Raw genomic sequence first — 49,039 nt, 5'->3', positions numbered from 1 at the left:
CAGGTCGGACAGGTGTTCCGTCAGCTGGAAGCCGACAACGGAAAAATGATCAGAGGAAAATTCGCCAATGGTGGCGGTGAACTGCAGTCCGCTTGCCTGGGGCATGTCTTCGGTCCCTGAAGAATGTAGTGCGTCAAAAACTCAAGCTGATGGCCGCCCGGCACCATCCTGTGCAAGGCGGCCGACAGTTTAATACAGACTGCGTGGTATCTGATACCCCGCAAGGAGCTCCTGTGTGAACGGGTTGGTATTACTGGCGGCGTGCAGGCGGTATCGCATCTGACCATCGTCCAGCTGGAATTTCACATCCACCGAGCTGCTGCTGACGCCGGTAATGTCGGCCTTGTCCAGCAAGCGGAACAGTGCCCAGGGGCCGTTTTCAGATAGGCTGCGGGGTGAGCGGTTAATCTGAGTCGGTACCAATGTAATGCGGCTCTCCACGCTGTCGCGCAGGGTGTTCGGCCACACCAGCGGAATACTCTGGCTGGGCCCGTGGCTGAACTCCACCAACTGGCCATCCACGTTGACCACGCTACGGCGTTTGTTAGAAGACAGGTTCAGGGGTTCCAGCGCAAACTCAACGTCCAGCGAGCCGCTGCGGGTGAAGTAGGCGCGGCGAATGTCCTCGGCTTTTGCCAGCGCCGCTTTGACATCGTTGCGTACCAGGCCGGCACGGCGCGATCCGCCCAGATGCTCGGGGTGATCTTCCAGGAACAGCTTCAGGTTGTCGGTGTAGAAGGTATCCAGCACACCCTCTGGCGCGAAGAAGCGTTCAAAGTCCTGCAGCGCGGCATCCCGCCCGGCGCCCGGGTTGAACGGATAATGTCGGGCCAGCGCTTGCTGGAAGGGCTGGTAAACCTCCCGGTACCACTGGCGCTCCAGTTGCGCCACGGCCTGGTCCAGCACCACCCGCCAGCTCTCCGCGGCCAGTTTGTCCAGCATGCGGTCCAGCGGCGCCGGCTGGTTATCCGCCAGCCGTTGCAGGGTAAAGATCGGATCCGCGCCCTGCAGCCCCATGCGGGCACGGGCCGCCTGCAATGCAGCCTTGCCACGATCCGGCGACTCCTGAATGCCGCGCATGTACTCATGCAGATCCCCCAGCACCACCATTAATTGCTCCAGATCGCTGGGGTTGTCACCCTGCTTGCGATCCAGCTGATTGAACTCAGCAAACTGGCGATCAATCTCCTGAACCATGGCGAAGTGAGACGACTGCTCCAGTACTTTACGGGCGGCCTTCGCACTTGCGCTCTCGGCCTCACTGTCACCGTCAAGGTCGCTACCGTCGGGCACCAGGCGGGTGTGATGGGTAACCTGTCCCAGCAACTGCTGCAACGGCTGGTGACCGCTGGTCAGGCTCTCGAGAACCCGCACGCCGTGATTGAAATCGGTAAAACTCTGCATGTCGACACGGCTCAGCGCCCGCCGCCAGGCTTCGGCATAGTGCTCGGCGTAGAGCGACTGCAGATCTGCGGTCAGTTTCGCCTCGTCGGATTCGCTGAAGTCGACGTCATCACGGCGGCCCAGCACCCAGGCATCCACCAGTGCCAATTCGGTCACATCATCGGATTTGCGCAGAAACCAGGAGTCCAGCCCCTCGCGGGTGAGCAGCGATGGGATCACCAGCGGATCGGCGGCCACATCGTCCTGCAGGGGTTGCCCGCGCTCATCCAACGTGGTGAACACCGTGCCAAAAGCCGGCCCGGAGGCTCTGGCCAGATCCAGGGGCGAACCGAACTCCCGTGCCGCTTCCTTTTCCAGGTCCTCATAGACCCGTTCGGTGGTGGCGATACGGCCCAGCTCGTGTTGTGCCCACTGCACGCTGCTGCGGAACGGCGCCAGCGCCATGTCGGCGGTGACATCCCCCTGCCGAACCTGGTCCGCCAGGTCGGTGTGCGCCATGGCGTAGTCCAGATGGCTGCGCAAACGCTGCTGCAGATCCCGCTGGCCCGGAAACTGGCTCTGCCAGTAATCGCTCATGTAATCCGCGACGATGTCATTACGCCGGCCACTGGCATCGTACAGCATCCGCAAAACCCGCAGGTGATCCAGCCGCTCGGAACTGTGATCCGGTGCCTCGGCCATCTCCCCCATCACCCCCAGCATGAGTGCGGGCAGATACTGGTAAGCCAGCATGTCCAGATAGGAGGCCTCCACTTCCGGGCCCACCTTCTGGCCCTGGTGCAGCCCCATATCGGTCACTACCGGCCAGCTCTGCCGGTAATCGCCAAACGCCAGGGTGGCCTCACGCAGTTCGTCCAGGGGCTGCAGCAGATTGCTGCCGGTGGTGTCCGGCTCGTAACCGATGGGCCGCCAGTTGTCGATAAAGCTGCGAACCCGTTGCTCCACAGCGGTGGCCGCTGCGGCGTTCTTGATAAAATAGTGCTGCCAGCCGGCGGTCATACCCAGCCCGGCGGATAGCGCGACAACCGCGGCTACCGCAACCCGGCGACGGCGACTGCGGACGACCCGCCGGTTATCGCCGGCCAGCCCGGACTCGCGGTAGATCACATCCGGGAACAGCCCCTGGATGAAAAGGCTGGCTGACTGACCACTGCGCTGGGCCGGCTGAATCGGGCCGGAGAGGTGGTAATTCGCCGCCGCCGCAGACACAAACGCATCCTCCGGCACACCTTCCTGCAATACCGACGTGAAGTAGGTGCCGCGCACCAGTGCCGGTGTCGAGAATGCGTCTTCTGTCAGCAGATCCGCGAGAAACTGCTCCAGCACCGGTTTCAGGCCCGCCAGCTGACGGCTGAAGGAGTAAACCGCGGTGCGCTCTTCGGCGTCGCGGGTCGCCGCCATCACATCGGGCAGTCGCGTGTTCAACTGCTCGACCATGGTGGTAAAGCGGTCGGAGAATTCCGCCCGCCAGTCATCGCCCTCAAGCTGGGCGGCCAGCGGGAAGGTGAACCCCAGCGGCTGCTCCCTCTCGGCCTTGCTCAGAGTCCGCATGAACGGCCCGAAACCGTAAAGCAGGTCCAGCTTGGTGAAGCTCACATACACCGGCAACCGCGAGCCCAGGGTTTCCATCAACTCCCGCAAGCGGGTTCTCAGCAGAATCGCCTGGGCTTTACGCTGCTGTTTACTGCCGGTGCTGAGGCGAGCCAGATCCACGGTGAGCACCACGCCGTTCAGCGGGCGCTGGGGGCGGTTGCGCTCCAGCCACTGGATGAAATGCTTCCACAAACGTTGCTGCAATTCCGCGGTGGCACCCTCGCCCTGGTTCTGGCTCAGCAGTTCCCCGTCGGGATCAATCAACACGCCGTGGTCACCGATCCACCACTCGAAGCCCAGTGGGTTGCGGTCGGCGCGGGCATTCCGGGTCACGTTAGTCAGGGTGTAGGTCTGGCCGGAACGCTGGATCAGACTGGTCTTGCCGGCCTCCTCCAGCCCCATCACCAGATACCACGGCAGACGGTAGAGCCCCTTGCGTCCGGGGAGATTGCTCTTCAGCGCCTGCAGCTGACGGTCCAACAGCCGCGCCTGACGACGCTCCAGCGGCAGGATCGGATCTTCCTCTTCGCGCTGCTCCTCGGCTTTGACGGCGTTGATCTTGCCCAGCTTGCGGGCCAGCACCGTGGCCCAGACCATGGCAACCAGCAACACCACCCCGAGAGTAACCAGCGCCCGCATCTGCCAGGCCATCAGCGGGTATTCGCCGCCGATTTCCAGGCGCGGACCCAGCCACCAGGTGGCCACCAGCAGCACGATCACCCCGAGCGCCAGGGTGACCGGCGCGGCACTGCGCAGGTAGGGAAGAATTTGTCGACCGATGAGTAATGCTTGTCTCCACATGGCATCCATTCCTGATAAAGGGTGTGCTTAAGGCAAAATCCGTTAAACCAGTTTTTCGAGTTTGGAAACCAGCCCCGGTTCCCAGTCTTCCAGGGCCAGGCCCCGTGTCTGTTGGTGCAAATCCTGAATCTGCTGGCTGGCGAGGGTTTTCAAGCCGTTGTCTTTCAGCAGCCGGGCACTAGCAAACCGCCAATAGAAGCGTTCGCGGGGTTCCCGGGCGCCGGAAAGACCGTCTTCCATCAGTTGCATGGCTTTTGCCAGGCCCTTGTTGCCCGCCATTTCACGGGCCTGATCGTAGGCCTGCTCCCAGGGGCTGGCGCCACCGGGGGTGCCAGACATAGCCGGGGCCGTGTGCATCCAGTCGGCGGCCTCGGCACACAGGAACGGGGTGCCGTCGTTGAAGGTCATACCCGCCAACCGGGGCAGACGCTCAACAAACGCCATCACCGAGGCGCGGATCGCTTCGCTGCAGGCGGCGTACCCCAACGCTTCCGCCACCCGGGCGCTGAGCCAGTGGCCATCCAGCCAGAACGGGCTCACCGACAGGCTTTGCTCGATCCGTTTCCACAGGTCCATATCCGGGGCCTTCGCCAGCGTCTCCCGATACTCCGCCACCCGGTCCGCGCTGACCGCTGCCAGGTCGGTTTTTACATCGTCACGGGAGGGTGGCACCGTGGCGATGCTCTGCCATATGGCATGGCGGCGCAGCTGATAGCCCAGAGCGGATCCCGGGTCGGTATCCACCAGCAGGTCGGCCACTTTCAGCAGGCTCTGCCGGGTGGCCCGCTCGTTGGCGGGGTCCAGAGTGAGCTCGCCCAGTGACGGCGAGGTGGTATTGATGGCCGCGTGACTGGCCGCAGGCGGTGTCGGCCTGGCTGTGGAGTGCTCTGCACCGGACGCCGGTGCAGATTCCGCTGCCGCCGGCAGTTTCTCCACCGCCCGTTTGAGGTCGTACAAGCCGTCATCCGCCAGCTCATGGTCGGCAGCCTGGCGGATCAGTTGTTCGATGGCTTTCAGGCAAAAGGCCTGGCCGTCGCCAACGCCCCCATCAAAGGACAGGGCACCCACATCCTTGCCGGCGCGCTGCAACATCTGGGTGAACATCATCCTGCGTGCCCTTTTGCCCTTATCGCCAGGGTAGGGCCAGGCCTTCTCCCACCAGGTCTCCAGCACCCGGTTCAGCAGGTACAGTGACAGCGCGAAGCGCTCACCGCTGCCGCCACGCTGCAGGCTGACCAGCAAGAAACCAAACACTTTCAGATCTTTACTCTGATCTGACAGCACTCGCAGCGACTCACTTTCCACCTTGAGCCAGTCGATGTCGCTGTGGGCCAGAGAGCCCACTTTCATGATCTCGTTTTCCAGGAACTCGAGGGTGACATCGTCGCCCAGCGGCTCACCCATGCCGGACTCGCCACCTATGGGGGCCAGTACCTGTTCCACGTACGGATGCTGTTCAACTACCTGCATTCAAAAACCTGCTTTTCGAAATTCGATTTCATTACCAGCCACACTCGGCCCGCAGCGGACCAATGGCCTGGCGAAAGCCGTCCAGATCAAACATCAGTCCGTCCACCGCAGAGTGAGACGAGGTGATATGCGCGTCCGTGCGGCCAGCCAGCGCCCGGGCGACACGGATGGCCGGCAACCCCCGCCCGCCGCTGAGCACAAACCCGTTGTCCCGCACGCGCCACAGAGCCTCATTCCCGCCAAAGCCGAACCGCAGGCGTTCCGCATCCAGCGGATCCGGCAGCATCAGCGACAGCTCGGTGATGTTGTTATGACACTGCAACGCCAGAACCGGGCGCGGAGGCTCGGTGCCCAGTGCAGCCAGGGTCACCAGATGGCCAGCCTGGTCACCGGTATGGCTGTAGAGAGGACCATCACCGGGGGTTCGCGCCTGCTCCTGGGCATAGGCTTGCTCCCACCGGGGCGGGCGCTCGCTCTGCGGGTCGGCGGAGCCGCCAGTGACGTCCATCGGTGTGCCGAAGATATCGTCGAAACAAGCCAGCCGTTCCAGTCGCTGTGGTTGCTCGGTGCACCGTTGGGCTTGCTCGAGTGGGCCGGCCAGCGCCGGTGCCACGGACAGCGCCACGCCCACTGGCCACAAAGCCGGCAGTATCCACCGGTAGAGACATGTTCTTATCATCATTCAGCGACCTGATACTTCAGACATTTGTGGGCCAGCGTGCGCTTGGGTAACCCCAGACTCTCGGCGGCCTGGGCGCGATTGCCGTCGTACTGACGCAGCCGCTCGCGGATAACCGCAGCTTCGAACGCCTGGGAGGCTGCCTTGAGATCCTGTATGTCGGCAGCCGCCGGCACACCCGGCACACCAGCGGCGTCCTCTTCGGCGTAGACCATGCGGGCGGGCTCGGCGAACAGGTCATCAAGACGCAGTACCTCCGGCTGGATGTCGTCACCCACCGGGGTTTGAAGACACGCAAACTCGACGATGTTGCGCAGTTCCCGCACGTTGCCGGGGAAGCTGTAGCGACCCAGAGCGTGCAGGGCATGGCTGCTGATACCCATGGGACCGGCGCCTTCGCGGGCCTGGTAATTGGCAATAAAGTGACGGCACAGGGCTTCCAGGTCCTGCGGTCGCTCCCGCAGCGGTGTGACCCGCAGCGGGAACTGGCTCAACCGGTAGAACAGATCGCGGCGGAAGCGGCCGTCTTCAATGCCCTTTTGCAGAGGTTGATGGGTGGCGGCCACCAGACGGAAATCGGAGTGCTTTTCCTGCTGGGCACCGAGCGGGCGGAATTGTCGGCTTTCCAGCACCCGCAGCAGTTTGGACTGCAGTGCCAGGGGCATGTCGCCAATCTCATCCAGGAACAGGGTGCCGCCATCGGCCTGCGCCAGCAGGCCCTCCTTGGTCTTGTCCGCCCCGGAGAACGCGCCTTTGGTGTGGCCGAACAGCTCGCTTTCCAGCAGGGTGTCGGGAATGGCGGCACAGTTCACCACCACAAACGGACCACTGGCGCGATCGGAAAAATCGTGGATCCCTTTCGCCACCAGGTCCTTTCCACACCCGGTTTCACCCTGCACCAGTACCGAAAGCTGGCTGCCGGCGGCGCGGATGATCTGAGCCCGCAGGTGGGTCATGTCGGCGGAGTTGCCCACCAGGCTGCCGGCAAGTTGTTCGCAACGCTGGCGCACGGTTTCCGCGTCGTGCAGGTGGTCCAGCGAGCGCTTCAGCAACCGCCGTTGCCATACCTGGTCGCGGTTCTGCAACTGGCTGACCCATTGGTGAGTGAGCAGCTGCTTAAGGCCCCGGTACAACGGCATGGCGGTGATGCTGTCCCACTCGGGCTCGTCGTGGCAAAGCACGAGGATGCCGAGGGTGCGGCCGTCGTCACCTTTGATGGGTTCAAGCCAGAACGACCGTGGGCGGTCGCTGGCATCCAGCAATGCCTGGAATCCGCTGTGATCAAGGCGGTAGCTGGCAGCACGGCTGAGCTCTCTGGGCTGGCCGGTTTGCAGCACGTGGGCAAAGGGGTGGCTGAAGTCGGCGCAGTCGAATTCGCCGTCCTGGTCCAGTTCGGCACAATGGAGGGTGCGGCCGCTCAGGTCCAGTTCCAGCGCCCAGCAGTGGGTCAGGCCGAAGGCGTTTGCCAGCTGTCGGGTGGCGGTTTTCAGCAAATCCGGCAGATTGTCCTGTCGGATGAGTGCCACCGCCAGGTCGATGCCGGTGTGCAGTTCCATCTGCATCCGTCCCATGTTTCTTTTCCCTGAGATGTTGAGTTCGCCGATCGCGGGCTCTATGGTTCGGCTTTCCAAAACACGCTGTGAATACATCCCTGTACGCTCCGCTCCGCCATCCATGGCTCCGCAGGGTATTTGGAAAGCCGAACCACAGGGCCCGCTACTTCCCAGTTGCCTTAAGCAACAACCCCGGTGAATTTTTCCTCTTCTACGCCCAAAGTGACACTTTTAACCGGTTCTCTTGCCGCCAGCTTTTCCAACAACGCCAGCGATACTGGTGGTAACAACTCACCTTCGATGATCGACTCCAGCATCCTCGCGCCGTTCTCGCTTCGGGTTGCCCGGCTGCGGATGGCTTCAACCAGGCCGTCTTCCAGCACCACGTCGGTGTGGTAGCGGTTTTTGATCTGGTCCGCCAGGCGCTGGAGTTTGTCGCCGACGATGCGGTTCAGGGTGTCTTCGCCCAATGGCAGGTACGGCACCACTTCCATTCGGGCGAGTAACGCCGGCTTGAAGAAGTTAGCCAGTTCCGGGTAGAGGGCCTCTTCAATCTTCTCCGGTTCGTCGGCGTGGTGGACGATGGTCTGATAGCCGAGGTTAGAGGTGAGGAAGAACACCACGTTCTTGCAGTCGATCAGGCGGCCTTCGCCGTCCGCCAGTTCGCCCTTGTCGAAGGCCTGGTAGAACAGGTTGAGCACTTCCGGATGGGCTTTTTCGACTTCGTCGAGCAGCACCACGGAATAGGGTTTCTGGCGGATGGCTTCGGTCAGGATACCGCCTTCACCGAAGCCCACATAACCCGGAGGTGAGCCGATCAGGCGGGAGACGGTGTGCTTCTCCTGGTACTCGGACATGTTGATGGTGGTAAGGAACTGGCGGCCGCCGTAGAGCAGCTCGGACAGTTGCACCACGGTTTCGGTTTTGCCGACGCCGCTGGGGCCCACCAGCAGAAACGCACCCATGGGCCGGCCAGGGCGACGCAGGTCGGCGCGGGCGGTGAGCAGGTGCTGGTGCAGGCACTCAATGGCGGTGTCCTGGCCTTTGATGTGGGCCTGCAGGTACGCCGGCAAATGGGTGATCTTTTCCAGTTCGTCCGTGGTCATGCGGTTAACCGGGATGCCGGTCCAGTCGGCGATAACTTCGGCCACCTGGCGGGCGTCGACCCGGGCGTGGACCAGCGGCTCGTCGGCCTGCAGTTCCGCCAGTTCCTGTTCGATGGCGGCGGCTTCGCTTTTCAGGTCCGGGCGCTCTTCGTTAACGGCTTCAACTTCGTCGTTAGCCGATTCCTCAACGGTTGCGCCCTCGGTCAACAGCTGTTCGCGGATATCCACCAGGCGGGTGACCAGTTCACGCTGGTCGTTCCAGTTTTGCGCCAGCTCTGCAGACTCTTCTTTCAGCGCCGCGATGCGGGTTGCCAGTGCGCTTTCCCGCTCGGCGTCCACGGCCTGACCGAGCGTGTGTTCCCGCGCAATCAGGTCCTGTTCCATGGCCATCTGGTGCAGTTCGCTGCGCACATGGCTGAGGCGGCGCGGCGGGGTGCTGAGGTTCAGGCTGACCCGGGCACAGGCGGTGTCCAGCACGTCGATGGCTTTGTCCGGGAGCTGGCGACCGGCGAGGTAGCGGGCGGACATTTCCGCCGCGGCTTTCAGGGCGCTGTCGGCAACCAGGACTTTGTGGGCTTTTTCGTAGACGGTGCGCAGGCCACGGAGAATGTGGACGGCTTCGCCCGGTGTGGGCTCGTCCAGCGCTACCGGCTGGAAGCGGCGGCTCAGGGCCGGGTCTTTTTCGAAGTATTTCTTGTACTCGCGCCAGGTGGTGGCGGCGATGGTGCGCAACTCGCCCCGGGCCAGCGCGGGTTTCAGCAGATTGGCGGCGTCGGAGCCACCCTCGCTGTTGCCGGCGCCGATCAGGGTGTGGGCTTCGTCGATGAACAGGATGATCGGGGTGGCGGAGCCTTTGACCGCCTCGATCACGCCTTTGAGGCGTTTCTCGAATTCGCCTTTGACCGACGCACCGGCCTGCAGCGCGCCCATGTCCAGGGTCCACAGTTCCACACCGATCAGCCGTTCGGGCACGTCCCCGCTGACGATGCGTAAAGCAAGGCCTTCCACCACGGCGCTTTTACCGACGCCGGCGTCACCCACCACGATGGGGTTGTTCTTGCGGCGGCGGCAGAGGATATCAATCATCTGGTCGATTTCGGCGTCGCGACACACCACCGGGTCGAGCTTGCTCTCGCGCGCCAGTTTGGTGAAGTCGGTGGCGTAGCGTTTGAGCGGGTCCAGATCGGTGGCAACGGCGGGCTGACCACCGTCTTTTTCGTTCAGTTGCGGGCGCTCCACAGAGCCTTCGGTGACCCGGTCGAACTGCTTGCGCAGGTGCTCGCGGTTGATCTCGACCAGTGCCTTGCTCACCTGCGGCATCAGATAGCGGTCGGCGTTCAGCAGCAACGCCAGGAAGATGGCACCGGAGCGCAGGTCCTGATGGCCGAACTCGGCAGAGGCCAGCAGCCAGGCGTCCTGCAGCAGGTCCACGAGCAGTGGCGAGAATGACGGATAGGGCTCGGCGGTCTGGGGTTCGCCGTTCAGGCTGTCGCCCACCAGGGGCTGCAATTGCTGATGGTTGATGCCGGCGTGCTCCAGGATCTGGCGCACGTCGGAAAATGGGGTTTCCAGCAGCTTGAACAGCAGGTGGGCCGGGGTGATTTCCGCGCCCTGGCGGCTGATGCATAGGGCCGCAGAGGATTCCAGCCCCTGGCGGCAAATGTCGTTGAGGCGCCCGATCAGCGCCGGCAGTTCTACCCGAATCACAGTGATATCCTTATTTCGGTAATTGTTCCAGAACGCTGAGCACATCCCGGATGCGTTCGTTCAGCGCCATGTTGTAGAGCGAGAAGATGCCGGCCATGGCGAGGGCAAACAGACCCCCGATGCCCCAGATCGGCAGGCCGCTGCGCAGGCGGTTGCGGGCCGGTGACACATGGGCCAGGGGGTCCGTCAGCGGTTGTGCCTCATCGGCTTCCCGCAGGCTCTTCAGTTGCTCGTGCAGGCCGCGCATGATCTGCTCGTATTCCTCACGGCCATTGGTCATTACCTTGTAGCGGCCCTCGAAACCGAGACACAGGCACAGGTGAATGAACGCCAGCATGTCGCGGTAGCGCTGGGGCTCCTGTTCCATGCGCGACAGAATGGCGAATACCTTTTCACCACCCCAGGTTTCGTTGTGGAAGCGGGACAACAGCGAGTGCTGTGACCACACACTGTGAGCACCCCAGTCGGTGCCCAGCACGGCCTCGTCAATGAAGGCGCAGAGCACGTAGCGATAAGCCACCACCGTGGGGCGCTCGTAGCCCTGCTCCACCAGTTCCCGGTCGATGGCGGCCACGTCGTCCACCACCTGCCGGTACAGGGTTTCCACTTCGCGGAAATCCGCCAGCCGCCGCACCCGGATCACGAGCCCCAGCAGCGGCGTGGCGGCATCGATCAACCGATTGTCTTCCAGCCCGCGCAGTTGGAACTGATCGTTGGCAAACTCACGATTGCTGCTGCGGTCCGAGTCGTTACGATCCGCAAACATCAGATCGCTGAACGCACTGCCACCGGTGTCCTTGTTGCCCGGGCTACTGCCGTAGGGTGAATCCTTCACCTGTGCCTCTGCCATGATTTAGCTCCTGATTGCCCAGAACTGCATTTCCATACCCGCGAAGCTACCTGCCACGTGGAAGGCAAAGCCGCTGGCGTTGTCGAGCATCTGCCAGGCCTGGCTCTGGTCGTCCAGGCGGAAGTACACGAAGCCGGCGTGGTACGGCAGCTGGCGCGGGGCCACTGGCAGTGGTGACAGCGGAATGCCCGGCAACTGCAAGCTGATCAGATCGCGGATCTTCTCCACCGACGCCACCTTGCACTGCTGGGTGAACTGCTTGCGCAAATCGTCCAGCGGCATGTCGGCTTTCACCGCCAGGATGAACTCGGCATTGCCGATCAGCTGAGCGTCCTGAATCGGTGCCACGGTCAGACCGTACTGACGCTCCTGCAGCTGGATGGCCAGCGCGCGCGGCTCCAGCACCGTGCTCAGAGACTGCCGCAGCACTTGCATCAGCGGCGTGAACGAACTCTCCGGCAAGTCGTGGTCGTAGGCGCTGTAATCCCGTGGCAGACGGCTTTCATCGGTAAAAGTCACCAGCTCGCCGCACAGCTCCAGCAGCGCTTCGTAAAGACGCTCCGGGTGAAGCTGCCGCAGCCGGGCCAGATGCATGTAGCGGGGGTGGGCGCGGTTGAGCATCTGCAGCAGCATGAAATCCGCCACATCCGCCACGCCGCCCTGCCCCGGCGCGCCGACCCGTTCGGCAATGTTGCGGGCACGTTCTTTCATCAGCCCGGCCATTTCCCCGACAAACCGCTGCAAGCGGGGCGCGGCGCGCACGCTGAGCATGGTGGGCATGAAGTTCGGGTCCATCACCAGGCTGCCGTCCGGGCGCTTCTCCAGAATCCGGCCAATGGCCAGTGCCGCGTAGGCGCTGCGATCATCCCGCTCCAGCATCAGCCGCGGCGCAACCCGGGCCACGTCAATGGCATGGGCATCGCCGTCAATAGAATGCAGGTCGCGGATTTCCTCACTGTGGGCGCGGAAACGACCGGCAATGGCAGCTTCCGGCCACTCCACTTCCGCCAGTGCCTCGCTGCCCAGTGGCAAAGCCAGATACACCACCTGGTTGGCCACGGAGGCGTCGGTGATTTCCAGCGGCTCCGGCATCACGTCGTCCTGGGGCAGACTGAAACGGGTGCCATCCGGAAACAGACCACGAGCATGCACCAGGCCGATGCGACCGAAGCTCAGGTACTCGTCATTCAGCGCCAGGTCGCTGAAGCCATACAGGTAGTCAGACACCGCCAACGCCCGTTCGTTGATCTGGTGTTCCAGGTACCGTTGTTGTTGCTGGAAATGCTGGGGCTTGATGAACAGCCCGTCACTCCAGACTACGCGATTCATAACAGCCATCAGGATTCGTCCGAACGTCTGAGTTTCACTTCCCGCTCACGCAGGTTGACCAGCAGGTGATAGCGTCCTCCGATCGGGTCCACCTTGACCACCTTCTTCCATTGGGACAGGTTCGGATAGGCATAGAACGCGATGATGCCGATGAAACGGGTGTCGCTGTCGACCTCGAACGGCTCGATGAAGCGGAACTGCCCCGGCACCAGGGAATAGTCGTCGTGATCGATATAATTCTGGCCCAGTGAATCCTCCAGATCGCTCAGCAGCTGGTCGAAATCACCCGCCATCAGCATGGAGCTGTCGCGCATCTCGATGACCTGAAAAGCGATCGGCGTGGGCGCCAATGATTCGTTGGGGTTCACATCCGGTTCCGCCAGCATGGTCAGATCCACACGGCTGGGCAGGTCCTCCGGGTAACCCACCGGAATATTCGGGTCCCACAGCACCTTGGCGGTTTTCGAGACGGCGTTGTAAGGGGTACTGCACCCCACCAGCACCAGAATGGCAGTCAGTAAAATCCCTTTACTGTATTTCACAACAGGTTCTCCCTCTGTAGTTGACGCAAATGCTGGTCGTAAGCCTGGTCGAACACCTCCTGAAACAGGCGCTCGAAACCCTGCTGACGACTGGATTTCAGTTCACGGTAATAATGCTCGTACATGCCCCAGGCCCAATGGCCCTCGTCCTCGTGTTGTTGCAGGCCGCGGCGGTAACCGTGGAAACGGCGCAGCAGAGCTTCCGGCGAAAAGGCATGGAGAATCGCTTCCAGCCCCTCGCTGATGGCTTGGCGGGTGGCCAGCTGGTGATGACGCAGGCTCTGCAGGCTTTCGCTGACCGCCGCCGGTGCGGACAGGTGCACCGGGCTGCGTTCGCTGGCAAACAGGGTCTGTACCGTGTTCTGGTAGTCCTCTCCCAGCCGCAGCGGGTTGTCTTCAATGGGTTGCAACCGGGTGCGCAGGGCCTGATGGCGGCTGTCCTCACTCTGGTGCAGTGCCAGCAGCCCCTCCACGGTGGCCTTCAGGGTCTGCCCGGCTTCTTCCAGAAACAGCCGCATCTCGTCGCTGTCGGCAAAGCCGAGTTCGGTATCCATGCCCTTGAGCAGGGGCGCGCCGCTGATGTGCTGGCGGCTGTGATCACCCGACTCTCTGTGAGCTTCCCGGTGTGAATGCGCCGGCACTGGCGTTGCTGTCTGGTCCGTCATGCTGTTGTGCTCTCCCTGCCTGACCGGCAAGCCCATCGCCACATCGCGATGCTCCCGGTATTGATCGGTCACTTCACCGTCCGCGGCGAACCATTCCGGACGGTCCGCCAGCAGCGTCCGCTCTCGCGAAGCTGCCCGTGTTTCCTGCTCCGGTGTATCCTGCTCATGCCAGTGGTCCAGCGGATCATCGCTGACCGGCTCGCCGGCGGCCGGTGCCAGGCCGCGCAGGGGCTCATGACCCGCGGTTTCAAGCATTTGACGTTCTGACCGGACCAGCGAGCCTTCTTCCACGTTCACCAGGGAACGATCCTCTGCATGCTCGTCAGCGAACGGATCCGCCACCGCCGGGCGGCCTTCACCAAGCTCGGCCCGAATCTGGTAGCGCCCGATGGTGATCACATCGCCGCTTTTCAGCCTCGCCCGCCGGCCGCGCCCCAGGGGCTGACTGGCGCTGTTGATGTAGGTGCGACCGCTGCGGTCAATCAGGCAGAAAACGCCGTCGATGAACCGCACCTCCGCGTGGCCGGCGGTGGCCCCGGTACGATGGGCCGACAACCGCCAGGTGTCGCTGGTGGCGGTACCGATGGAGCCACCGGCGGTGGTAAATTCGTGCTCCGGCAACAGCCCACTGCCAACGGCGGTGGGGTTGCTTATCTGCAGTTTCAGTGACTGACGCATGTCCATTTGCTGTGTCCTTGCTCTGTAATCAGCGACGAATCTGAAGGCGAACCGCCGGCAGCTTGCGTGCCTTTTCCGGCGTCACGAACGAGTTCCAGCCCAGCCGCACGTCCGCGCCCATCTGCATCGGCTTGACGTCTTTCGGGCGCATCTGCAATTCCAGGTCGTAAGCCAGCTGCTCCCGTGTGGTGAATTCCACCAGCTTCACCAGACGCTGATGATCTTTGCCGTTGGGCAGGAAATCCGCGAAGCGCTGACGATCCAGATTGCGCAGGCGCAGGATGAATTTGCCGCTGCGGTCGCGAACGCCGGCTCCGATCAATGTGTCCTGCCCCAACGCCGCATTGGACCGGCCCAACCGGGTCTGCTGGTCCTGCGGAATCGTCACCCGGCGCAGCACCCACTGCTCGATGCTGACGTCGTCCAGATCGAAACAGTGACCGACAATGCCGCTGACCACATCCGGCGAACGGCTGCGACCCGCCATCAGCCCTGCGTAGGCCAGCATCTTCGACCAGTTGACCGGAGTTGCGTCCCGCAGACGGCGATCACCCAGCCCAGCCAGCGCGAAGATATGCTCAGAAAAACCGTCCGAGGCACCGGGGCGAAAGCGCACGTAGTAGCGGTATTTGCGCCAAGAGCGATGGAACAGGGTCACCAACCGGTGATTGAAAAAATCCAGAAAGTGACGGCGAATGCCCAGATCCTGGCCCGCCTCCCAGGCCAGATCCTCCAGGTAATAGCCCGGCAGGGGCGACTGGGAGCCGTGCAACCCCAGAAAACTCACTTCCATCTGGTAGGGCGCATGCTCGTGCTCCGGCGAGAAGGCCGAGACCACGTCACTGCCCGGAAAACCCAGACCGGCAGACGCCGAGAAGCGAATACGCTCACGGCGGGGCTGGTCGTCCTGCGCCCGTTCGAGATCGTCGCCGTGATGCCGGTGAATCAGATCCACCAGCTGAAAAAAACTGTAGCGCCGCGCATTGCCCAGAACGGGTTGCAGCTCGGCTACATCAGCGGCTGCTGACCTTGCTGTAACGTCCATGTGTACCGTTCCTGATTGTCTGTATTCACCACTTCCAGTTGGTGAAACGCGTTGATACTCGCGTAAAGCGCGAAAAACTGGCTCAGCACCGTGCCAAACAGGTACAGGTCGCCCTCCGAGGCGAACGCCGTCTGATCCAGCTTCAGCACCGAGCGGATACCCCGCACCGGCAGGCCGCGCACCATGCGATCCACCGGCGAGGTTTCGATACCCGCAATGCCCGCCAGCCGCTTCTGGGACACCCGCTCCGCCTGCCGGTCCACCAGCGCGCGGAAGTCGTACACCCGCAGCACCGTGCGCAGGGCGTCCACGTCCAGCATCGACAGATAGTTCAGCGACAGGTTGGAAATCAGCGTCCACAACAGGCTGCCATCCAGGGTCGGCCGCAACGTAGCCGTCGGCCGGGTAATGTTGCTGAAGGTGGCGAAGGCCGGCGTGCTCTCGGTGGCCATGCAGATCTCGCCCACCGCCAGCTGGCTTGGTAACTGGCGGTTGGTGCAGGTCAGGGTCAGGGAGATGGCTTCCTGACGACTCATGCACTCGGATTCATCGCCGCGCACAAACGACATGTAATGATCAAAGCCGTCACCACGAACGCTGTCTCGCGCTTTTACCCGGTAATAAAGTGCGGTGCGACCACGATCCCGCTCCACTTCGTGCTGAAAGCTTTCAAAGGCGGTATAGATGCGTGGCTCACCGCGCCCTGAGCGGCCTTCCAGCCAGCCTTCCACCTGCTCAATGCTGAACACTTCGTAGTGGTCCGGGGAGCGGCTGGAGGGTGAAATCCGGTACTCGGTCTGGCGTCCGTTCAGATCCACCGGCTCGCCTTCGTGGGTGAACAGGTTCACCGCCGGGGTACAGTAAAGCTGAAAATTGTCTTCCCGCACCTTGGCGTCCGGCGGCAGGATGCGGCTGAAGTGGAAACGCAGGCTGATCTCATCCGCCTGCACCGGCGGCAACCGACGCGCCAGGCCATGGACATCCACAAAGCGGAAGGCCTCGGGGAAACTAAGGTATTCCTGCAGGATGCGGTAACCCGGATAGGCGTTCTTAGGATATGGCAACAGGGCTTCGTCCTTGCCGAAGCCAACCGGTTGCAGCTGGGACGCCGGCATACTGTATACCGAGTCGCCCACCACAAGTTTAATGCGCTCAAGGTAATGGTTGAGCCACAGGAACAGGGTCTCGGCAATGTGGCTTTCGCCGCCAAGGTAGAACCGCAGGCTGTCCATGCCCAGTGACGACAGTGGCTGGTCCGTATGCAGAGCCAGGTCCACGGTCACGGAGGACACTTCCCGCGAGTGTTCCGCGTGGGCCGCCGCGACGCTGACCGGGTATACGTCCACGGCACGGCAGGTGCGGAAGCGGCACTGGGTCTGGCGCGTGGCGTCGCCCAGTGGCCGGCTTTTGATTTCGGTGTGTCGGTCCACCCGCTGGCGCTCACTGATGGCATGCAGCTGCGGGTCAAAACGCATGATGGTGCAGCTGGGCACTGGCCGCAGGTAGTTGGGCCACAGCATGTTAAGCAGCGAATGGGTGATTTCCGGGAATTCGTCTTCGACTTTTTCCCGTAGTTTGCCGGTCAGGAAGGCAAAGCCTTCCAGCAGGCGCTCCACATCCGGATCGGTGCTTTGCTCAGAAAGAAAACGGGTCAGTTGAGGATGCGCATCGGCAAACTCCCGGCCCTGTAATCTGAGAAAACTGAGTTCGTCCCTGTAAAACCGATTCAACTTCATAAAGACTACTGCACCATTCCCCGCTGACTCCGAGCGGGCGGGCCCACTCTCATCCTTGTCTGCAAACTAGCTACATCACTCTGTAGTAGCGCTTGTCATCCAGTACCAAATCGATCGTTGTTCTGTCATCGCTTCCTGCAATGTTCAGATACACCGTCACCTGGAACTTCAACTGCAGCGGGTCCGGACCCGGTGGCAAGGCCACCACATCCACCCGCTTCACCCTGGGTTCAAACTTCTCAATGCACTGTCGGATCGCGCCGCGGATCTGAACACTCAGATCGTGGGTGCCGAGCGTGGCGTCGTTGAAATCCAGCAGGCCCAGGTCCGGTACGCTGGCACTGTTACCCGGGTGGGCATTCAGCAGGCGCACAAGGTGGCGTTTGATGGATTCAATCACATGGGTGACTTCGCCCATGCTCTGGCCGGCCGGCGCGGCGGCCTGTTCCAGTCGTTCAAACAGGCTGCCGCTACTGGCCTGCGATCCGTCGCTGGCCGGGTGATGGAACATGGATTAATCCTTGTCCAGCCGGCCAACCAGTGACAGTTCGAAGTTGGCGCCCATGTACTTGAAGTGGGGGCGCACGGCCAGGGAGACCTGGTACCAGCCCGGGTCGCCTTCCACATCAGACACGGTCACTTGCGCGGCGCGCAGTGGACGACGGCTACGCACGTCCGCGGGCGGATTTTCCTGGTCGGCTACGTACTGGCGGATCCAGGTGTTCAGTTCCCGCTCCAGATCCTGGCGCTCTTTCCAGGAGCCGATCTGTTCCCGCTGCAGCACCTTGATGTAGTGGGCCAGGCGGTTGACGATCATCATGTAAGGCAGTTGCGTACCCAGCTTGTAGTTGGTTTCCGCTTCCTTGCCTTCCTTGGTGTTGGGGAACTGCTTGGGCTTCTGTACCGAGTTGGCGGAGAAGAACGCCGCGTTGTCGCTGCCCTTGCGCATGGTCAGGGCGATAAAGCCTTCGTCGGCCATTTCGTATTCGCGACGGTCGGTGATCAGCACTTCGGTCGGGATCTTGGCTTCCAGCTGGCCGAAGGATTCGAACAGGTGCACCGGCAGGTCTTCCACTGCACCGCCGCTCTGGGGACCGATGATGTTCGGGCACCATCGGTACTTGGCGAAGCTTTCGGTCAGGCGGGTGGCCAGCAGGTAGGCGGTGTTGCCCCACAGGTAATGCTCGTGGTCGGCGGACACTTCTTCCTTGTAGTTGAAGCTGCGTACCGGGTTTTCGGTGGGGTCGTAAGGCACCCGCAGCAGGAAGCGCGGCGAGGTCAGGCCCAGGTAGCGGGCGTCTTCGGACTCACGCAGGGAACGCCACTTGGCGTATTTCGGGCCTTCGAAAACCGCTTTCAGTTCCTTGATGGCCGGCAGTTCCTGGTAGCTGTCGACGCCGAAGAACGACGGCGCCACCGAGGACAGGAACGGCGCGTGGGCCATCGCTCCGACAGACGACACATACTGCAGCAGTTTCATGTCCGGGGTGGACGGGGTGAACGCGTAGTTACCCACCACCGCACCAACCGGCTCACCGCCGAACTGACCGTACTCCGTGGAATAAATGTGCTGGTAAAAACCGGTCTGGGTGACGTCCGGTGCGAACTCGAAATCTTCCAGCAGTTCGGTTTTGGTGGCGTGGAGAATGTCCACCTTGATGTTTTCGCGGAAGTCGGTGCGATCAACCATCAGCTTCAGGCCACGCCAGGACGATTCCAGTTCCTGCAGCTTGGGTGCGTGCAGGATTTCGTCCATCTGGGCGCTGATCTTGCGATCCAGCTCAACCACCATCTGGTCCACCAGCGCCTTGTTGACCGGCTGGCCTTTCTCTTCACTGTTCAGCAGGTTGGCAATAAAGGTTGCCACCCCTTTGCGCGCCACATCGTAGCCTTCGTCGGCCGGTGCCATACGGCTGTTGGCCATGACCTGGTCCAGCAAGGACCCTTCTGCTACGGATTCGGAGGCAGCCGATTGCTGCACGGCAGTATCAGACATACTACATCCCTTCAGTACGTTTTGATTTTACTCGAGAATGAATTGCGAGCCTTCGGATTACTCGGCTTTTTCTGTGGCCAGATCCAGTTCGGCCAACAGCTTGCCCCGGGCGTCTTCGTTGTCCAGCAGTTCCTGCAGCTTGGAGCGGAATGACGGCACATTACCCAGCGGGCCTTTAAGGGCTACCAGCGCTTCGCGCAGCTCGATCAGCTTGTTCAGCTCCGGCACCTGGCGGGCAATGCTGTCAGGGGAAAAGTCGTCCAGCGTCTGGAATTCGAGGTTCACCGGCAGTTCGTCGGCGTTGTCTTCCAGCTTGTTGGATACGGACGTGGTCAGGCTCAGACCGGCCTCTTTCATCACAGAACGGAAGTTGTTCTTGTCGACGGAAATGGCTTTACGGTCTTCGATGGGGGTTTCTTCGGGCTGTCCCTTGAAATCGCCAACCACGAACATTTTTAGCGGCAGCTCAGTTTCTGCCTGCTGGTCACCGGTGGCGGGGACGTATTTGATATTGATGCGCTCTTTAGGCGCGACGGAACCGTCTTTTGAAGACATGCGCTTGCTCCCTGTGCAAATCATTTGCAGTAGTTCAATCCCTGGTGCGAACCGTCCTGGCTCACAACGGCGGAAACCTTACACACGATTCACTTTCCGCTCAAGCAAAAATTGGCCAGCTTTTGGTCGAAATGTGCGCTTGGGCAAAGTTTTGCCAAGGCAGATCAGTCAATGACGATCCACGCGGCTCTGGCTATACTCCGCAAGACCGTCAATAACGGACGCTCCCCAACAATACAAGGAACCCGTGATGAGTGACCTGAAAACCCAATTCGACGAAGCCGTGAACTACATCCAGTCGGCCGAGGGCGACTTTCAGCCTTCCAATGAAATGAAACTGGCGTTCTACGCTCTGTACAAGCAGGCAACCGCAGGCGACGTCAGCGGCAAACGCCCGGGCATGATGGATTTCGTGGGCCGCGCAAAATACGACGCGTGGGCGGAGCTCAAGGGCACCTCCAGCGACGAAGCCATGCAGAAGTACATCGACAAGCTCAACTCGGTGAAATAAACCGGCTTTCGGGGCCCAGGGTACAGCCGCTGCTGTCTGCCCGGGCCCCGCGATCTGTCCCGCCCGGAAAGTTTTTTGCGACATTCAAACGATTGTCATAAGATGCGCGCACGATAACAACAACGACGCATCTGGAAGCTCCACCATGAACATGACCGAGGCGCTGGAACAATCCCAGCCGGGCCTTGTTGGCCGCGTTAACGACGCCATCCGCAAACACGATCTCAACCAGCGCGCCGAGCAGACCTACCTGCACTGGATTTCCCGCTTCGTGCTGTTTCACGGCCTGAAGGATCCGGACAATCTGGCCACGGCCGACCGCCAGTTGTTTCTCAGCTATCTGAAGGACCGGATCCAGTTGTCACGGGCAAGACTGAATCAGGCCAGCCAGGCCCTGACCTTCTTCTACGAGGATGTGCTGGGGAAAACACCGTCAGAACAGATCGTCGCCGCCTAACGGCCGGTCATATTGATGTTCTGGGTGTCGTAGGTGCGATTCTCCGGCGGGCGGATGATGTAGTTGTTGCTGTGGGTCTGCCCGGGAATTGATTTAGGATTGCTGAACCGGAACTCTACCGGGATTTCAAAGCGCCCCAGATCCGTACGTGAATCACGGGGCTGCAGCGCCAGTGGGTCCAGGTAAAAGTCCTCATCCGTGCGGGGCTGCACCGGCACACCGGCGGCAGGCGCCTGCAGGCCACCTTCGATGACGGTGTTGGCCAGGGTTTCCTCGCCCATGGAGCGGAACGGAATCGTGTCGACCGTTGAGCGTTCGCGATAATCGAAGGCCGCTTGCCCTTCTTCGCCCCCGGCCACCGGGGCTTGTGCCGCCAGCATCGGGGCGACGGCCAGGGAGAGCGTGAGAGTCAGCAACGGGCCAACCCTTGCTGTAACACCGTTTACTGTCGAGAGCGTGCGCGCATCCATACCATCCGCCTTATGACGGCAGCCTGGTCGTTTCACCCTGGGTGACGGCACGACGCGACTGCCAGAAACCGATCAATTTGCCAAATTTTGATCAGTCTATCGCCTAAGGCGACTAAACACCCGGCCAGTCGTCAGGTTTGTGACGGTTTTCACGCGTCCTGTGTGGGCTCCTCATAGCGGATCGCGGTGACCACCACCGTTTGCCAGCCGTCCGGCGTGCGCACGCCGACTTCATCGTCCAGGCGCTTACCAATCAGCGCCCGCGCCATCGGGGAATTGATGCTCAGGTACCCTCGCCCCAGATCAAACTCGTCCGGGCCCACCAGCCGGTAACACTGTTCGTCACCGTCCTCATGCTCGATGGTGACCCAGGCGCCAAAGAACACCTTGTTGCGGTCGTCCGGCAAGCGGTCGACCACCGTCAGTTCGTCCAGGCGTTTGCTGAGAAAACGAACCCGCCGGTCAATTTCCCGCAGCTGTTTCTTGCCGTAGATGTACTCGGCGTTTTCCGAACGGTCGCCCAGGGCTGCTGCCTCACGCACCGCCTGGGTCACCTCCGGGCGTTTTTCTTTCCACAGATAACGCAGCTCTTCCCGCAGGGCCTGCTCGCCCTGAGGCGTAATGTAGCGGTTGCGCCGCGGGGGCGGTGTGGACTGGTCTGTGCGTTGAGACATAAAAAAACCCCGTTGAATAACGGGGTAAGGCTAGCGCTGTGCTGGAGGGGGAAGCAAGCGGTTATTACCGCCTGCTCCCAATTCAACAGTTTCTATTTTGCACACGGGGGATTACACGGTCCTGTCTGCGCTATTACGTTTTGGTCAGGGTAGGGTGCAACGCAGATTAGGTTGCGCACTCTAGAGAATCGGCATAGCGTTCAGGCTCAGAATTCTATGATCTTCCTGACGACAAACACGGGGAACCGACATGAACACCCAGAAACTGATGAACACCGCACTGAACAGCCTGGACGCCCTGGGCTACCGCCTGGACCAGTACGGCATTACCGGCAAGGTAAACCGCCACAATCTGGCGGCTTTCCTGATGGTTGAGCAGAAGCATCTGGAAGGCGAGTGGGACAGCATTCAGGCACGTATTGATCGCCGCCGCTCACAGGTTGAAGGCATTCTGTCCTTCGTTGAAACCCGCACCGACGCCGTTATCGGCCCGGTGATGGCTCGGGTGAACCGCTTCCGCGGCGTGTCCGGCCACTGATCCGGGTGTTCCTGCTAGGCGCGGGAGGCTTCTGACGGGGCGTTCTTCGACTCCCCGTTGCCGGCGCCTTCCGGGCCGTCTGCCTGGGCGGCGCGGATCCGTTTTTTGACCGGATTGTACGCCGGTATACGGATGCTCACCGTCAACCCGGGATACTCCTCACCCGGGTGATGATCCGCCAGTTCAATCCTGCCCTGATGAATCTCCGCCACCGCACTGACCAGGCTCAGCCCCAGGCCATTACCCGGCAGTGAACGGCTCTTGCCGACCCGGTAAAAGCGCTGGAAAACCTGATCTTTCTCGTCGTCCGGAATACCGATACCGCTGTCACTCACCTCGAATACTGAATCCGTGCCGTCGCGATGGACCGACACCCGGATCATGCCTTTTTCGGGGGTGTACTTGATGGCGTTGTCGATCAGGTTGCTGACCATCTGGAACAGCAGATCCCGGTCACCTTCGATCAGCACCTGCGTGTCCAGCGCCTGCTGGAACACCTGTTCCTTGTCCTCTGACAACGCCTCGTATAGCTCACAGGCATCACTGACCAGCTCATCCAGCGACACTGGCTTCATATCTGCTGCGTTGCCCCGGGTTTCCAGACGCGCAATTCGCAGCAGCGCATTGAACGTGGCCAGCAGCTGATCGGCTTCGGCCACGGCACGACCGGCCTGCTCCCGGGCCTCATCGTTATCGACCGACATCAGGGTGTTTTCCAGCTGATTGCGCAGCCGTGTCAGGGGGGTTCTCAGATCGTGGGCGATGCTGTCGGAGACATGGCGAATGCCTTCCATCAGATAGACGATGCGGTCCAGCATCTGGTTGAGGTTTTCCGCCAGCTGGTCGAAGTCGTCCTCGGTTCCACGGGTGGGTATCCGCAGTGACAGATGACCGTTCATAATTCGTCGGGAGGTGTTGTTGATCACCTCGATGCGCTTGGTGGTACTTCGGCTCATCAGGAAGCCGCCCAGCAGGGCCAGTGCCAGGGTAATGCCCATCCCCCAGTTGATGGCGGTTTCGATCACCCGTTTCAGGTTGGTGAGTTCGTCCACGTCGCGGCCCACCAGTAGCCGCAGACCGCCCTGAACTTCAAAGATACGCGCCCGGGCCAGGCGTTCCGGCCCTTGCCAGCCCACGGATTCGTTGAGGGTAAAGTTGATCCAGCCGCTTTCCGAGCGCGCCCCCTCCGGCCAGGTTTCCACGTTACCGGCCAGTTTGAGGAAATCGTCGGTGGTCAGCAGATAGATGGACTTGGCCTTGGGGTCGCGGGCAACACGTTCACGGATGATGGTAATCAGACCATTGATGCCCCGGCCGCGGTATTGCTCCGCCAGGCCGGCAATTTCAGCCTCAATGGTCTGGTCCGTCTGGGCGGTCATAAAGCCGGCGGTGCGCCAGTAAATGAACGCCAGCAGCAAAAACACCGAGGTGGCAAACACCACCATGTACAGCAATGCTAGCTGGAAGGACGAGGTCCGGAGCTGACTAAGCAGTTTCACGGAGCATGTACCCAGCACCCCGAATCGTCTGCAGCAACGGAGTCTCGAATTCCTTATCGATCTTGGCTCTCAGCCGGCTGATATGCACATCAATCACGTTGGTCTGTGGATCAAAATGATAGTCCCAGACTTTCTCCAGGAGCATCGTTCGGGTCACTACCTGACCGGCGTTGCGCATCAGGTATTCCAGCAGGCGGAACTCCCGGGGCTGCACGTCGATGTTCTGCCCCGACCGTTTGACGGTTCGCGCCAGCAGGTCCATCTCCAGATCCGCCACCCGCAATACCGTCTCGGTTTCCGCCGACTGCCGGTTGCGGCGCACCAGCGATTCAATACGCGCCAGCAGCTCGGTGAAGGAGAACGGTTTGGTGAGGTAATCGTCGCCGCCGCCGCGCAGGCCTTCCACCCGGTCGTCCACGTCGCCCAGCGCACTGAGAATCAGCACCGGAACCTGGTTGCCGGTGGCGCGCACGGTCTTGATGATGGATAACCCGTCCATGCCTGGCAGCATGCGATCGACAATCATGATGTCGTAATCCTCACTGGCCGCCATCATCATGCCTTCCTTGCCGTCAGCCGCGTGGTCTACCACGAAGTCCGATTCTTTCAGCCCTTTGACAAGGTAGTTTGCTACATCCTGATCGTCTTCAATTACCAGCGCTTTCACCGGTTATCCTCCCGATAGCGGATTACTTGTTAGCCGTTACATTACAAACAGGGTACGAATAAGTTTGTAATGCGGCCAGTTACGATCTTGTAAGAGGGTGTCGCCTATGGCGACGGTCACGGATGATCGCGAAACCACCCCAGACTCTCGGTGGTTGTGCTGGCGGGGCGGTATTCAGCACTCAGCCAACCGCAATAACCCATGGCATCCAGCGCGTTAAAAACATTCGAAAAGTTAATCTCTCCGGTCCCAGGCTCATGCCGACCTGGATTATCCGCAAACTGCACATGGCCGATCCAGGGCATCAGGCACTCCAACGTGCGAACCAGATCACCCTCCATGATCTGCATGTGGTAAAGGTCATACTGCAGGCGCACATTGTCTGCGTCCACCTCTTCGATCAGACCGATAACGCGGGCCGAGGTGTCGAGGAAAAAGCCGGGCATATCCACCCGCGAGTTGATGGCCTCGAGGCACAGGGTGATGCCCTCGGGCTCAAGCTGCTCTGCGGCCCAGCGCACGTTGGCGACCAGTGTCTGCCAGGCCTGCTCTTCGCTCAGATCGGCTGGGCGTATTCCGGCCAGGCAATTCACCTGACGACAGTCCAGCACCCGCGCGTAGTGGATGGCCCTGACCACACCCTCACGGAATTCCTCCACCCGGTCCGGCAGGCAGGCAATGCCACGCTCGCCCGCGTCCCAGTTGCCGGGCGGCAGGTTGAACAACACCTGGGTGAGCCCATTGGTGGTCAGCGCCCGGCGAAGCTCCTCCGCCGGCCAGGCATAAGGAAAGAGATACTCCACGCCCCTGAAACCGGCCATGCGGGCCTGCTCGAAACGCTCCATGAACGGCACTTCAGTAAACAGCATCGACAGATTGGCGGCGAATTTCGGCATGCTTATTCCCTGTTCCCGCTGCGAGCGCTTTTTGACCCCGAGACGGTTGAGCCCAGCAGCGTGCCGTTGAGGTGTTCCAGTTCCAGCAACAGGCCACTGTGATCCACATCGCTGTGGCCATTGGCGATCAGCGACAGGTATTCATTATGAACCTGTTGAGACAACGGCAAGGTCAACCCCTCGGCGCGGGCCTCATCCAGAATCATCCGCATATCTTTGAGCTGAATCCGCGCCGGGGCGCCAGGGGCAAACGCCCGATCAATCATGCGCTGGCCATGCAACTCCAGAATCCGACTGCCGGCAAAGCCACCCATCAACGCCTCCCGCACCGCAGCGGGATCGGCGCCGCCTTGGGCCGCCAGCAGCAACGCTTCCGACACGGCACCAATGGTGATACCAACAATAGCCTGATTCGCCAGCTTCGCCAGCTGGCCCGACCCCACCGGCCCGATCCGCGTGCACTTGCCCAAGACCTCAAACACCGGGCGCGCCCGATCCACATCCTGCTCCAACCCACCGGCCATGATACTCAGACGCGCCTCAGTGGCGCCCACGGTGCCGCCAGAGACCGGCGCATCCACATACCCCGCGCCCTGCTCTGCGGCCAGCCCGGCATGGCGACGGGCCACCGAGGGCTGGATGGAACTCATATCAATCAGCAGCGCGCCGGATTTCAGCGCAGTGATTCCACCCTGCTCGACCAATACCTGTTCCACCACCTCGCTGTTTTCCAGCATCGTGATAACCACATCTGCATCCCGGACCGCCTGTTCCGGAGAGTCGGCAATGGTGGCCTGATCCTTGAACGGTTCGCACTTGCTCGCCGTGCGATTCCAGAGCGTCATTGAAAATCCCGCATCCAGAAGATTCCGAGTCATCGGCCCACCCATCAGACCAATACCCAAAAAGGCTATGTGCAATTGTTTTTCAGTCATCGCTTTTGAACCTTACTCCAAATGCCGGGGAAGTGGGTGGGCAGGGGATTCCACCCCAAGGTTTATTGAAATCAATTATACAAACAAAAACGCCACCAGGCTGAAACAGCGTGGTGGCGTCAGAAAGACCAAAAATTCGTGAGCGTCAGGCCGCTTCGACCATACTCGCTTTGATCTTCTTCATGGCATTCTTCTCGAGCTGGCGAATACGCTCGGCAGACACCCCGTACTTGTCAGCCAGCTCATGCAGCGTGGACTTGCTCTCGGTCAGCCAACGCTCCCGCAGGATATCCTGGCTGCGCTCGTCCAGATGCTCGAGGGCCTGCATCAGGCGGCCGTTGGAATCCTCGGACCAGTCCGCGTTCTCCAGCTGCACCGCCGGATCGCTGCGATGGTCCTGCAGGTAATGCGCCGGAGCCTGATAGGCGTTGTCGTCATCATCGTCCATCGGACCATCGAACGCGGTGTCGTGGGAGGCCAGGCGGCCTTCCATTTCGCGCACGACCCGCGGCTCCACACCCAGATCCGCCGCCACGGCATTGAGCTCGTCGTGACTGAGCCACGCCAGACGCTTTTTCTGGCTGCGCAGGTTGAAGAACAGCTTGCGCTGGGCCTTGGTGGTGGCCACTTTCACGATGCGCCAGTTGCGCAGGATGAACTCGTGAATTTCAGCCTTGATCCAATGCACGGCGAACGACACCAGACGCACACCGAATTCCGGATTGAAGCGTTTGACGGCCTTCATCAGCCCGACGTTGCCTTCCTGGATCAGGTCGGCCTGGGCCAGCCCGTAACCGGAATAGCTGCGGGCAATGTGAATCACAAAACGCAAATGAGAGAGCACCAGCTGGCGTGCCGCGTCTACGTCGCCTTCATAATGAAGACGCTCGGCGAGATCCCGCTCTTCATCAGCGGTCAGTACCGGAATCCGGCTCGCAGCCTGGATGTAAGACTCGAGATTCGCACCCGGAACCAGTCTGTCAATCAGCTGTAAACTCGTACCCATGCTTGTTTCCTCCGAACCTGGCGGCCGCTAAATATACCAATTGTCACTTAGACCGCCAAGACCTTGATAAGTTCCTTGTGTTTCCCAGTAACCCGTTACAAAACAACAATCTGGAAAACCCTCGCTGTCCTTCCCTGGTTGCCACACTACGCCGCGAAAGACAGATTCTTCAATACGGTTTTACCGCAACCCCGGATCAGCCGCCGGCGATCTCCCCCGGCTCGATGGCGTCCAGGTGGCGCTTCACAGCAACCCACGCGCCCAGCCAGCCTAACAGCATCGCCACGATTAGCAACGCCAGCGCGCCGTCAAAGGTCAGGCCGTTCAGGGAAAAATCACTGCGGTACAGCCCTGCCAGTCGCTCAACCGGCCCGCTCAGCCACCATAACGAGAGCTGCAACAGCACCCAGGCCACCACCCCACCGCCGAGGCCAAACCAGGCCCCGGTGTACAGAAACGGGCGGCGAACGAACGCGTCGGTGCCACCCACCAGTTTAGCCACCAGAATTTCATCGCGCCTGTTTTCGATGGACAACCGCACGGTGTTACCGATGACCAGCACCACCGCCGCCGCCAGCAACAGGGCCAGCGCCCACACTGCGCGGGCCAGCAGATCGGTCATTGCGTTCAGGCGCTGCAGCCAGCCCAGGTCGACCTGAACCCGGTCCACACCGTTCATCCCCTGCAGACGCGTCACCAGCGTTTCCACGCCACCGGCGGTGCGTGACGCCTCATCCGGCGTGACCAGCAGGGTATGGGGCAACGGGTTACCTTCGAGGTAATCCAGGGCGTCGTCCAGTCCGGAGGAAGCGCGGAATTCCGCCAGCGCCTGATCCTTGTCGATCAGCTCCACTTCCAGCACGCGGCTGTCGGCATGCGCCTCGGCCTGCAATGCCCGGGCGTCGTCCAGCGTTGCGCTCTCGCTGAGGTAGGCGGTGATACGGGCGCTGCTCTCCCAACCGGCGCTGACACCCTGAAGGCTGGTCAACAGCAACAGCAAGGCCACCGGCAGCGCCAGCGCCACGCCCATCACGGTCCAGGTCATCATGCTGGCCACCGGCGTACGCCAGAGCCGCTCGGCGCTGTCGCGGGCCACCTTGCGGTGATGGACCAGGTAGCTTTCCGCCTGCTGTTGCAGCGGTGAGCTGGACTGATTAGCGCCTTTCTGCTTGCGGGAGTCAGCGGCCACGGCCACCCCCGGCAGTCAGCTCGCCATGGTCGAGGGTCAGGGTTCGCCGCTGCATGTCGTTGATCAGGGCAATGTCGTGACTGGCGATCAGCACGGTGACCCCGACCTGACTGAACTGACCGAACAGATGCATGATGTCGGCAGACAGTTCCGGGTCGAGGTTACCGGTGGGCTCATCCGCCAGCAGTACCGGCGGCTTGTTGACCACCGCCCGGGCGATACCCACCCGTTGTTGTTCCCCGCCAGACAACTGCAGCGGGTTCATTTTTTCCTTGCTGAGCAGGCCGACCTTGTCGAGCGCCGCACGTACCCGGCGACCGATGTCCCGCGCCGGCACGCCCATCACTTCCAGCGGCATGGCAACGTTGTCGAACACCGTGCGATCGAACAGCAGCTGGTGGTTCTGAAACACCACGCCTATATGGCGGCGAATGTAGGGAATCTGGCGCCTGGGCAGAGTATTGAGCACCTGGCCACCGACCACCACCTCACCGGCACTGGGGCGTTCCATCACCATGATCAGCTTCAACAGCGTACTTTTGCCGGCGCCGGAGTGGCCGGTCAGAAACGCCATTTCGCCCCGGGCAAGGCTGAAGTTCACCTGCCGCAGGGCGGTATGGTCGCTGTCGTAGCGTTTGGTGACCTGACGGAATTCAATCATCGGTCGTTACTGCTGTTACTGGTCGTCAAACAGGGCATCCACAAAGGTTTCTGCGTCGAAGCTGCGCAGATCGTCCACCTGCTCACCCACGCCGATGTATCGAATGGGCAACTGCAACTGGCGCGCGATAGCGAACACAATACCACCCTTGGCGGTGCCGTCCAGTTTGGTCAGGGTAATGCCGCTGACCCCCACCGCCTGCTGGAACACCTGGGCCTGGCTCAGGGCGTTCTGGCCGGTACCGGCGTCCAGCACCAACATGACTTCGTGGGGCGCGGTGTCGTCCAGCTTCTTCATTACCCGCACAACCTTTTCCAGCTCGTTCATCAGGTTGTCTTTGTTCTGCAGGCGGCCGGCGGTGTCAGCGATCACCACATCCACACCGCGGGACTGGCCCGACTGGATGGCATCAAAAATCACCGAGGCACTGTCGGCACCGGTGTGCTGGGCCACCACGGGCACATTGTTACGCTCACCCCAGACCTGCAGCTGCTCTACCGCTGCCGCGCGGAAGGTATCCCCGGCCGCCAGCATCACCGACTTGCCCTCGGTCTGGAATTTTTTGGTCAGTTTGCCAATGGTGGTCGTCTTGCCCACACCGTTCACGCCCACCATCAGAATCACGTAGGGCTTCTTGCCGCCATCCAGCTCCAGCGGTTTGGTCACACCGGACAACAACCCGCGCAGTTCATCCCGCAACGCCGTGCGCAACGCGGCGCCATCTTTGAGCTGGTTGCGCTCGAGCTTGTCGGTCAGTGATTCAATGATCTCGGAGGTGGCGGTGACCCCCACGTCGGCCATCAGTAACGTGGTTTCGATCTCTTCCAGCAAGTCCTCGTCAATCTTCTTGCCCACAGCAAACAGATCCGACAGGCCGGAAGACAACGTGGCACGGGTTTTCCCCAGCCCCAGACGGATACGTTCGAAAACGCTGGTGGGCGGCTCCTCGGCGACCGGTTCCGGTGCGGGCGCTGCCTCCTCGACCTTGTCGGCAACCGGCTCTGCCACTGGCGCTGCGGGTTCTTCCTCAGTCGGCTCAGCGGGCGCAGCAACCGGTTCGGCGCCCGGCTGCGGTTCCGGCTTTTTCTGGGGTACCGGCTTCGGGCGGGGCACCCGGCGATAGTTGCCGGCCAGATCCAGAGCAAAAATGAAAACGAGGAGGCCCAGAAGGCCGATTGCAATCCACTCTGCGGTCATATCCATACCATCAGTTGAAAATGGGCGGGAGAAAAGAAAGCCGACATTCTAGCAGACTGTCAGCGGGAATTGGGGCGGTTGCGCCCACGCCCCGGATGGCGATCGGAGGAATTTCCGTTACCATACCGCCATTCATCAGACACCGGCAGGCAGCACCCCATGGGCCAGAAACCGAAACACCAGAAAGGCGGGCGCCAGACACGCAGCGCGGCACCCGGAGCGGGCAGCAACGGCGGTGAATTGCGCATCATCGGTGGCGACTGGCGCAGCCGCAAGCTGCGTTTTCCCGAAGCCGGTGGGGTACGCCCCACGCCGGCCCGTACCCGGGAAACCCTGTTCAACTGGCTGAACTACCACCTGGCCGGCCGCCGCTGCCTCGACCTGTTCGCCGGCTCCGGCGCCCTGGGTCTGGAGGCCCTGTCACGCGGTGCCGGCCACACCGTGTTTGTCGATCACACACCGGCACTGGCCCAGGCACTACGCAGTAACCTCAGGTTATTGACATCGGAGTCGGGAGACGTGATTTGCCAGAGTGTTGATGCGTTCCTGGCGCAACCGCCGGCGGAACCCTTCGACATCCTGTTCATGGACCCACCGTTCCGCCAGGGCTGGCTGGAAACGCTGCTCCCGCTGATCGCAGATCAGGGCTGGGTCAGACCGGGGGGCTGGGTCTATGTGGAACATGAAAGCGAGATGCCAACCCCCCAGGTTCCGGACGGCTGGTCCCTGCACCGGCAGAAGTCCGCCGGGCAGGTCACCTACTGTCTGTTCAGAGCTGGGGAGTCAGCCGACATCTAGGCAGCGGTTACGCAGCGGGGCGCAGAGAATAGGCCCGCAGGTGTGCTGCGAAGTCTTCCAGGTAACGGATGCCGCTGGCTTCCGCTTCCTTGCACCAGTCCATCAGTGCCTGCATCTTCTCCTGAGGCTTTACGCCGCGCTTGCGCCACAGCGCCTGCAGCTCGTTGCTCATCTCGTAGATCTGACGCAGAACCGCGTTGCGCTCGAGCACCGTTTCCAGGTGCTCCTGCTCTTTCGGTTTGATCAGTGACACTTCACGAGACAGCAACTGCTTGAGCTTGCGGTAACGGGGACGAATCTCGTCGTCCATCAGCGACTTCTGCTGGCGCAACACCGGCTCCATGACCCGCTTGCGGTACTGGCGCATGATGTCAAAACGGTTGTTGGCAATGGCCTGAACGGTTTCAACATCCACGTTCTGCTTGCCCGGCACATAATGAGCAATGGGCTTGAAGCCCTTGGGCTTGGCCAGACCGAACAGCTGGAACAGACGAATATAACCCCAGCCAATGTCCACCTCGAACCAGCGGCGGGACAGCTTGGAGGAATTCGGATAGGTGTGGTGATTGTTGTGCAGCTCTTCGCCGCCAATCAGGATGCCCAAGGGCGAAATATTACGGGCGTTGTCGGCGCATTCAAAGTTGCGATAGCCCATCCAGTGGCCGATGCCGTTGACCACACCGGCGGCCCACACCGGAATCCACATCATCTGCACGGCCCATATCCAGATACCGTGCACACCGAACAGCAGCAGGTCGATCACCGCCATCAGAGTGATGCCCAGCATTCTGTAGCGGCTATAAACGTTGCGCTCAACCCAGTCTTCCGGGGTGCGCTGGCCATAACGCTCGAGGGTTTCTGCAGTGGCGGAATCGGCATACAGCTCCGCGCCTTCGAACAGTACCTTACGGATACCCAGAACCACCGGGCTGTGAGGATCTTCCTCGGTTTCGCATTTGGCGTGGTGTTTGCGGTGGATAGCGGTCCATTCCTTGGTGTTCTGGGCGGTGGTCAGCCACAGCCAGAACCGGAAGAAATGCTTCAGAACCGGGTGCAGATCCAGCGAGTTGTGCGCCGAATGGCGATGCAGGTAAAGGGTTACACTAACGATGGTGACGTGGGTCATACCCAGGGCAACCAGAATCAGTTGCATCACCGAAAGGTCAAGAAGACCGTTAAACCACATACAAAATCCTCAATCAAATATCGTGGCTCGCCCGGCAATGGCACCGGCAAACCGTACCGATCACTTTAGCGTACAGATGTAAGCCTCAACAACAGGATTTGGACGAATATTTGTTACTGATTACACTTATCCGGTTTCAGATCGTCCCTCCCCCCCCGCTGACCGGAGAACACCGCTTGCCCGAATTACCCGAAGTTGAAACCACCCGCCGCGGCATCGCGCCCCACTGCGAAGGGCGCACGGTTCAGCAGGTGACGATCCGCAACCGCAGCCTGCGCTGGCCCATACCCCGGGAACTGGACGAACACCTGACCGGGGCCACCATCCGCAGCGTGGAGCGCAGGGCCAAATACCTGCTGTTACGGGTCGACAGCGGCACGGCCATCGTGCACCTGGGCATGTCAGGCAGCCTGCGGGTCATCACCGACAACGCCCCACCGCTGACCCACGATCACGTGGAACTGGTATTGGACAGCGGTATCCGCCTGCGGTTCAACGACCCGCGGCGCTTCGGCTGCTGGCTGTGGTCCGCCACGCCGGAACAGCACCCGCTGTTGGCCAGCCTGGGCCCTGAGCCGCTGGCACCGGAGTTCACCGGGGCCCTGCTGTTCAGGCTGTCCCGGGGCAAACAAACGCCGGTCAAGTCGTTCATTATGGACAACCACGTGGTGGTCGGGGTGGGCAACATCTACGCCAACGAGGCCCTGTTCAAGGCCGGCATCCACCCCAAACGCAAGGCCGGGCGCATCAGCCTGGACCGATACAACCGCCTGGTGGACACCATCCGGGAAACCCTGAGCGCGGCCATTCTGATGGGTGGCACCACGTTGAGGGATTTCGTGAACAGCGACGGCAAGCCCGGCTACTTTGCCCAGTCGTTGCTGGTGTATGGGCGCGGCGGCCTGCCCTGCGCGGAATGCGGCACCCCGCTGAAGGAGATCCGCATGAACCAGCGCTCGACGGTTTACTGCGGACGCTGCCAGCGCTGATGCACGGCGAAACAGGAAATTCGTTTGAAAATGCGCAAATATGATTCATAGTTAACAGAGTATCCACGTTCGTAGGCTACAATCAGACTTCATAAGACATAGCCTGCAGCCCGGCGCTCCCAAGCCGACGTACAGGAAAGACAGGCAAGATTCAGGAGACACACGAAATGACCGGCAAGATTTCTCGCGCAGTAATGACCACCCTGGCAGTTTGCCTGCTCACGTTTTCCTCCCTTGGCCACGCCCAGGCGATCGACGAAACGCCGTCGGCGCTTGCCATGACCGGTGACGCACTGCTGGTTCGCCCCGCGCTGTTCGCCACCACTATCGTAGGCACCGCGGTTTACCTGGTCTCCCTGCCGTTTTCTGCCCTGGGCGGTAACGCCGGCGAAGCCGGTGAAGTGCTGGTGGTTGGCCCGGCCAAGGCCACGTTCGTGCGTTGCCTGGGTTGCAGCCGTACCGGCCGCCGCGCCGAGCCGGTCCAGCAAGACAGCAACTGATCCGTAATATCCCCGCTTGCCAAACCCCGGCGGATTCGGCAGCCTGAAGTGACACTCACTTCAGGCTGTTTTCGTTTATGGTGAACTGGTCCTCTCTCAACACGGTGTTCCTCGATATGGACGGAACCCTGCTGGATCTGCATTTCGACAATCACTTCTGGCTCGAGCACCTGCCTGCGCGCTACGCCGAGCATTACGATCTCAGCCCCGACGAAGCCCGCAACACCCTGATTCCGATGATCATGGCGGAGCGCGGCACACTGCAGTGGTACTGCACCGATTACTGGAGTGACCGCCTGCAGCTGGACATCACCGGCCTGAAAGCGGAAGTGGGAGATCGCATCGGCTACCGCCCGTTCGTCACCGAATTTCTGGATGCGGTTCGCGCTGCCGGCCTGCGCTCGGTGATTGTCACTAACTGCCACCCAGACCCGCTGGCGCTGAAACTGCGCCACACGCAACTGGACACCCGGGTGGACGGCATCATCTCCAGCCACGACCTGGGCAAACCCAAGGAAGACCCGGAGTTCTGGCGCGACCTGGCCGGCCATGAGCCCTACCGCCCCGAACACACCCTGATGGTGGACGACAGCTTCCCGGTGCTGGAAAGCGCCCGCGCCGCCGGCATTGCCCAGTGCCTGGCTATACTGGCGCCCGACAGCCAGCAGGAAGCCCGGGAAAAGCACCCGGAGATTCCCTCTATCCACCACTTCAGTGAAGTCCTGCCGGCGTTGCGCCAGCGACAGCCCCTGCCATCAGGCGAATGAGCCGGTTATAATATGGTCGTACGCTCATCAGGTGAGGAGACATGACGGCAACCAGCAGCACTGACGACCAGCGAGTCCGCCTCGACAAGTGGTTGTGGGCAGCGCGTTTCTACAAAACCCGCTCCCTGGCCAAAGAAGCCATCGAAGGTGGCAAGGTTCACTACAACGGCCAGCGCTGCAAGCCCGGACGGCTGGTGGAAACCGGCGCCAAACTCACCCTCAGGCTGGGCTGGCAGGAACGCATCATCATCGTAGATGACATCAGCGACCGCCGCCGGGGTGCCCCCGAAGCCCAGGCGCTTTACCACGAAACCGACGACAGCGTGAAACGTCGCGAGGATCTGGCGTGGCAGCGTAAAACCATGCAGGCCGCGCAGCTGCCGCCGGCCCGGCGCCCTTCCAAGAAGGACCGCCGTGACATCCAGCGATTCCGGGAACAGAACAACATCTGATTCAGCGCTGCGCCCGATTGGCCAGCCAGTCCGTATTCCCTTTGCCCGTTTATCACATTATTTTTTTCAGGAGACATCACCATGGCATCCCGGGACCAGTTCCAGCGATTTATCTTCGAGCACAGCCAGGTGCGCGGTGCCTGGGTGCAACTGAGTGAGAGTTACCAGGAAATCGTCAGCCAGGCCCCCTACCCGGACACCGTGCGCCAGCTCCTCGGCGAATCCCTGGTGGCCAGCGTACTGATGAGCAGCACCCTCAAATTCGAGGGCACCCTGTCACTGCAGGCCCAGGGCGAAGGCCCGCTGCGCACGCTGATGGCGGAATGCAGCCACGACCGTATGATCCGTGGTCTGGCCCGTTTTGATGAACACGCAGTGATGGAAGAATCCTTCCACAACCTGCTGGGCGAAGGCCGCATGGCCATCACCATCACCCCGGACGACGGCCAGCGCTACCAGGGCGTGGTTCCCCGCGAGGAAGAGACCCTTGCCGGCTGTCTGGAAGAATACTTCGAGCGGTCCGAGCAGCTGGCCACCAGCCTGATCATCTTCGCCAATGAAACCACCTGCGCCGGTTTGCTGCTGCAGCGCCTGCCCGGCACCAGCGACAACGACGAAGACCTGTGGGACCGCATCAACCACCTGGCCCGCACCGTGGAAGCGGAAGAGTTGCTGGAACTGGACAGCCAGACCCTGCTGCACCGCCTGTTCCACGAGGAAACCGTGCGGGTGTTCGACGCCGAACCGGTCGCCTTCCGCTGCAGCTGTTCGCGGGAACGCACCCTAGGCGCGCTGGAAGCCATTGGCCGTGACGAGTGCTACAGCATCCTCGAGGAACAGGGCTCCATCGAGATGGATTGCCAGTTCTGTCACGCTCACTATCGCTTCGATAGGAACGATATCGATCATCTTTTCACCGGCCATACGCTACACTGACGCCACGGCTGATTGGCCCGAAAGCGAGATTTGACGCGGCTTTGCGGCCTGTCGTTTTTTACCGGCGTCTCTGGCATAATAGCGCGCCTGAATTGACCCGATTGCTCAGATTTCCGTCAATTTTGGGGGGCGGCCTGAGCAATCATGAAGACATCCCGAGGGCGAGGTCGAAGTGAGCAACACTTATAATGATCTGAGTTCAGCACGACTGGTCGAGCTGGCACTGGAAAGACGCGAAGGCCAGCTGGCCTCCAACGGTTCACTGGTTGTTCGCACCGGTGAGCGCACGGGCCGTTCTCCCATGGACCGCTTTATCGTCGAAGAGCCGAGCACGGCCGACGACATCCAGTGGGGACCGATCAACCGCCCGTTCGACGCCGACAAGTTCGACGCTCTCTGGGACCGCGTTGAAGCCTACATCACCGAGAAAGACCGCTTCGTGTCCAACGTGCACGTGGGCTCTGACCCGGAACATTACCTGCCGGTGAAAATGACCACCGAAACCGCCTGGCAGAACCTGTTCGGCCGCAACCTGTTCATCCGTCCGGACAGCTACAACACCGTCGACAAGCAGGAATGGCAGATCCTCAACGCCGCCAACTTCCAGTGCGTGCCCGAGCGTGACGGCACCAACAGCGACGGCTGCGTGATCATCAACTTCGCCAAGCGCAAAGTACTGCTGGCCGGCATGCACTACGCCGGTGAAATGAAAAAGGCGATGTTCTCGGTACAGAACTTCCTGCTCCCCGAGAAAGACGTCCTGCCGATGCACTGCTCCGCCAACGTCGGCGAAGACGGCGAAACCTGCCTGTTCTTCGGCCTCTCCGGCACCGGCAAGACCACCCTGTCCGCCGATCCCGATCGTTTCCTGATCGGTGACGACGAGCATGGCTGGGGCCCGGGCACCGTATTCAACATCGAAGGCGGCTGCTACGCCAAGTGCATCGACCTGAGCCAGAAGAACGAGCCGATCATCTGGGATGCCATCCGCTTTGGTGCCATCGTCGAGAACGTGATGATCGACGAAGACACCCGCGAGCCGGACTACACCGACGTTTCCCTCACCGAAAACTCCCGCTGCGCCTACCCGCTGGAGCACGTTGAGAAGCGCGTGATCGAGAACCGTGCCGGCGAGCCGTCACACATTGTATTTCTGACCTGCGACATGACCGGCGTACTGCCGCCCGTGTCTGTCCTCAGCAAGGAGGCCGCGGCCTACCACTTCCTGAGTGGCTACACCGCGCTGGTGGGTTCCACGGAAATGGGCAGCTCCTCCAAACTGAAGTCCACCTTCTCCACCTGCTTCGGTGCGCCGTTCTTCCCGCGCCCGGCCGGCGTATACGCCGAGCTGCTGATGAAGCGCATGGACGAGTTCGGCAGCAAGGTATTCCTGGTCAATACCGGCTGGACCGGTGGCTCCTACGGTGTGGGTGAGCGCTTCAGCATTCCCACCACCCGTGGCATCATCGCTGCCATCCAGAATGGCGACCTGGACGACGCCGAAACCGAGCACCTGGCGTCGCTGAACCTGCAAGTGCCGGTGAACGTGCCGGGCGTAGACAATAACCTGCTGAACCCGCGCAACACCTGGGCCAGCCAGGAAGACTACGACGCCAAGGCCGCCGAACTGATCGGTCAGTTCGTGGAGAACTTCAAGAAGTTTGATGTGTCTGACGCGATCGTGGCAGCCGGGCCCAAGCTGTAACAACCCGCCCGCTCCAGAAAAAGCGCCCTGCTCCCTGAGCACGGCGCTTTTTTTATGCCTTCAGAAAAGCCCCCCGCATAGGCAAAGCCAGGAAAACGCCCGGAACTTATTGACCTTATGGGGTTTTCTTCCTAGTTTTGGGGAATCGTTGAATTGAGATATGAGTCAGGGGAAAAGTGATCATTGGGACTCATATACAAACGTTAAAGCGAAAAAACCGAGTCGTGGCACCCGGTACTCATCCGTGTCAAAATTGAGTAATACGCGAACGAGAGGTTTCTTCCATGAATCTCCAGAAAATTGAAGACGAGGCGCTACATCTCCCGAAAGAGGAGCGAGCCCAATTGATCCAGCGACTGGTGTTGAGTCTGGAGTCTCCGTCAGAAGAAGAACTCAGGTCAGATTGGTTGCTTGAGGCCCGCCGTAGAGGCGAAGAGCTCGATAATGGCTCAGTTCAGGCCGTGTCCGGTGAAGATGTCATGAGGAAGGCTAGAGCACTGATCAAATGAACTATTCGTTTCACCCGGCAGCGGAAGCCGAATTCCTGGTCCGCAGTTCTGGCTTGGCAGGCTTTAACAATCGACTGCACAGCGACCGCTGTTCCGCCGCTTCGCGGCTCCAAACCGGCGCGTGAGCCGGGCGTTAATTTCAAGGAGACCATCAGCACATGGAAGTAAGCCCTCAAGAACGCCTCATTGCTGGAACGGTGCCACTGGTCAGCTTGATCATTTTCTACATTTATTTCTGGCTGTACGTACCGTTGGTGGTCCTTTTCCTGCTATCGGCTCGTCGTTTCGATTTGACCCACAGCAAGATGACCCTCCTGAAGGTCATGGATCTTTGGCTATCAACATTTGTTTACCTCATGCTTTTGGCGGCACTGGCTGTAGGGATTCGTATTGCGGTTCGTGACGCAGGTACGAGCATCCCTTACCTTTCAGACGATGGCCTCAACAATATTTTCATGCTGGTGGGTATGGGTCTGAGCATCCTTGCAACCGTTTCCCTTTCCGTCGCGGGGTTTCGCGGAAACGATCTGAAAATTCCGGGTTTGATGCGGCCCTTCGAGTATTGGAGCGGGCGCCATACTGCAGCTGACGCTCAAGGTTGCCTGAGCGAATAGAAAGCCGGGAGAGTTCAATGAAATACATCCGTAACGTAAGTGCTGCGTTTACCGGCGGAGCCTTAGGCGGGCTTTTGGACAGCTTTAATATCTGGTTTATGGGTAAGGTCGGGCTATCCGACCTGATCGGTATTTCAATGAAACCCGATTTTACAGCGCCCTGGTTGTATCAGCGAATGATCTGGGGTGGGTTATGGATGCTGCTGTTACTGATACCTGTCTGGAAAACTCACACAGTATTGCGTGGCATGGCCGCTAGCCTTTTACCCTCAGCCATGGTGCTGCTGGTTGTGTTTCCTTCAATGAACAAAGGTGTATTGGGCTTGGAGTTTGGTATCGCCATGCCCGTTGTGGTGGTTCTCCTGAACTTCCTTTACGGGATATTCTCGGCGTATTGGTATGTGGCCAGTTGTTCCCATCACGGCCATAATTAACGAGTCAGGCCAGCGGCTGCGTGAGACGCTCCGCAGCCTTCCGTAGGGTTGCACCTGGCCGAGTCGCTTGGTGTCTCAGGCGCTGTGATTGGTATGGCGTTAACCCCTTGCGAGGATCTATCCAATGCACAGGCGCACCCCGGCGGCCGTTGAATCACCTCTCTTTAAAGGCCTGCTGGGGGCAGTGGTTGTATTGCTGGGCCTGATGGAAAACGCGAAAAGCCAGGAAAACACCGAATCACGGGAGGTCGTTGAATGGCTGGCCCCCTACTTTCCGCCCTTTCACAAGCATCCAGACAGGGGCGACTTTGGCTATTTCGACCAACTGCACAGTGAACTGATCGAAGGGTTGCCCGAGTACGATCATCGATTCACTCAGGCAAACTATTCTCGGATCCTGTACAACGCGAAACTGGGCAGGTCATTTTGTTCACAGGCACTGATCAAAACCCCGGAAAGAGCGCCTTTCTTTCACTTTTCCCGACCGATTATTCCCATGCTGTCACAGGGTTTGATCGTCCGCACAGACGCATTGCCCAGGTTGCCCGGCGATCAGTCTGACCCCAACCGGCCGGTCAGCCTCGTTGCCGTGTTGAGCTCCGGATTTGGCCCTATCGGGTATCTGAAACATCGCACTTACAGTAAACCGGTGGACGATCTACTGCGGACCTACGAGGAGGACGACCCGGAGAATACTGACTTGTATGGCAGTGCGAGGACCAACGAAGTGCTGGCTGGCATGCTTCTGACCGGCAGACTGGTAGCCATACTGGGCACCGCCTCCGAAGTGGATCAGTTAACACCCGACCAGAAGGCCAGTAAGGCTTTCACCTTCAGACCGCTGACCGAGACGCCGGAATACAGCCAACTGCATTATGCCTGCACTCGGGATGACCGGGGCCGGGATATCATCGAATTATTGAACGTAAGATTTACCGAACTCAAGGTGCAATCCCGGGCAAAGGAACTGTATCAGTCGACGTTGAGCGGAGCCTCCGCCGAGCGCTACGAGTCGGTTTACCAGCGGTTTATGGCCAGGTAGCCGGCCTGGCGAAATCCAACGCGAGTGGCGTTCTGCCCCGCTGCTGCGGACACTTCTGAAAACGGGCACAAGCTGCGATACCGCAAGATTCGGGTCGGCAGTCAGCGCCGGGCCTATTACGATAGCGAGTGCCCCCATAAATCGTGATTGAGAGATTGCGCCATGACAGACTACGACAGAATCGCACGCGCCATGGCGTATCTTGTCGATCACGCCCCGGAACAGCCCGGCCTGGAAGAAGTTGCCGCCCATGTGCATTTGAGTCCGTTTCACTTTCAGCGGCTGTTCTGTCGGTGGGCCGGCACCACACCGAAGCGCTTCTTGCAGGTTCTTACCCTGGAACGTGGCAAGACCCTGCTGGCTCAGTCCCGCTCTCTGCTCGACGCCTCACTTGAACTCGGGTTAAGCAGCAGTTCCCGGCTGCATGATCATTTTGTGCAGCTGGAAGCGGTTACCCCCGGCGAGTACAAATCCCAGGGAAAGCAGCTTGAGATTGAGTACGGCGTGCATCCCAGCCCACTGGGACCGATGTTTGTGGCTGTCACGCCGCGCGGTGTGTGCCGCGCGGAATTCATGGACTTTCAGAACCTGGACACGTTGCTGGCGAGTCTGCAAAGGGCCTGGCCGCTCAGTGTCATTCGGGAAAACCCCGAGGCACCGCGCCGGGTGATCGAGGCGCTTTTCGGCGGCGATGCGGGGTCGGTGCACCGGCCACTGTCGCTCCACGTTGGCGGCACCAATTTCCAGATCGCAGTGTGGCGGGCCCTGTTGCACATACCTCCGGGCGCGCTGGCCAGCTACGCTCAGATTGCGCGCGCGCTGGATGCCCCCAACTCCGCCCGCGCGGTGGGTAACGCCATTGGCGCGAACCCGGTGGCCCTGCTGATACCCTGTCACCGGGTTATTCAGCAAAGTGGCGCGCTGGGCGGGTATCGCTGGGGTACCGGCAAAAAACTGATGGTTCAGACCTGGGAGCGGTTAACTCAGGAACCCGCCGGGGTCTGAGAAAAAGCGTTGCGCAGGTCGGCGAGGTGTTTCTAAACTGGGTGGGATGCAACCTGCAGGGCAGCACGACAGGGAGGTCTGACGATGCCAATCGGCAATCATCCATTTCGGAACGTGGTCAGGATCGTTCTGGCGCTGGTCGCGCTGCTGATTCTGGCCGTGGCCCTGGCGGCCTGGCTGCTGATCGACAGCGACCAGATCCGGCAGCAACTCGAAGCCCGGCTCAGTAAATCTCTCGGCATGGAGGTGCAGATCCATCGTTCGCCGCGACTCAGCCTGCTGCCGGGGCCCGGCGTGTCTGTCGAGAAACTGGAAGTACGCCACCAGGACCGGGCCGTGGCCACGGCAGAAAGCCTCCGGGTCGGGTTTGCCATCACCCCACTGCTGAGGGGCACGCTGCAGCCTGAGACCGTGCACCTCGATCAACCGCAACTGACCGTCGAGCAGAACCGCTCGGGTGAATTGAACCTCGCCCGACCGGATCCCGGGCAGCTCGGGGCGCTCTCGCTCCAACAGCTGCGGGTGACCGATGCCCGCCTCCGCTACCAGGACCGAACCACAGAAACCGACTGGCAGTTGGCGCAGTGCGATGTGAACCTGCACGTCCTCCGCCATGGCGGAGGGACGGTTGATCAGGTGCTGGCCACGCTCGCAGCCGAAGGCGCCATGCAATGCCAATCGCTCAGCAGGGACCGGTTCCGGCTTTCTGACCTGTCGGTCGAACTGAAGGGTGACCAGGGCGCGTTCACTCTGGATCCGCTAACCGCAGTAGCGTTCGATGGGGCGCTGTCGGGGCGAATCGCAGCGGATTTTTCGGCCGGCCCACCCACCCTTCGGATTGAGCAGCGGCTGGACGGGTTCGATTTCGGCGCCTTCATCCGGCTGTTGAATCCGGATCAGCAGGCCACCGGCAAGATCGATCTTGAGCTTGACCTGCAGACCGCTGGCGCGTCCTTGCCAGCGCTACGACAGAGCGCCAGCGGCAAACTCACCATGAGCGCCACCGAACTGACCTTTCAGGGCTATGATCTGGATGAGCAGCTGGAAGATTACACCGAAACCCAACGCTTCAACCTGATCGATGTCGGGGCCGTGTTTCTGGCCGGGCCGGTGGGGCTTGCCGTGACCCGGGGCTACGCGTTCACCGGTTTACTGGCAGGCAGTGAGGGCAGCACCACCATTGAACAGATGGTGTCGGAATGGGCCATTGAGGCCGGTGTGGCCCGGTCTAGTGACGTGGCCTTCCGCACCCCGAAACACCGCCTCGCGCTGAGCGGCGGCCTCGACTTTGGCAACGCCAGCTTCCACCAACTGAAGGTGGCGGTGGTCGACTCCGAAGGGTGTGCGGTAGTTGAGCAACAGATCACCGGTCCGTTCCACGACCCGAAAATCGACAAGCCCAATGTTCTGGTGGCGGTAACCGGACCGATGCTCAACCTGGTCGAGCGCGGCGTGCAAGCCGTCACCAACAACGACTGCGCTCCCTTCTACACCGGCGCTTTGCCACCCCCCTGATTCGTGAACCAGGTCACATCCTCGTCAGGATCACCCATACGGGTGATGGCTGATGCCGCGAGCACTGGTCTAAATTTGATCAACCGGAGTGGCACCGAGCCCCTCCGGTGAGACCATTTCGTGGCTGTAGTTTCAACGTTTCCAAAGCCCAACGCGTTAAAAATAAATACAACAAAGGACAACACCATGATCAACCCCATCAAAAAGCTGTCCATGCTGGCCTTGCTGGCATCGTTGCTCTTCGCCGGCTCTGCCCAGGCGGCCTGCAACGCCGATCCGATCGTGTTCGTTCACGGATATTCAGGCTGGAAGTCGCAGTTTGACGTGATGATCAACCGCTTCAAGAACGACGGCACACCGGCCTGCGCCCTGTACAAGTTCGGCTACAACAGCCTGGGCAAGAGCAACAAGACCAGCGCCAAGGAGCTGAAGGCGTTCGTTAACAACATCCGCCCGAACCACGGCTGGCGAAAGGCCAAGATCATTGCCCACTCCAACGGGGGCCTGGTCTCACGCTGGTACCGGGTATTCGAAGGTGGCTCTGCGGCAACCAACCGCCTGGTCACACTCGGTACGCCCCACAAGGGCACGGCCTGGGCCTACGGCTGCTGGAGCCCGGCCTGTTCCGAGATGCGTTACAACTCCTCGTTCCTGCAGTCTCTCAACGGCCGCGGGTGTGATGTGTCCCTGTGGTCCGCCCTTGATGAGATCATCATCCCGCAGACCAATGCAAAGTGCGGAAACAGCCTCCGTACGTCCAGTGTGGGTCACCTGACGCTGATGGTCTGGAAAGGCGTTTACGACGACGTCAGGCGTTTCCTGTAATTCACGGCGCGTTGCGCTCTGATTAACGCACTTCAGGACAGGGAATTCCGGGTGAGCAAGCCAGGCAAACTGGCTTGCTCATTTTCGTATGGGAGCCGTCCCCTTTTCCAAGTTGAGGCGATGAATGAACAAACTGATGTGGCCCCAGGCGCTTGGCCTTCTGCTGGTTTTTGCCGGTTGCCTACAGGCGGACGAGCAACACCAATCCACCCATCAAGTCCATACCGAAGACCCGGAGGTGTTCGCCACGGTCAACGGGACGCCACTGGGGGCGAATCTCTACCACTTCCTGCTGGGTTCCCGGGCGCAGGACACCACCGAAAGACAGGCTTACGACGACGGCTTTGATGCCGAGATGAACCGCCAGCAAACGGCCAAAGATCTGGTGATGACGGAGGTGCTGGCGCAGCAGGCAACCCGGCAGGGCCTGCACGAGTCCGAGCGGGTTAAAGTGGAAATGGCGATGGCCGAGAAAACCCTGCTGGCACAGCTGTACGTCAAACAGCTGATGGCCGCCATCGAGATTGACGAATCCGACATACGCCAGCACTACGATAAGCAACGCGAGCAGGCCATGTACCGCTTCATGATCTGGCGCACCACCGACCCGGACCGTGCGATGAAGTTCCTCAGCGCCCTCAAAGCCGGTAACGATGCAGGCGCCAGCGATGCAGACGTGATCGAGACGCCCTGGCTGCGGGATACTGACATTGCGCCGGAAGTGAACGCCATCGTCCGGCAGCTGGCGGTGAACGAATTTGCCGACGACCCGGTGTTCCAGGATGGCTACTGGAAGGTGGTTCAGGTAATTGACAAGCAGGTCATGGCGAAGCAAAGCTACGAGGAAGAACGGGAGCTGATCCGGGCGGAGCTGGTGAGCCAGAAGCTGGACAAGAAACTTGAAGAACTCGCCGACAACGCCTCGATCGTGTTCAACGATCAACACGTTACCCGACCCACGGACTAAAAAGAACCATGGCGGCAAACAGCGGGTCAGCGAAAATACGGTCAGGCGTCACCCTGCTTGGGGTCGGCAGTGTCTGCCTGCTGCTGACCTACGTCTTTTTTGCCGCGCCGGAGCGCGATAACCGCGCGGTGCAACCCGCCCCCGCTGTAACGCCTCAAACGGCTTCTCTGAACCCTGCCGACCGCCGGGAGCCAGAGAACAAAGCCGAGACCGCGCCCCCAGTCTTTGCAACGACGACCGGCGACCAAGGTACAGAAGACGCCGCTGCTCAACCGGCATCCAGGTTACAGGAAGCAGAACTCGAACACCTGCGCGAGGTGTTTCAGAACAGCGTCGCGCCGTCATTCCAGTACGACTTCACGCTGGACCGGGAGGGCCGTGCCGCCATTGATGCCTTCGTGGCCAGCATGCCGGAACACCTCGGCCGCGAAGACCTCGACACACTCTCCAGTCTGATCGAACGGGAGCTCTCCACAGCGGAGGCGGAAGACCTGGCGTTCATCATCACCCACCTCTATGGCCTGGAACAGGCGGAGGCTCGCCTGATGAAGGACCTCGGGCCGGTCACCACCATGGCTGACCAGCAGGAGGCCCAGGCGCGGCTCACTCAGTTGCGTGAGGAATGGTTTGGACCGGAGCTCTCCGCCCGGCTGTTCGCAGACACCGATGACGGCCAACCCGAAAACGGGACCGCTGCTGACGATAACACCACAGAGCGCGGTGAGCCCCGGACGGAAGCGCAGGCCGAGCTGGCAGAGTTCGAGAACGCGTGGGCACAGCGCTACCAGGCGTTTCAGGCGGAAAAGCGCCTGATCGATAACGCCGGCCTGGACCAGGCGGAGAAAGACCGGCAGATTGAGGTCTTACTGCAACAGCACTACGCACCCGGAGAGCGGGACGCGGCAAGGGCGTTTGACCAGCAACGTCCATAGTGGCGCGCCAACGGCCACGCACCCGCCCCGGCGTTTTGATAGGATGGCGAACACTGAAGCCCCATGACGACCGTGAGCCGATCCCGTATTCATGAAGATTCCCCTGAAAAACGTAACCGCCCCGGACATTTCCTGCTCGAACTGCGAAGCCTGTTGCTGCCGTCTCGAAGTCATGATCATTTCCGATACCGGGGTTCCCGAGCGACATATAGCGTTCGATGAATGGGGCGGTGAAACCATGAAGCGACTAGCCGATGGTTGGTGCTCGGCCCTGGATCGGGAAACCTTCCTGTGCACCATCTATGACAACCGGCCCTGGATCTGCCGGGAGTTTGAAATGGGCTCTTATGAGTGCCGTGAAGAAAGGGCTGCAATGCGGTAAAACGTCCGGAGCATGGCAGCCCAAATATCCTGTCAGGCGTAGAACAGCAGCGGCACGAACGCCACAAGCACCAGCGAGATGCCCATGGCAATCAGCGGCATGATGATGCGCTCGTGGCGTTGATAGAACGTACCCTCCTCCTGCTGCGCCGCCAGCACTTCCGCTTCGCCCACCACTTGTCGGGTCAGCAGGTGGTTGAGCGCCACTGGCGGGCTCAGGTAGCCGAGCTCGAACGCCACCAGGGTCACCATCCAGAAGTGAATGGGGTGAATACCGCTGTTGTAGGCAATGGTGGCCACGGTGGCCGTGACCAGGATCACCGCGCCAAAGGCGTCCATGATCATGCCGAGGATCACCAGGATAACCACCATCAGCAGCATGGCCGACCAGGCGCTATCAAAGGCCTGAGGGAAGGCTTCCATGATGTGGGAGCGTTCGATCACTCCACCAATGCTGACGGAGAGGCCCAGCAGTAACAGCAGCGCACCGATTTCGGCGGTGGTGTCGTTGGTGGCAGAGCGCATGCTGCGCTCCAGGCCCTGATGGTGAACCTCGCCGCTGGCGCGCGCTTTCCGGTTTTTCAGGGTAACGTGTTCGTACACCAGCAGGGCCAGCATGATCACCGGCAGCAACCGTGGCGCGGAGAATTCGTCCATCTTCACATCCAGTGCGAAGCGGTACACCAGCACCACACCGGTGATCACCAGGGCATAGGGAATCAGTGGGCGAAGCGCCTGCATCATCGCCGGAAAGGCCTGCGAAGACGGCGCCAGATTGAACTCGCTCTGGCGGTTCACCGTCAGCGCGACCATGGCAAACATGGTGGCGGTGAGCACGAACACCCAGATGCCCCAGCCAAAGAGTTCGTCGGTGGTCACTTCACGGTTCAGGTACGCGATCACCACCACCAACAGGCAGGGTCGCAACACCACACCCAGGGAGCCGGACATGGCCGTGGCGGCCAGAGCCAGATGGCGCCTAGCACCGGCGGCACGCAGTTCGCTGTAGATCACCGCACCGGCGGCGATGACAAAAATACCGGAAGCACCGGTGTAGGCCGTGGGTATGGCCGCCACCAGCACGGCCACCAGCGCCAGCATCTCCGGCGGCATCTTCCACGGCCGGAACACATTGAACACCAGCGTGGCCAGGCGGGTTTGCTTCAGCATCATGCCGACCCAGACATAGAGCCCGACATTGAGGAACATGTCGGACAGCTCCATCATTTTGCCCAGATAGATACCAATGCCGGAGGCATGACCGATCAGCGCAAAATAGGTACCGGAGATCAGGCACATGACCGTGTACAACGGCACCGCCAGCATGGCCTCGTTCAGGCTGCCGCCTGGCCGCAGGTCGTCAGGTACACGAATCAGCCGGAACAGACTGGCCAGGGTGAGACAGGCGAAGCCGGTAATCCACAGGTTATGGAGCAGCAGTTCCTCGCCAGACATCAGCGTTTCACTGGCCATACTGGATTGCCGGAAGATCACGCTCGAGCCCAGCAGCATGGCGTTGGCCACGGTTTGCAAGGTGTGGGAAACGGTGTAATCGAGGCGGGTTTCCATGGCCCGCATGGCGATGTGATGACGGGTCAGGGTCGCGGTGACGGCGCACAGCATCACCAGAATCACCAGGATAAAGCGCTGCGACTCCAGGCCAAAGGCAATCAGGTCCGCCACGAACAGTTCCACCGCGCGGTAAGCTTTGACCCCGGGCGTCAGTTTGTCCGTGAGATCCTCGTAACTGGCGAAGCTGGCCTGGCAATTCGCCACCGAGCGTTCGATGGCCAGGCGCACGTCGGCCGGGTCTTTCTCGACCGAGCCCAACAGAGCCGCCATGGGATCCGCGGCGCTGTCATCCGCCAACTCCCTCTGCACCGCTGCGTCTATATCCCGGCCGGGATCACAGGTTGGTTGTACGGGGTCCATGCGGAGTTTGTAATAGCCACTCCACAACTGCTCCCCACCCCGCAACATCTGGTTATGGATGTCACTGCTGGTGGAAAACAGCACCACCGACAGCAACAGCAGACACGCGGGCAGAGAGGAGAGCCACTCCAGCCCGCTGCGACGAAAACCAACCTGAGACACAACCGCGCGTTCTGAAGGCATAGTGGTTACAGCAAATCGTCCAGATCCATGGTTTCGACGGCGTCGCCCTCGTCATCCCAGAAGGTCCCCAACTGGCCCATCGGCGTACGATGGCCATTGCTCTCGACCCACAGGCGGTCGGAGATGGCGACAATCATCTGGGTGGCCATGGCATCAACAAAGCGCCATTGTTCATTGGATGGTGTTTCGTCGAGGGATTCCGCGTGAGTGCGGATCACGTTGCGCAGACGCTCGTTATCGCCCTTGTTCTGGGCAGAGATGGCGTGGAACACATGGCTGATGCGTACGCCGGCTTCCTCACCCTGACGGTCGGCAATTTCCAGTCGCTGGAAGGGATCCTCACCGTCCGGCGTGGCGCCGGGGATCATCGCCCAGACGGTGGCGCGCAGGGCCATCGGCGCACCCCACCATTTTTCGTTGTCCAGACAGCTGGTGGCGCGGGCCACCATGGAGCCTACGTTCTTGGGCACGCCGATGGCCGAGGTGGACTGGATTTCGGCATTCAGGGCCTGAAGACCGGACAACAGGCCCGCGAGGTAGATAAATTCGTCCAGATCGTCGTCGAAGTCGGGACATTCGCCGTTGCCGGGCTCGCCGTAGAAGGTGTTGTGGTGCTGCCAACCCCGGAAATATCGCTTGGCGGCGGTAGCATGGGCCCGCTTCTGGCGGATCATGGCGTCTTCTGCGCTGTCCGCGTTCATCGCGCGCAGTGCCGCCAGTCCCTGCAGTTCGTATTCCCGGGCATGTTCCTCGGAACAGCCACCCGCTGACAGATAGAGCATCACCGCCAGTTGGTCCGGCTCGCTGGTTACACGGCCGAACGACATCAACAGCGGCGCGGTGGCCTCACTCATGGAGCACCCCATCGCCAGATCGCTGCTCTCCAGCAGGTAAGGCACCGTGTGGTTTTTGGAAAAACCCTGCATGACGTCGCCGGTGGTTTTGTAAATCATGTGAT

At 60.8% G+C, this 49,039-nt stretch carries 47 protein-coding genes (1 of these 47 only partly in view); 20 read left to right on the top strand and 27 right to left on the bottom strand.

What is annotated here, in order from left to right; genetic code table 11:
* Positions 1-189: 189 nt before the first annotated feature.
* The 14 genes from tssM to tssB form a co-directional block, all read right to left on the bottom strand.
* Complete coding sequence (gene tssM, locus R0125_RS13140) at positions 190-3,807, bottom strand: type VI secretion system membrane subunit TssM (RefSeq protein WP_317238475.1); 3,618 nt, start codon at positions 3,805-3,807, stop codon at positions 190-192.
* Between the two features lie 33 nt (positions 3,808-3,840).
* Positions 3,841-5,268: a type VI secretion system protein TssA gene (gene tssA, locus R0125_RS13135; RefSeq protein ID WP_317238474.1), complete on the bottom strand. Its 1,428-nt coding sequence runs from the start codon at positions 5,266-5,268 to the stop codon at positions 3,841-3,843.
* Positions 5,269-5,299: 31 nt separating this feature from the next.
* Positions 5,300-5,950 carry a type VI secretion system-associated protein VasI gene (gene vasI / locus R0125_RS13130; protein WP_317238473.1) on the bottom strand — a complete coding sequence of 217 codons (651 nt, stop codon included), beginning with the start codon at positions 5,948-5,950 and terminating at the stop codon, positions 5,300-5,302.
* Positions 5,947-7,509, bottom strand: coding sequence for a sigma-54 interaction domain-containing protein (locus R0125_RS13125; protein WP_317238493.1), 1,563 nt, complete (start codon positions 7,507-7,509; stop codon positions 5,947-5,949). Before R0125_RS13125 ends, vasI begins: the two co-directional genes overlap by 4 nt.
* A 170-nt stretch (positions 7,510-7,679) precedes the next feature.
* Complete coding sequence (gene tssH, locus R0125_RS13120) at positions 7,680-10,358, bottom strand: type VI secretion system ATPase TssH (RefSeq protein ID WP_410797645.1); 2,679 nt, start codon at positions 10,356-10,358, stop codon at positions 7,680-7,682.
* Positions 10,324-11,163 (bottom strand): type IVB secretion system protein IcmH/DotU, encoded by an 840-nt coding sequence (gene icmH / locus R0125_RS13115; RefSeq protein WP_317238471.1) that lies wholly within the window; start codon positions 11,161-11,163, stop codon positions 10,324-10,326. Before icmH ends, tssH begins: the two co-directional genes overlap by 35 nt.
* Positions 11,164-11,166: 3 nt before the next feature.
* Positions 11,167-12,501: a type VI secretion system baseplate subunit TssK gene (tssK, locus tag R0125_RS13110; protein WP_317238470.1), complete on the bottom strand. Its 1,335-nt coding sequence runs from the start codon at positions 12,499-12,501 to the stop codon at positions 11,167-11,169.
* On the bottom strand, positions 12,501-13,034 hold the full coding sequence (tssJ, locus tag R0125_RS13105) for a type VI secretion system lipoprotein TssJ (protein ID WP_317238469.1): 534 nt from the start codon (positions 13,032-13,034) through the stop codon (positions 12,501-12,503). Before tssJ ends, tssK begins: the two co-directional genes overlap by 1 nt.
* Complete coding sequence (tagH, locus tag R0125_RS13100; RefSeq protein ID WP_317238468.1) at positions 13,031-14,383, bottom strand: type VI secretion system-associated FHA domain protein TagH; 1,353 nt, start codon at positions 14,381-14,383, stop codon at positions 13,031-13,033. The genes tssJ and tagH overlap by 4 nt, the downstream gene beginning before the upstream one ends.
* A gap of 22 nt (positions 14,384-14,405) precedes the next feature.
* The gene (gene tssG / locus R0125_RS13095; RefSeq protein WP_317238467.1) at positions 14,406-15,422 is read right to left on the bottom strand and encodes a type VI secretion system baseplate subunit TssG; all 1,017 of its coding nucleotides are present in this window, start codon (positions 15,420-15,422) and stop codon (positions 14,406-14,408) included.
* Positions 15,386-17,158 carry a type VI secretion system baseplate subunit TssF gene (gene tssF / locus R0125_RS13090; RefSeq protein WP_317238466.1) on the bottom strand — a complete coding sequence of 591 codons (1,773 nt, stop codon included), beginning with the start codon at positions 17,156-17,158 and terminating at the stop codon, positions 15,386-15,388. The genes tssG and tssF overlap by 37 nt, the downstream gene beginning before the upstream one ends.
* A 70-nt stretch (positions 17,159-17,228) precedes the next feature.
* Complete coding sequence (tssE, locus tag R0125_RS13085) at positions 17,229-17,669, bottom strand: type VI secretion system baseplate subunit TssE (protein WP_317238465.1); 441 nt, start codon at positions 17,667-17,669, stop codon at positions 17,229-17,231.
* Positions 17,670-17,672: 3 nt separating this feature from the next.
* Positions 17,673-19,154 (bottom strand): type VI secretion system contractile sheath large subunit, encoded by a 1,482-nt coding sequence (gene tssC, locus R0125_RS13080; RefSeq protein ID WP_317238464.1) that lies wholly within the window; start codon positions 19,152-19,154, stop codon positions 17,673-17,675.
* Between the two features lie 57 nt (positions 19,155-19,211).
* Positions 19,212-19,709 (bottom strand): type VI secretion system contractile sheath small subunit, encoded by a 498-nt coding sequence (tssB, locus tag R0125_RS13075; protein WP_317238463.1) that lies wholly within the window; start codon positions 19,707-19,709, stop codon positions 19,212-19,214.
* Positions 19,710-19,959: 250 nt separating this feature from the next.
* Here tssB and R0125_RS13070 point away from each other — a divergent pair, with 250 nt between their 5' ends.
* Positions 19,960-20,220 carry an acyl-CoA-binding protein gene (locus R0125_RS13070; protein WP_248181703.1) on the top strand — a complete coding sequence of 87 codons (261 nt, stop codon included), beginning with the start codon at positions 19,960-19,962 and terminating at the stop codon, positions 20,218-20,220.
* Positions 20,221-20,365: 145 nt separating this feature from the next.
* Entirely contained in the window at positions 20,366-20,677 is a 312-nt protein-coding gene (locus tag R0125_RS13065; protein WP_317238462.1) for a site-specific integrase, read from the top strand.
* Here the strand turns inward: R0125_RS13065 and R0125_RS13060 are convergent.
* Positions 20,674-21,147 carry a hypothetical protein gene (locus R0125_RS13060; RefSeq protein ID WP_410797644.1) on the bottom strand — a complete coding sequence of 158 codons (474 nt, stop codon included), beginning with the start codon at positions 21,145-21,147 and terminating at the stop codon, positions 20,674-20,676. The two genes, R0125_RS13065 and R0125_RS13060, sit on opposite strands and share 4 nt — an antisense overlap.
* 149 nt (positions 21,148-21,296) lie before the next feature.
* Positions 21,297-21,821 (bottom strand): transcription elongation factor GreB, encoded by a 525-nt coding sequence (gene greB / locus R0125_RS13055; protein WP_317238461.1) that lies wholly within the window; start codon positions 21,819-21,821, stop codon positions 21,297-21,299.
* Positions 21,822-22,071: 250 nt separating this feature from the next.
* On the opposite strand from greB, the gene R0125_RS13050 reads away from it, so the two are divergent.
* On the top strand, positions 22,072-22,359 hold the full coding sequence (locus R0125_RS13050) for a hypothetical protein (RefSeq protein ID WP_248185585.1): 288 nt from the start codon (positions 22,072-22,074) through the stop codon (positions 22,357-22,359).
* 14 nt (positions 22,360-22,373) lie between these two features.
* On the opposite strand, the gene R0125_RS13045 is transcribed toward R0125_RS13050, so the two are convergent.
* From R0125_RS13045 to ftsY, 8 genes are all read right to left on the bottom strand, one after another.
* Positions 22,374-23,858, bottom strand: a complete 1,485-nt coding sequence (locus tag R0125_RS13045; protein WP_248185587.1) for an ATP-binding protein — start codon at positions 23,856-23,858, stop codon at positions 22,374-22,376.
* Positions 23,845-24,525, bottom strand: coding sequence for a winged helix-turn-helix domain-containing protein (locus R0125_RS13040; protein ID WP_248185591.1), 681 nt, complete (start codon positions 24,523-24,525; stop codon positions 23,845-23,847). The genes R0125_RS13045 and R0125_RS13040 overlap by 14 nt, the downstream gene beginning before the upstream one ends.
* 116 nt (positions 24,526-24,641) lie before the next feature.
* Positions 24,642-25,421, bottom strand: a complete 780-nt coding sequence (gene hyi / locus R0125_RS13035; RefSeq protein WP_317238460.1) for a hydroxypyruvate isomerase — start codon at positions 25,419-25,421, stop codon at positions 24,642-24,644.
* Between the two features lie 2 nt (positions 25,422-25,423).
* A complete protein-coding gene (locus tag R0125_RS13030; protein WP_317238459.1) occupies positions 25,424-26,356 on the bottom strand; it encodes an NAD(P)-dependent oxidoreductase in 933 nt (310 codons plus the stop codon).
* 145 nt (positions 26,357-26,501) lie between these two features.
* Complete coding sequence (rpoH, locus tag R0125_RS13025; RefSeq protein WP_248185595.1) at positions 26,502-27,362, bottom strand: RNA polymerase sigma factor RpoH; 861 nt, start codon at positions 27,360-27,362, stop codon at positions 26,502-26,504.
* A 196-nt stretch (positions 27,363-27,558) separates the two neighbouring features.
* The gene (ftsX, locus tag R0125_RS13020; protein WP_317238458.1) at positions 27,559-28,551 is read right to left on the bottom strand and encodes a permease-like cell division protein FtsX; all 993 of its coding nucleotides are present in this window, start codon (positions 28,549-28,551) and stop codon (positions 27,559-27,561) included.
* Positions 28,541-29,212 (bottom strand): cell division ATP-binding protein FtsE, encoded by a 672-nt coding sequence (gene ftsE, locus R0125_RS13015; protein WP_248185599.1) that lies wholly within the window; start codon positions 29,210-29,212, stop codon positions 28,541-28,543. The genes ftsX and ftsE overlap by 11 nt, the downstream gene beginning before the upstream one ends.
* Positions 29,213-29,227: 15 nt before the next feature.
* Positions 29,228-30,409, bottom strand: a complete 1,182-nt coding sequence (ftsY, locus tag R0125_RS13010) for a signal recognition particle-docking protein FtsY (RefSeq protein ID WP_248185600.1) — start codon at positions 30,407-30,409, stop codon at positions 29,228-29,230.
* A gap of 159 nt (positions 30,410-30,568) precedes the next feature.
* Between ftsY and rsmD the strand changes: the two genes are divergently transcribed.
* Entirely contained in the window at positions 30,569-31,207 is a 639-nt protein-coding gene (gene rsmD / locus R0125_RS13005) for a 16S rRNA (guanine(966)-N(2))-methyltransferase RsmD (RefSeq protein WP_317238457.1), read from the top strand.
* A gap of 7 nt (positions 31,208-31,214) precedes the next feature.
* On the opposite strand, the gene R0125_RS13000 is transcribed toward rsmD, so the two are convergent.
* Positions 31,215-32,393 (bottom strand): fatty acid desaturase, encoded by a 1,179-nt coding sequence (locus R0125_RS13000; protein WP_317238456.1) that lies wholly within the window; start codon positions 32,391-32,393, stop codon positions 31,215-31,217.
* A gap of 176 nt (positions 32,394-32,569) precedes the next feature.
* Between R0125_RS13000 and mutM the strand changes: the two genes are divergently transcribed.
* From mutM to R0125_RS12920, 16 genes are all read left to right on the top strand, one after another.
* Positions 32,570-33,382, top strand: coding sequence for a bifunctional DNA-formamidopyrimidine glycosylase/DNA-(apurinic or apyrimidinic site) lyase (gene mutM, locus R0125_RS12995; RefSeq protein WP_248185604.1), 813 nt, complete (start codon positions 32,570-32,572; stop codon positions 33,380-33,382).
* Between the two features lie 167 nt (positions 33,383-33,549).
* The gene (locus tag R0125_RS12990) at positions 33,550-33,882 is read left to right on the top strand and encodes a hypothetical protein (RefSeq protein ID WP_248185605.1); all 333 of its coding nucleotides are present in this window, start codon (positions 33,550-33,552) and stop codon (positions 33,880-33,882) included.
* A gap of 77 nt (positions 33,883-33,959) precedes the next feature.
* Complete coding sequence (gene yrfG, locus R0125_RS12985; RefSeq protein ID WP_317238455.1) at positions 33,960-34,649, top strand: GMP/IMP nucleotidase; 690 nt, start codon at positions 33,960-33,962, stop codon at positions 34,647-34,649.
* A gap of 41 nt (positions 34,650-34,690) precedes the next feature.
* Positions 34,691-35,101, top strand: coding sequence for a ribosome-associated heat shock protein Hsp15 (gene hslR / locus R0125_RS12980; protein ID WP_248185607.1), 411 nt, complete (start codon positions 34,691-34,693; stop codon positions 35,099-35,101).
* A gap of 81 nt (positions 35,102-35,182) precedes the next feature.
* Positions 35,183-36,037, top strand: coding sequence for an Hsp33 family molecular chaperone HslO (gene hslO / locus R0125_RS12975; protein WP_248185608.1), 855 nt, complete (start codon positions 35,183-35,185; stop codon positions 36,035-36,037).
* Positions 36,038-36,209: 172 nt separating this feature from the next.
* A complete protein-coding gene (locus R0125_RS12970; protein ID WP_317238454.1) occupies positions 36,210-37,742 on the top strand; it encodes a phosphoenolpyruvate carboxykinase in 1,533 nt (510 codons plus the stop codon).
* Positions 37,743-38,026: 284 nt separating this feature from the next.
* On the top strand, positions 38,027-38,251 hold the full coding sequence (locus tag R0125_RS12965; RefSeq protein ID WP_075196060.1) for an addiction module protein: 225 nt from the start codon (positions 38,027-38,029) through the stop codon (positions 38,249-38,251).
* Between the two features lie 158 nt (positions 38,252-38,409).
* Positions 38,410-38,865 (top strand): hypothetical protein, encoded by a 456-nt coding sequence (locus R0125_RS12960; RefSeq protein WP_317238453.1) that lies wholly within the window; start codon positions 38,410-38,412, stop codon positions 38,863-38,865.
* 17 nt (positions 38,866-38,882) lie between these two features.
* On the top strand, positions 38,883-39,299 hold the full coding sequence (locus R0125_RS12955; protein WP_317238452.1) for a hypothetical protein: 417 nt from the start codon (positions 38,883-38,885) through the stop codon (positions 39,297-39,299).
* 124 nt (positions 39,300-39,423) lie between these two features.
* On the top strand, positions 39,424-40,341 hold the full coding sequence (locus R0125_RS12950; RefSeq protein WP_317238451.1) for a hypothetical protein: 918 nt from the start codon (positions 39,424-39,426) through the stop codon (positions 40,339-40,341).
* A gap of 162 nt (positions 40,342-40,503) precedes the next feature.
* Positions 40,504-41,346: a methylated-DNA--[protein]-cysteine S-methyltransferase gene (locus R0125_RS12945; protein ID WP_317238450.1), complete on the top strand. Its 843-nt coding sequence runs from the start codon at positions 40,504-40,506 to the stop codon at positions 41,344-41,346.
* 84 nt (positions 41,347-41,430) lie between these two features.
* Positions 41,431-42,861, top strand: a complete 1,431-nt coding sequence (locus R0125_RS12940) for an AsmA family protein (protein WP_317238449.1) — start codon at positions 41,431-41,433, stop codon at positions 42,859-42,861.
* Between the two features lie 186 nt (positions 42,862-43,047).
* Positions 43,048-43,686 (top strand): hypothetical protein, encoded by a 639-nt coding sequence (locus tag R0125_RS12935; RefSeq protein WP_317238448.1) that lies wholly within the window; start codon positions 43,048-43,050, stop codon positions 43,684-43,686.
* A gap of 124 nt (positions 43,687-43,810) precedes the next feature.
* On the top strand, positions 43,811-44,653 hold the full coding sequence (locus tag R0125_RS12930; protein ID WP_317238447.1) for a hypothetical protein: 843 nt from the start codon (positions 43,811-43,813) through the stop codon (positions 44,651-44,653).
* 8 nt (positions 44,654-44,661) lie between these two features.
* Positions 44,662-45,585 carry a lipase secretion chaperone gene (locus R0125_RS12925; protein ID WP_317238446.1) on the top strand — a complete coding sequence of 308 codons (924 nt, stop codon included), beginning with the start codon at positions 44,662-44,664 and terminating at the stop codon, positions 45,583-45,585.
* A 91-nt stretch (positions 45,586-45,676) separates the two neighbouring features.
* On the top strand, positions 45,677-45,967 hold the full coding sequence (locus R0125_RS12920; RefSeq protein ID WP_248181967.1) for a YkgJ family cysteine cluster protein: 291 nt from the start codon (positions 45,677-45,679) through the stop codon (positions 45,965-45,967).
* 32 nt (positions 45,968-45,999) lie between these two features.
* Here R0125_RS12920 and R0125_RS12915 read toward each other — a convergent pair whose 3' ends face one another.
* Positions 46,000-48,060 (bottom strand): TRAP transporter large permease subunit, encoded by a 2,061-nt coding sequence (locus R0125_RS12915; protein ID WP_317238492.1) that lies wholly within the window; start codon positions 48,058-48,060, stop codon positions 46,000-46,002.
* 26 nt (positions 48,061-48,086) lie between these two features.
* Positions 48,087-49,039: the 3' portion of a hypothetical protein gene (locus R0125_RS12910; protein WP_317238445.1), read on the bottom strand. The gene runs 112 nt beyond the window's last position; the window shows 953 of its 1,065 coding nt (coding positions 113-1,065); the start codon falls outside the window, past its right edge; the stop codon is at positions 48,087-48,089.

This window comes from Marinobacter sp. M-5 (assembly GCF_032911545.1).
Lineage (GTDB): Bacteria > Pseudomonadota > Gammaproteobacteria > Pseudomonadales > Oleiphilaceae > Marinobacter > Marinobacter goseongensis.
This window is presented reverse-complemented; position numbering and strand designations above follow the sequence as displayed.

Bases quoted from the DNA above. Each gene is read 5' to 3' on its own strand.
- tssM (WP_317238475.1), bottom strand. From the start codon at position 3,807: ATGGATGCCATGTGGAGACAAGCATTACTCATCGGTCGACAAATTCTT.
- tssA (WP_317238474.1), bottom strand. From the start codon at position 5,268: ATGCAGGTAGTTGAACAGCATCCGTACGTGGAACAGGTACTGGCCCCC.
- vasI (WP_317238473.1), bottom strand. From the start codon at position 5,950: ATGATGATAAGAACATGTCTCTACCGGTGGATACTGCCGGCTTTGTGG.
- R0125_RS13125 (WP_317238493.1), bottom strand. From the start codon at position 7,509: ATGCAGATGGAACTGCACACCGGCATCGACCTGGCGGTGGCACTCATC.
- tssH (WP_410797645.1), bottom strand. From the start codon at position 10,358: ATGTGCTCAGCGTTCTGGAACAATTACCGAAATAAGGATATCACTGTG.
- icmH (WP_317238471.1), bottom strand. From the start codon at position 11,163: ATGGCAGAGGCACAGGTGAAGGATTCACCCTACGGCAGTAGCCCGGGC.
- tssK (WP_317238470.1), bottom strand. From the start codon at position 12,501: ATGGCTGTTATGAATCGCGTAGTCTGGAGTGACGGGCTGTTCATCAAG.
- tagH (WP_317238468.1), bottom strand. From the start codon at position 14,383: ATGGACATGCGTCAGTCACTGAAACTGCAGATAAGCAACCCCACCGCC.
- tssG (WP_317238467.1), bottom strand. From the start codon at position 15,422: ATGGACGTTACAGCAAGGTCAGCAGCCGCTGATGTAGCCGAGCTGCAA.
- tssF (WP_317238466.1), bottom strand. From the start codon at position 17,158: ATGAAGTTGAATCGGTTTTACAGGGACGAACTCAGTTTTCTCAGATTA.
- tssE (WP_317238465.1), bottom strand. From the start codon at position 17,669: ATGTTCCATCACCCGGCCAGCGACGGATCGCAGGCCAGTAGCGGCAGC.
- tssC (WP_317238464.1), bottom strand. From the start codon at position 19,154: ATGTCTGATACTGCCGTGCAGCAATCGGCTGCCTCCGAATCCGTAGCA.
- tssB (WP_317238463.1), bottom strand. From the start codon at position 19,709: ATGTCTTCAAAAGACGGTTCCGTCGCGCCTAAAGAGCGCATCAATATC.
- R0125_RS13070 (WP_248181703.1), top strand. From the start codon at position 19,960: ATGAGTGACCTGAAAACCCAATTCGACGAAGCCGTGAACTACATCCAG.
- R0125_RS13065 (WP_317238462.1), top strand. From the start codon at position 20,366: ATGAACATGACCGAGGCGCTGGAACAATCCCAGCCGGGCCTTGTTGGC.
- R0125_RS13060 (WP_410797644.1), bottom strand. From the start codon at position 21,147: ATGGATGCGCGCACGCTCTCGACAGTAAACGGTGTTACAGCAAGGGTT.
- greB (WP_317238461.1), bottom strand. From the start codon at position 21,821: ATGTCTCAACGCACAGACCAGTCCACACCGCCCCCGCGGCGCAACCGC.
- R0125_RS13050 (WP_248185585.1), top strand. From the start codon at position 22,072: ATGAACACCCAGAAACTGATGAACACCGCACTGAACAGCCTGGACGCC.
- hyi (WP_317238460.1), bottom strand. From the start codon at position 25,421: ATGCCGAAATTCGCCGCCAATCTGTCGATGCTGTTTACTGAAGTGCCG.
- R0125_RS13030 (WP_317238459.1), bottom strand. From the start codon at position 26,356: ATGACTGAAAAACAATTGCACATAGCCTTTTTGGGTATTGGTCTGATG.
- rpoH (WP_248185595.1), bottom strand. From the start codon at position 27,362: ATGGGTACGAGTTTACAGCTGATTGACAGACTGGTTCCGGGTGCGAAT.
- ftsE (WP_248185599.1), bottom strand. From the start codon at position 29,212: ATGATTGAATTCCGTCAGGTCACCAAACGCTACGACAGCGACCATACC.
- ftsY (WP_248185600.1), bottom strand. From the start codon at position 30,409: ATGACCGCAGAGTGGATTGCAATCGGCCTTCTGGGCCTCCTCGTTTTC.
- rsmD (WP_317238457.1), top strand. From the start codon at position 30,569: ATGGGCCAGAAACCGAAACACCAGAAAGGCGGGCGCCAGACACGCAGC.
- R0125_RS13000 (WP_317238456.1), bottom strand. From the start codon at position 32,393: ATGTGGTTTAACGGTCTTCTTGACCTTTCGGTGATGCAACTGATTCTG.
- R0125_RS12990 (WP_248185605.1), top strand. From the start codon at position 33,550: ATGACCGGCAAGATTTCTCGCGCAGTAATGACCACCCTGGCAGTTTGC.
- yrfG (WP_317238455.1), top strand. From the start codon at position 33,960: ATGGTGAACTGGTCCTCTCTCAACACGGTGTTCCTCGATATGGACGGA.
- hslR (WP_248185607.1), top strand. From the start codon at position 34,691: ATGACGGCAACCAGCAGCACTGACGACCAGCGAGTCCGCCTCGACAAG.
- hslO (WP_248185608.1), top strand. From the start codon at position 35,183: ATGGCATCCCGGGACCAGTTCCAGCGATTTATCTTCGAGCACAGCCAG.
- R0125_RS12965 (WP_075196060.1), top strand. From the start codon at position 38,027: ATGAATCTCCAGAAAATTGAAGACGAGGCGCTACATCTCCCGAAAGAG.
- R0125_RS12960 (WP_317238453.1), top strand. From the start codon at position 38,410: ATGGAAGTAAGCCCTCAAGAACGCCTCATTGCTGGAACGGTGCCACTG.
- R0125_RS12955 (WP_317238452.1), top strand. From the start codon at position 38,883: ATGAAATACATCCGTAACGTAAGTGCTGCGTTTACCGGCGGAGCCTTA.
- R0125_RS12950 (WP_317238451.1), top strand. From the start codon at position 39,424: ATGCACAGGCGCACCCCGGCGGCCGTTGAATCACCTCTCTTTAAAGGC.
- R0125_RS12945 (WP_317238450.1), top strand. From the start codon at position 40,504: ATGACAGACTACGACAGAATCGCACGCGCCATGGCGTATCTTGTCGAT.
- R0125_RS12940 (WP_317238449.1), top strand. From the start codon at position 41,431: ATGCCAATCGGCAATCATCCATTTCGGAACGTGGTCAGGATCGTTCTG.
- R0125_RS12935 (WP_317238448.1), top strand. From the start codon at position 43,048: ATGATCAACCCCATCAAAAAGCTGTCCATGCTGGCCTTGCTGGCATCG.
- R0125_RS12930 (WP_317238447.1), top strand. From the start codon at position 43,811: ATGAACAAACTGATGTGGCCCCAGGCGCTTGGCCTTCTGCTGGTTTTT.
- R0125_RS12925 (WP_317238446.1), top strand. From the start codon at position 44,662: ATGGCGGCAAACAGCGGGTCAGCGAAAATACGGTCAGGCGTCACCCTG.
- R0125_RS12920 (WP_248181967.1), top strand. From the start codon at position 45,677: ATGAAGATTCCCCTGAAAAACGTAACCGCCCCGGACATTTCCTGCTCG.